This is a genomic window from Streptomyces sp. NPDC102437 (assembly GCF_044765565.1).
Lineage (GTDB): Bacteria > Actinomycetota > Actinomycetes > Streptomycetales > Streptomycetaceae > Streptomyces.
This window is the reverse complement of record NZ_JBIWKI010000015.1, coordinates 112,568-170,238: the sequence shown is the minus strand read 5'-3', so window position 1 is coordinate 170,238 and position 57,671 is coordinate 112,568. Positions and strand designations below refer to the sequence as shown.

At 70.9% G+C, this 57,671-nt stretch carries 48 protein-coding genes, 8 tRNA genes, 1 other RNA gene and 1 pseudogene (2 of these 58 running past the window's edge); 35 read left to right on the top strand and 23 right to left on the bottom strand.

All coding sequences use genetic code 11. The features are described 5' to 3' along the window. The 3 genes from ACIRJP_RS21235 to ACIRJP_RS21225 form a co-directional block, all read right to left on the bottom strand. Positions 1-1,406 carry part of the coding region annotated (locus ACIRJP_RS21235) for a DEAD/DEAH box helicase (protein WP_404176221.1) on the bottom strand (this coding region is incomplete at its 3' end). 509 nt of the annotated region lie to the left of the window's left edge, so 1,406 of the 1,915 annotated nt are shown. Between the two features lie 239 nt (positions 1,407-1,645). Next, positions 1,646-2,221, bottom strand: coding sequence for a hypothetical protein (locus tag ACIRJP_RS21230; protein ID WP_404176218.1), 576 nt, complete (start codon positions 2,219-2,221; stop codon positions 1,646-1,648). Positions 2,222-2,411: 190 nt separating this feature from the next. Next, positions 2,412-2,762: a metallopeptidase family protein gene (locus ACIRJP_RS21225; RefSeq protein WP_206433537.1), complete on the bottom strand. Its 351-nt coding sequence runs from the start codon at positions 2,760-2,762 to the stop codon at positions 2,412-2,414. Positions 2,763-2,944: 182 nt separating this feature from the next. On the opposite strand from ACIRJP_RS21225, the gene ACIRJP_RS21220 reads away from it, so the two are divergent. The 3 genes from ACIRJP_RS21220 (at position 2,945) to ACIRJP_RS21210 (ending at position 3,230) form a co-directional block, all read left to right on the top strand. Then, positions 2,945-3,017, top strand: a tRNA-Glu gene (locus tag ACIRJP_RS21220). Positions 3,018-3,056: 39 nt separating this feature from the next. After that, positions 3,057-3,131 (top strand) — tRNA-Asp (locus ACIRJP_RS21215). 22 nt (positions 3,132-3,153) lie between these two features. Continuing rightward, positions 3,154-3,230: transfer RNA gene (locus tag ACIRJP_RS21210), tRNA-Phe, on the top strand. Between the two features lie 38 nt (positions 3,231-3,268). Here ACIRJP_RS21210 and ACIRJP_RS21205 read toward each other — a convergent pair. The 3 genes from ACIRJP_RS21205 to ACIRJP_RS21195 are packed head-to-tail and all read right to left on the bottom strand — an operon-like array spanning position 3,269 to position 5,400. Continuing rightward, complete coding sequence (locus ACIRJP_RS21205) at positions 3,269-4,120, bottom strand: cytochrome c biogenesis CcdA family protein (protein WP_404176215.1); 852 nt, start codon at positions 4,118-4,120, stop codon at positions 3,269-3,271. After that, the gene (locus ACIRJP_RS21200; RefSeq protein WP_404176212.1) at positions 4,117-4,935 is read right to left on the bottom strand and encodes a DsbA family protein; all 819 of its coding nucleotides are present in this window, start codon (positions 4,933-4,935) and stop codon (positions 4,117-4,119) included. The genes ACIRJP_RS21205 and ACIRJP_RS21200 overlap by 4 nt, the downstream gene beginning before the upstream one ends. A gap of 57 nt (positions 4,936-4,992) precedes the next feature. Next, positions 4,993-5,400: a hypothetical protein gene (locus ACIRJP_RS21195; protein WP_404176209.1), complete on the bottom strand. Its 408-nt coding sequence runs from the start codon at positions 5,398-5,400 to the stop codon at positions 4,993-4,995. Between the two features lie 156 nt (positions 5,401-5,556). Between ACIRJP_RS21195 and hrpA the strand changes: the two genes are divergently transcribed. The 3 genes from hrpA (at position 5,557) to ACIRJP_RS21180 (ending at position 10,075) form a co-directional block, all read left to right on the top strand. Further along, the gene (gene hrpA, locus ACIRJP_RS21190) at positions 5,557-9,501 is read left to right on the top strand and encodes an ATP-dependent RNA helicase HrpA (RefSeq protein ID WP_404176205.1); all 3,945 of its coding nucleotides are present in this window, start codon (positions 5,557-5,559) and stop codon (positions 9,499-9,501) included. Between the two features lie 127 nt (positions 9,502-9,628). After that, a tRNA-Asp gene (locus tag ACIRJP_RS21185) sits at positions 9,629-9,703 on the top strand. Between the two features lie 138 nt (positions 9,704-9,841). Beyond that, entirely contained in the window at positions 9,842-10,075 is a 234-nt protein-coding gene (locus ACIRJP_RS21180) for a DUF6274 family protein (protein WP_404176202.1), read from the top strand. A 504-nt stretch (positions 10,076-10,579) separates the two neighbouring features. Here ACIRJP_RS21180 and bldC read toward each other — a convergent pair. Further along, a complete protein-coding gene (gene bldC, locus ACIRJP_RS21175) occupies positions 10,580-10,786 on the bottom strand; it encodes a developmental transcriptional regulator BldC (protein WP_003949541.1) in 207 nt (68 codons plus the stop codon). 523 nt (positions 10,787-11,309) lie between these two features. Continuing rightward, positions 11,310-12,155, bottom strand: coding sequence for a hypothetical protein (locus ACIRJP_RS21170; protein ID WP_404176199.1), 846 nt, complete (start codon positions 12,153-12,155; stop codon positions 11,310-11,312). A 175-nt stretch (positions 12,156-12,330) separates the two neighbouring features. Here ACIRJP_RS21170 and ACIRJP_RS21165 point away from each other — a divergent pair, with 175 nt between their 5' ends. After that, positions 12,331-13,413 (top strand): Leu/Phe/Val dehydrogenase, encoded by a 1,083-nt coding sequence (locus ACIRJP_RS21165; RefSeq protein ID WP_404176196.1) that lies wholly within the window; start codon positions 12,331-12,333, stop codon positions 13,411-13,413. A gap of 312 nt (positions 13,414-13,725) precedes the next feature. After that, complete coding sequence (locus ACIRJP_RS21160; protein ID WP_072488579.1) at positions 13,726-13,983, top strand: DUF3073 domain-containing protein; 258 nt, start codon at positions 13,726-13,728, stop codon at positions 13,981-13,983. A 187-nt stretch (positions 13,984-14,170) separates the two neighbouring features. Here ACIRJP_RS21160 and purM read toward each other — a convergent pair whose 3' ends face one another. Both purM and purF read right to left on the bottom strand, forming a co-directional pair. Then, entirely contained in the window at positions 14,171-15,244 is a 1,074-nt protein-coding gene (gene purM, locus ACIRJP_RS21155) for a phosphoribosylformylglycinamidine cyclo-ligase (protein ID WP_266731068.1), read from the bottom strand. Positions 15,245-15,304: 60 nt separating this feature from the next. Further along, complete coding sequence (gene purF, locus ACIRJP_RS21150; protein ID WP_404176192.1) at positions 15,305-16,831, bottom strand: amidophosphoribosyltransferase; 1,527 nt, start codon at positions 16,829-16,831, stop codon at positions 15,305-15,307. Positions 16,832-17,352: 521 nt separating this feature from the next. On the opposite strand from purF, the pseudogene ACIRJP_RS21145 reads away from it, so the two are divergent. Next, positions 17,353-17,838 (top strand): annotated as a pseudogene (locus tag ACIRJP_RS21145) (twin-arginine translocation pathway signal protein); the annotation flags it as partial. A 35-nt stretch (positions 17,839-17,873) separates the two neighbouring features. Here the strand turns inward: ACIRJP_RS21145 and ACIRJP_RS21140 are convergent. Then, entirely contained in the window at positions 17,874-18,674 is an 801-nt protein-coding gene (locus ACIRJP_RS21140; protein ID WP_404176189.1) for a sterol carrier family protein, read from the bottom strand. Between the two features lie 54 nt (positions 18,675-18,728). Then, entirely contained in the window at positions 18,729-19,367 is a 639-nt protein-coding gene (locus ACIRJP_RS21135) for a helix-turn-helix domain-containing protein (RefSeq protein WP_351262185.1), read from the bottom strand. A gap of 38 nt (positions 19,368-19,405) precedes the next feature. Here ACIRJP_RS21135 and ACIRJP_RS21130 point away from each other — a divergent pair, with 38 nt between their 5' ends. Next, entirely contained in the window at positions 19,406-20,248 is an 843-nt protein-coding gene (locus ACIRJP_RS21130; RefSeq protein ID WP_404176288.1) for an MFS transporter, read from the top strand. A 92-nt stretch (positions 20,249-20,340) separates the two neighbouring features. Here ACIRJP_RS21130 and purL read toward each other — a convergent pair whose 3' ends face one another. Genes purL through purS form a run of 3 tightly spaced genes read right to left on the bottom strand, consistent with a single transcriptional unit; the run spans position 20,341 to position 23,524 of the window. Continuing rightward, positions 20,341-22,590, bottom strand: a complete 2,250-nt coding sequence (gene purL, locus ACIRJP_RS21125) for a phosphoribosylformylglycinamidine synthase subunit PurL (protein ID WP_404176186.1) — start codon at positions 22,588-22,590, stop codon at positions 20,341-20,343. Next, positions 22,587-23,267 carry a phosphoribosylformylglycinamidine synthase subunit PurQ gene (purQ, locus tag ACIRJP_RS21120; protein WP_404176183.1) on the bottom strand — a complete coding sequence of 227 codons (681 nt, stop codon included), beginning with the start codon at positions 23,265-23,267 and terminating at the stop codon, positions 22,587-22,589. Before purQ ends, purL begins: the two co-directional genes overlap by 4 nt. After that, a complete protein-coding gene (purS, locus tag ACIRJP_RS21115) occupies positions 23,264-23,524 on the bottom strand; it encodes a phosphoribosylformylglycinamidine synthase subunit PurS (RefSeq protein ID WP_124720043.1) in 261 nt (86 codons plus the stop codon). The genes purQ and purS overlap by 4 nt, the downstream gene beginning before the upstream one ends. Positions 23,525-23,907: 383 nt before the next feature. Here purS and ACIRJP_RS21110 point away from each other — a divergent pair, with 383 nt between their 5' ends. The 8 genes from ACIRJP_RS21110 to ACIRJP_RS21075 all read left to right on the top strand — a co-directional run bounded on the left by ACIRJP_RS21110 (position 23,908) and on the right by ACIRJP_RS21075 (position 28,728). Beyond that, complete coding sequence (locus ACIRJP_RS21110; protein ID WP_266731079.1) at positions 23,908-24,243, top strand: Lsr2 family protein; 336 nt, start codon at positions 23,908-23,910, stop codon at positions 24,241-24,243. Between the two features lie 133 nt (positions 24,244-24,376). Next, positions 24,377-24,448 (top strand) — tRNA-Gly (locus ACIRJP_RS21105). A gap of 97 nt (positions 24,449-24,545) precedes the next feature. Further along, a tRNA-Gly gene (locus tag ACIRJP_RS21100) sits at positions 24,546-24,618 on the top strand. 132 nt (positions 24,619-24,750) lie between these two features. After that, positions 24,751-25,779, top strand: a complete 1,029-nt coding sequence (locus tag ACIRJP_RS21095; RefSeq protein WP_404176178.1) for an ABC transporter ATP-binding protein — start codon at positions 24,751-24,753, stop codon at positions 25,777-25,779. Beyond that, positions 25,779-26,654: an ABC transporter permease gene (locus tag ACIRJP_RS21090; protein WP_404176175.1), complete on the top strand. Its 876-nt coding sequence runs from the start codon at positions 25,779-25,781 to the stop codon at positions 26,652-26,654. The genes ACIRJP_RS21095 and ACIRJP_RS21090 overlap by 1 nt, the downstream gene beginning before the upstream one ends. 18 nt (positions 26,655-26,672) lie before the next feature. Next, on the top strand, positions 26,673-28,025 hold the full coding sequence (locus ACIRJP_RS21085) for a sensor histidine kinase (protein ID WP_404176285.1): 1,353 nt from the start codon (positions 26,673-26,675) through the stop codon (positions 28,023-28,025). Further along, positions 28,022-28,633: a response regulator transcription factor gene (locus ACIRJP_RS21080; protein WP_072488568.1), complete on the top strand. Its 612-nt coding sequence runs from the start codon at positions 28,022-28,024 to the stop codon at positions 28,631-28,633. Before ACIRJP_RS21085 ends, ACIRJP_RS21080 begins: the two co-directional genes overlap by 4 nt. A gap of 22 nt (positions 28,634-28,655) precedes the next feature. After that, a tRNA-Gly gene (locus ACIRJP_RS21075) sits at positions 28,656-28,728 on the top strand. A gap of 61 nt (positions 28,729-28,789) precedes the next feature. Here ACIRJP_RS21075 and ACIRJP_RS21070 read toward each other — a convergent pair. From ACIRJP_RS21070 to ffs, 6 genes are all read right to left on the bottom strand, one after another. Next, positions 28,790-29,704, bottom strand: coding sequence for a phosphoribosylaminoimidazolesuccinocarboxamide synthase (locus ACIRJP_RS21070; protein ID WP_404176171.1), 915 nt, complete (start codon positions 29,702-29,704; stop codon positions 28,790-28,792). Between the two features lie 126 nt (positions 29,705-29,830). Further along, positions 29,831-31,291, bottom strand: a complete 1,461-nt coding sequence (locus ACIRJP_RS21065; RefSeq protein WP_404176168.1) for a N,N-dimethylformamidase beta subunit family domain-containing protein — start codon at positions 31,289-31,291, stop codon at positions 29,831-29,833. 259 nt (positions 31,292-31,550) lie between these two features. Beyond that, complete coding sequence (locus ACIRJP_RS21060) at positions 31,551-33,467, bottom strand: hypothetical protein (RefSeq protein WP_404176165.1); 1,917 nt, start codon at positions 33,465-33,467, stop codon at positions 31,551-31,553. 323 nt (positions 33,468-33,790) lie between these two features. Beyond that, complete coding sequence (purD, locus tag ACIRJP_RS21055; protein ID WP_404176162.1) at positions 33,791-35,041, bottom strand: phosphoribosylamine--glycine ligase; 1,251 nt, start codon at positions 35,039-35,041, stop codon at positions 33,791-33,793. 150 nt (positions 35,042-35,191) lie between these two features. Next, positions 35,192-37,426 (bottom strand): DNA polymerase III subunit gamma and tau, encoded by a 2,235-nt coding sequence (locus ACIRJP_RS21050; protein WP_404176160.1) that lies wholly within the window; start codon positions 37,424-37,426, stop codon positions 35,192-35,194. A 127-nt stretch (positions 37,427-37,553) separates the two neighbouring features. Beyond that, an RNA gene (gene ffs / locus ACIRJP_RS21045) (signal recognition particle sRNA small type) lies at positions 37,554-37,650 on the bottom strand. 154 nt (positions 37,651-37,804) lie between these two features. Here ffs and ACIRJP_RS21040 point away from each other — a divergent pair. The 10 genes from ACIRJP_RS21040 (at position 37,805) to ACIRJP_RS20995 (ending at position 49,690) form a co-directional block, all read left to right on the top strand. Continuing rightward, positions 37,805-37,892 (top strand) — tRNA-Ser (locus ACIRJP_RS21040). Between the two features lie 133 nt (positions 37,893-38,025). Continuing rightward, on the top strand, positions 38,026-38,919 hold the full coding sequence (locus ACIRJP_RS21035) for a phosphorothioated DNA-binding restriction endonuclease (RefSeq protein ID WP_404176156.1): 894 nt from the start codon (positions 38,026-38,028) through the stop codon (positions 38,917-38,919). Between the two features lie 170 nt (positions 38,920-39,089). Continuing rightward, a complete protein-coding gene (locus tag ACIRJP_RS21030; protein ID WP_404176152.1) occupies positions 39,090-39,776 on the top strand; it encodes a Crp/Fnr family transcriptional regulator in 687 nt (228 codons plus the stop codon). Between the two features lie 142 nt (positions 39,777-39,918). Next, positions 39,919-40,827: a hypothetical protein gene (locus ACIRJP_RS21025; protein ID WP_404176149.1), complete on the top strand. Its 909-nt coding sequence runs from the start codon at positions 39,919-39,921 to the stop codon at positions 40,825-40,827. Next, on the top strand, positions 40,824-42,884 hold the full coding sequence (locus ACIRJP_RS21020; protein WP_404176146.1) for a hypothetical protein: 2,061 nt from the start codon (positions 40,824-40,826) through the stop codon (positions 42,882-42,884). Before ACIRJP_RS21025 ends, ACIRJP_RS21020 begins: the two co-directional genes overlap by 4 nt. Continuing rightward, positions 42,881-43,789 (top strand): hypothetical protein, encoded by a 909-nt coding sequence (locus tag ACIRJP_RS21015; protein ID WP_404176143.1) that lies wholly within the window; start codon positions 42,881-42,883, stop codon positions 43,787-43,789. The genes ACIRJP_RS21020 and ACIRJP_RS21015 overlap by 4 nt, the downstream gene beginning before the upstream one ends. 887 nt (positions 43,790-44,676) lie before the next feature. After that, on the top strand, positions 44,677-44,892 hold the full coding sequence (locus ACIRJP_RS21010; RefSeq protein WP_404176140.1) for a type II toxin-antitoxin system VapB family antitoxin: 216 nt from the start codon (positions 44,677-44,679) through the stop codon (positions 44,890-44,892). Continuing rightward, positions 44,889-45,311, top strand: coding sequence for a PIN domain nuclease (locus ACIRJP_RS21005; RefSeq protein ID WP_404176137.1), 423 nt, complete (start codon positions 44,889-44,891; stop codon positions 45,309-45,311). Before ACIRJP_RS21010 ends, ACIRJP_RS21005 begins: the two co-directional genes overlap by 4 nt. 462 nt (positions 45,312-45,773) lie before the next feature. Next, positions 45,774-48,209: a helicase C-terminal domain-containing protein gene (locus ACIRJP_RS21000; RefSeq protein WP_404176134.1), complete on the top strand. Its 2,436-nt coding sequence runs from the start codon at positions 45,774-45,776 to the stop codon at positions 48,207-48,209. A gap of 59 nt (positions 48,210-48,268) precedes the next feature. Further along, entirely contained in the window at positions 48,269-49,690 is a 1,422-nt protein-coding gene (locus ACIRJP_RS20995; protein ID WP_404176131.1) for an ATP-binding protein, read from the top strand. Between the two features lie 311 nt (positions 49,691-50,001). Here the strand turns inward: ACIRJP_RS20995 and ACIRJP_RS20990 are convergent, their stop codons facing one another. Further along, positions 50,002-51,198 (bottom strand): serine hydrolase domain-containing protein, encoded by a 1,197-nt coding sequence (locus ACIRJP_RS20990; protein WP_404176128.1) that lies wholly within the window; start codon positions 51,196-51,198, stop codon positions 50,002-50,004. A gap of 139 nt (positions 51,199-51,337) precedes the next feature. Between ACIRJP_RS20990 and ACIRJP_RS20985 the strand changes: the two genes are divergently transcribed. From ACIRJP_RS20985 to ACIRJP_RS20975, 3 genes are all read left to right on the top strand, one after another. Next, positions 51,338-52,585, top strand: a complete 1,248-nt coding sequence (locus tag ACIRJP_RS20985; RefSeq protein WP_404176125.1) for a sensor histidine kinase — start codon at positions 51,338-51,340, stop codon at positions 52,583-52,585. Further along, positions 52,582-53,274, top strand: a complete 693-nt coding sequence (locus ACIRJP_RS20980) for a response regulator (RefSeq protein ID WP_404176122.1) — start codon at positions 52,582-52,584, stop codon at positions 53,272-53,274. Before ACIRJP_RS20985 ends, ACIRJP_RS20980 begins: the two co-directional genes overlap by 4 nt. A gap of 407 nt (positions 53,275-53,681) precedes the next feature. After that, on the top strand, positions 53,682-54,179 hold the full coding sequence (locus tag ACIRJP_RS20975; protein WP_404176119.1) for a SigE family RNA polymerase sigma factor: 498 nt from the start codon (positions 53,682-53,684) through the stop codon (positions 54,177-54,179). Between the two features lie 48 nt (positions 54,180-54,227). On the opposite strand, the gene ACIRJP_RS20970 is transcribed toward ACIRJP_RS20975, so the two are convergent. After that, positions 54,228-54,557 carry a hypothetical protein gene (locus ACIRJP_RS20970; protein WP_404176116.1) on the bottom strand — a complete coding sequence of 110 codons (330 nt, stop codon included), beginning with the start codon at positions 54,555-54,557 and terminating at the stop codon, positions 54,228-54,230. Positions 54,558-54,654: 97 nt separating this feature from the next. Between ACIRJP_RS20970 and ACIRJP_RS20965 the strand changes: the two genes are divergently transcribed. The 4 genes from ACIRJP_RS20965 to ACIRJP_RS20950 form a co-directional block, all read left to right on the top strand. Beyond that, positions 54,655-55,911, top strand: a complete 1,257-nt coding sequence (locus ACIRJP_RS20965) for a mannosyltransferase family protein (protein ID WP_404176113.1) — start codon at positions 54,655-54,657, stop codon at positions 55,909-55,911. Between the two features lie 272 nt (positions 55,912-56,183). Continuing rightward, positions 56,184-56,867: a hypothetical protein gene (locus ACIRJP_RS20960; protein WP_404176110.1), complete on the top strand. Its 684-nt coding sequence runs from the start codon at positions 56,184-56,186 to the stop codon at positions 56,865-56,867. 170 nt (positions 56,868-57,037) lie between these two features. Continuing rightward, a complete protein-coding gene (locus ACIRJP_RS20955; RefSeq protein WP_351264774.1) occupies positions 57,038-57,274 on the top strand; it encodes a ferredoxin in 237 nt (78 codons plus the stop codon). Next, positions 57,264-57,671, top strand: partial view of an NAD(P)/FAD-dependent oxidoreductase gene (locus ACIRJP_RS20950; RefSeq protein ID WP_404176107.1) — the start only. 987 nt of this gene lie beyond the right edge of the window; the window shows 408 of its 1,395 coding nt (coding positions 1-408); its start codon is at positions 57,264-57,266; the stop codon falls past the right edge of the window. The genes ACIRJP_RS20955 and ACIRJP_RS20950 overlap by 11 nt, the downstream gene beginning before the upstream one ends.

Genomic DNA, 57,671 nt, shown 5'->3' with positions numbered 1-57,671 from the left:
GCGCGGCGCTGGACTCGCTCCAGCTGCTTGGTCAGGTCGGCGACCTCGCGCTCGGCCTGCTTGGCGGCGTTGTTCGCGGAGTCGGCCTGGACCTCGGTCAGCGAACGGGCACCGGTGATCTCGGCGACCTCCGGGTCGAAGGCGCCCGCGCCGCCGACGATGTGGCGCGAGGCGTCGACGCCCGCGTCCTCCATCAGGCGGAAGATCTGACGGCGCTGGTGCGGCAGCGCCAGCGAGACGACGACACCGGACTTGCCGGCGCGGGCGGTACGGCCCGAGCGGTGCAGGTAGTCCTTGTGGTCACCGGCCGGGTCCACGTTCAGCACCAGGTCGATGCCGTCCACGTGGATGCCGCGGGCGGCGACGTCGGTCGCGACGAGCGCGTTGACGTAGCCGTCCTTGAAGTCGGCGAGCACCCGGGTACGGGCGCCCTGCGTCATGCCGCCGTGCAGCGCGTCCGCCTTGACGCCCGCCTCGACGAGCTGCTCGGCGATGCGGTCGGCGCCCAGCTGGGTGCGGACGAAGATGATGGTGCGGCCCTTGCGGGCGGCGATGGCGGAGGTGACCGGCGCCTTGTCCTTCGGCTTCACGACGAGGACGTGGTGCGTCATGGTGGTGACGTTGCCCTGGGCGCTGTCGACCTCGTGGCTCACCGGGTTGTCCAGGTAGCGCTTGACCAGCGTGCCGATCTCGTTCTCCATCGTGGCGGAGAAGAGCATGCGCTGACCGCCGACCGGAACCTGGTCGAGCAGCTCGGTGACCTCGGGCAGGAAGCCCAGGTCGGACATCTGGTCGGCCTCGTCGAGGACGGCGACCTGGACGTTCTCCAGGGAGCAGGCGCCCCGGTTGATGATGTCGCGCAGCCGGCCCGGGGTGGCGACGAGGATGTCGACACCGCGCTCCAGCGCGTAGATCTGGTTGCCCATCGACGTACCGCCGCAGACGACCTTCATCTTCAGGCCGAGCACGTCGCCGTACGGCTGGAGCGCGTCCGCGACCTGCATCGCGAGCTCACGGGTCGGGGTGAGGATGACCGCGCGGGGCTTCTTCTTCTCGGTGTGGCCGCCGGCCAGCGTGGCCAGGGTCGGCAGACCGAAGGAGAGGGTCTTGCCGGAGCCGGTACGGCCACGGCCCAGGATGTCCTTGCCGGCCAGGGCGTCCGGGATGGTCGCGGCCTGGATCGGGAAGGGCGCCGTCACACCGTTCTGCGCGAGCTTGCGGACGATGCCCTCGGGCAGGCCCAGGTCGGCGAAGGTGATGGTCGGCTCGGCGTCCGCGTCGGCCTCGGCGGAGTCGATGTCGGCCTGCTCGGCCTGGGGGGCGTCCGCCTCGATGGAACCGGCGGACTCGGCGATCACGGCCTCTGCGGCCTCGACGAGCTCGTCGTTCTCGATGTTCTCGGGCATGACGGTGTGGTCAGAACTGGAAATTGACATGCGAAATGCGAAACCTTCCGGAGTCTCGGCACGCGCCCGTAACTCCGTGATTCGCAATTTCGACCGCCTCAATGCGGTCCAGCCACGGCAAGGGAGAGTACGCGCCACACGGCGCGCTTCTGTTTCGGCGCCGGGCAATGGGATCAAACGATCTACTACCATACGCACTCCACCCCACATCGCGCAAACCGGCCCTCTCCCACCCCCCGCTAGACCGGCCCCACCTGCGGCGATACGTCGGGAGTCCGCAGCGGACTCGACACCCCCGACGTCCCCATCGCCTCATTGCGGACCTGAGCGGCCGGCGAGGCGGACGGCTCCGGCGACGCCTCGGAGGGCTCCGGCTCTGGCGTTTCCGGCGGCTCGGGGGTCGCCGGCCCGGACGGCGCGGGCGGATCGGGCTGCTCCGGCACCTCGGGAACGGGCTGCGAGGCGGAGGGCGTCGGCACCGGACCACCGGGTCCCGGCTCGGCGCCCCCGCCCTGCTCCCCGCCCGGCCGTACGTCACCGGGGGCGGCCGGGGCCCCGGCCGAGCCGCTCGGCTCCGGCGACTCGGCGGCCTCCCGTTCGGAGTGCGCCTCGGCCCGGCCACCACCACGGACCCTGCCGGTACCCGCCACGGTGCCGCCGTCGGGCCGGGCGGCGCTCCCTGCGTGCTCGGGCGACAAAGAGGGCGACGGTGCCGGTTTCCCCCCGCCGTCGCCGATGCTCATGCAGCCGGTGGACGCGGCGACCGTCGCGGCGACGACGGCCACCCATCGGACAGGGACGGACAACTGGCGCACGAGAGGCACCTCCGGGGGTACGAAGAGCGGGCGGAGCGGTACGGGAGAAGAGGGGGCCTCCGTGCCCAACTCCCTTTGCCCCACCGGGGACACGCCCCACTCCCGTCCCCCACACCATCCGCACGCCTCCCACGGCGTTTCCGCACGCACACCACCGAGCGGGCTGCGGCTCCGGCGGGGAGCGGTCCGCTCACCCGTAGCCGAGCGCGTGCAGCCTCGCGTCGTCGATACCGAAGTGGTGGGCGATCTCGTGGACGACCGTGATCTCGGTCTCGGCGACGACGTCCTCGCGGGACTCGCACATCCGGAGGGTCGGCCCGCGGTAGATGGTGATCCGGTCCGGCAGCACCCCCGCGTACCACTCACCGCGATCGGTGAGCGGCGTCCCCTCGTACAGCCCGAGCAGCTCGGGATCCCCCGGGTCGGGCTCGTCCTCGACGAACACCGCGACGTTGTCCATCAGCCGCGTCAGCTCCGGCGGGATCCGGTCCAGCGCCTCGGCGACCAGTTCTTCGAACTCTTCGCGCGTCATCTCCAGCACCCCGTCATTGTCCCGTACCGACGGTCCCTGCGCTGCGGTCCGGACGGCCCGTACGAACGTCTCCGCGACGGGGCGCGCACCCCTGCCGGGTGCTCGCGGTAAACCGTTTTGGCGATAGCCGCCGCCATCCCATATGCTTCTCACGTCCCCGACGCGCTGGAAAGCGCGCAGGTGGGCCCTTAGCCCTCATCGTCTAGTGGCCCAGGACGCCGCCCTTTCAAGGCGGTAGCACGGGTTCGAATCCCGTTGGGGGCACGCTTAACCGTGTGCGAGACTTGTCTCGCACATTAGCTTGGTCCTGTGGAGCAGTTTGGAGTGCTCGCCACCCTGTCAAGGTGGAGGCCGCGGGTTCAAATCCCGTCAGGACCGCTGCAGCCCTTATGAGCTGCGTGGCTGGGTAGCTCAGTTGGTACGAGCGATCGCCTGAAAAGCGATAGGTCGCCGGTTCGATCCCGGCCCCAGCCACCACCCGAAGGCCCCGTCCACCGGACGGGGCCTTCGCCGTGTCAGACCTCTTCCCGGTCCGCCGGGTTCACGCCCGCACGGCCGCGCCACGCCCGTACCGCCAGAACCAGCAGCACCACCGCGACCACGGCCACCAGCGCCATGGCATCCGGCACGTGCTCGCCGATGCGCTGGGCCCACTGCTCCACGGCGAACGAATCGTCCACGTCCAGCAGTCCGGGCAGCGCCGTCGTCCCGTCGTACGCGAGGAACAGCGCGCCGAGCGCGATGAAGAAGAGCCCGGACAGCAGGGTCGTGGTGTGCAGCTCGAAACGGCCCAGCCGGAAGGCGCGGCCGCGCAGCCAGGCCCGTCGGCCCAGGTCGAAACGCTCCCAGAGCAGTGCGAGCAGGAAGAGCGGGACCGCCATGCCCAGGGCGTAGACCGCGAGCAGCAGTCCGCCGTAGACCGGGCTGCCGCTGACCGCCGCCACGGTGAGGACGCTGCCGAGGATCGGGCCCGCGCAGAAGCCGGCCAGTCCGTAGACGGCGCCCAGCGCGTAGACCGATACGGCGGTGGTCGGGCGGATCCGGCCGCTGAGGGCGGCGATCCGGCGGGAGGCGAAGCCCAGGCCGATGATCTGCGCGATGCCGAGCGCGATGATCAGCCAGCCCGCGCCGAGGACCAGCGCGTCGCGGTGCTGGTAGAAGAGCCGTCCGGCGTACGAGCCGGCGGCGCCGAGCGGCACCAGGGTGGTGGCCAGACCGGCGTAGAAGATGCCGGTACGGGCCAGCAGGCGCGAGGCGGAATCGATGGAGTAGGCGAAGAAGGCGGGCAGCAGCAGCGCGCTGCACGGGCTGACCAGGGCGAGCAGCCCGCCCAGGAAGGCCGCGAAGTAGCCGAGGTCAGCGGTCACTTCGCATCGCCCCCGGAGCCCTGGGAGCCCTTGCCGCTCCCGGCGTCCTTGCTGCTCTTGGCGTCATCGGTTTTGCGGGCCTGCTCGGCCGCCGCCTCGATGGCCGAGGTGAAGGTCTCCATGGGCTGGGCCCCGGCGATCGGGCGGCCGTTGATCAGGAACGACGGGGTGGACGTCGCGCCGATTCCGTACCCCTGTTCCTGGTCCTTGCCGACGGCGGCGGAGGCGGCGGCGCTGTCCGCGTCGCGGGCGAACCGGTCGAGGTCCGCGACTCCGGCCTGCCGGGCGAGTTCCTTCAGGCGGTCCTTGCCGAACCCCTTCTCCTTGGCTCCCTCGGCGTACGCGGCGGCGTGGAACTGCCAGAAGCGGTCCTGCTGCCCGGCGGCCCAGGCGGCGCGGGCGGCGGCCTCGGACTCGGCGCCGAAGATCGGGAAGTTGCGCCACTCGATGCGCAGGGTGCCGTTGTCCACGTACTTCTTGACCAGCGCGGGTTCGGTGTCGCGGGCGAACTTGCCGCAGTAGCCGCACTTGAAGTCGGCGTACTCGATGAGGACCACGGGTGCGTCGGCGCGGCCCTGCGCGAGTCCGTCGCCGGCGTCGCGGCGGGCGAGCTTCGCCAGCTCCGGGTAGACGCCGGCGTCCGGGTCGGCGGTGACATCGGCGACCGAGGAGGAACCGGGACCCGAGTGGTCCGGGGCGGTGGCCTTGTAGGAGACGAAGCCGAACAGGGCGGCGGCGAGGACGACTCCGGCGCCGTAGATCACCGGCTTCCTGGAAGCGGGCTTGCGCGAGGACGTGGACGGGGACTTGGGCATGCGGAACTCCGTGCTGGTGAGGCGGAAGGGAAGAGGGTGGCCGGGCGGGCGGGCCGGCTACACCCTCAGCACGGAGAGTTCGACGGGAGTGGGGGCGGCGGACGCGGGGGTGCGCAGCTTCAGCCGCACGGGTGGGTGGACCGGTCCGGGCCCGGTGGCGGCGGGCAGGCCCCACTCGGCGAGGCCGGGGGCCTGGTCGTACGCGGCACGGGCCCGGCCCGGGAGCGCGGGCGTGTCGTCGGGCTTCCTCGTCCTGCCGCATCCCGGCGTCGGGTGCCGGTCGGAGTCCGTCGCCACCACCGGGGCGTCCGTGTCCGCAGGGCCGTCCGAGCCGACCGTGGTGGCGGTCACGACCATGGCAGCGGGCAGGGCACCGCCGCCGGTCACCGCCGTCGCCGGTCCGCAGAACAGCCCGAGCACCACCGCGAGCACCGCCGTCAGGCAGCACCACTGCGTACGGGACACGGCGACCGGCCTTTCCGGACAGGGGCAACGGGTGGTCAGCTGCCCGAAATGGTACGTGCTGTGATCCTGCGGCTCCGCGTGGTGCCCGGGTGGTGACCCGGACCGCACGAAATATGTTCGCCGTTCGTCGGGCCCGGGTGAGATCCTGGGCTCCGTATGTCTACTTCCTTCGCTGATCTCCAGAACCGGCTCGGAGAGATCTCGCTCCGCGATGCGCACCGGCTCGGCCGCCGTCTCGAAGGGGCGCGCCGTATCCGCAAGCCCGAGGCCAGGCAGTCCGTGCTCGACGAGATCGCCGCCGAGGCCGCAAAGGCGACCGAGCGGCTCTCGCTGCGTGCCGCGCGGATGCCCGCCCTGTCGTACCCGGAACAGCTCCCGGTCAGTCAGAAGAAGGACGAGATCCTGGAGGCGATACGCGACCACCAGGTCGTGATCGTCGCCGGGGAGACCGGCTCCGGCAAGACCACGCAGATCCCGAAGATCTGCATGGAGCTGGGGCGCGGTGTCCGGGGCATGATCGGGCATACCCAGCCGCGCCGGATCGCGGCCCGTACGGTCGCCGAGCGCGTCGCGGACGAGCTGAAGACGCGGCTGGGCGAGGCGGTCGGCTGGAAGGTCCGCTTCACCGACCAGGTGAACCCCGACGCGACGTTCGTGAAGCTGATGACGGACGGCATCCTGCTCGCCGAGATCCAGACGGACCGCGAGCTGCGCGCCTACGACACGATCATCATCGACGAGGCCCACGAGCGGTCGCTGAACATCGACTTCCTGCTGGGCTATCTGGCCAGGCTGCTGCCCAAGCGCCCGGACCTGAAGGTCGTCATCACCTCGGCGACGATCGACCCCGAGCGGTTCGCGCGCCATTTCGGCGAGGCGCCGATCGTCGAGGTGAGCGGGCGTACGTATCCGGTCGAGGTGCGGTACCGGCCGCTCCTGGAGGAGGAGGGCGAGGACTCCGACCGCGACCAGATCACCGCGATCTGCGAGGCCGTGGACGAGCTCCAGACGGAGGTACCCGGCGACATCCTGGTCTTCCTCTCCGGCGAGCGGGAGATCCGTGACACCGCGGACGCGCTGAACAAGCGCAACCTCCGTCACACCGAGGTGCTCCCCCTCTACGCCCGGCTGTCGCACGCCGAGCAGCACCGCGTCTTCCAGCGGACCCCCAACGGCATCGTCCGCCGGATCGTCCTGGCGACCAACGTCGCCGAGACCTCGCTGACCGTCCCCGGCATCAAGTACGTGATCGACCCGGGCAACGCCCGGATCTCCCGCTACAGCCACCGCACCAAGGTCCAGCGGCTGCCGATCGAGCGGATCTCGCAGGCCAGCGCCAATCAGCGCAAGGGCCGTTGCGGCCGTACGTCGGACGGCATCTGCATCCGGCTGTACTCCGAGGACGACTTCCTGACCCGTCCGGAGTTCACCGACCCGGAGATCCTCCGTACGAACCTGGCCTCCGTCATCCTCCAGATGACCGCGGCCGGCCTCGGCGACATCGAGAAGTTCCCCTTCATCGACCCGCCGGACCACCGCAACATCCGCGACGGCGTCCAGCTCCTCCAGGAGCTCGGTGCGCTGGATCTGGAGGAGAAGTCCCCCCAGGCGGGGAAGAAGGGGCAGCGGCTCACCCAGCTCGGCCGCAAGCTCTCCCAGCTGCCCGTCGACCCGCGCCTGGCCCGCATGGTCATCGAAGCCGACCGCAACGGCTGTGTCCGCGAGGTCATGGTCATCGCCTCCGCGCTCTCCATCCAGGACCCGCGCGAGCGGCCCTCGGAGAAGCAGACCCAGGCCGATCAGCAGCACGCCCGCTTCAAGGACGAGACGTCCGACTTCCTGGCATTCCTGAACCTGTGGCGGTACATCCGCGAGCAGCAGAAGGAGCGCGGCTCGTCCAGCTTCCGCCGGATGTGCAAGCAGGAGTATCTGAACTTCCTGCGCATCCGCGAATGGCAGGACATCTACACGCAGCTGCGTACGGTCGCCAAACAGATGGGCATCCACCTCAACGAGGAGGACGCCCCCGAGCAGTCGGTGCACACCTCGCTGCTGGCCGGGCTGCTCTCGCACATCGGGCTGAAGGACACCGAGAAGAACGAGTACCTGGGCGCCCGCAGCGCCAAGTTCGCGATTTTCCCCGGTTCGGCGCTCTTCAAGAAGCAGCCGCGGTTCGTGATGTCGGCCGAGCTGGTCGAGACGTCCCGGCTGTGGGCGCGGGTCAACGCCAAGGTCGAGCCGGAGTGGATCGAACCGCTGGCCCAGCACCTGCTGAAGCGCACCTACAGCGAGCCGCACTGGGAGAAGGACCAGGCAGCGGTGATGGCGTACGAGCGGGTCACGCTCTACGGGGTGCCGATCGTCGCCCAGCGCAAGATCAATTTCGGCCGGATCGACGCCGAGACCTCCCGCGATCTGTTCATCCGCAACGCCCTGGTCGAGGGCGACTGGCGCACCCACCACCAGTTCTTCCACGACAACCGCAAGCTCCTCGGCGAGGTCGAGGAGCTGGAGCACCGCGCCCGGCGCCGCGACATCCTCGTGGACGACGAGACGCTCTTCGACTTCTACGACCAGCGGATCCCCGAGCACGTGGTCTCCGGGGCGCACTTCGACTCCTGGTGGAAGCACAAGCGCCGGGACGAGCCGGACGCGCTGGACTTCGAGCGCTCGATGCTCATCAACGAGAAGGCCGGGGCCGTCACCAAGGACGACTACCCGGACTCCTGGCGCCAGGGGAAGCTGAAGTTCAAGGTCACGTACCAGTTCGAGCCCGGCGCGGACGCCGACGGCGTGACCGTCCACATCCCGCTCCAGGTGCTCAACCAGGTCACCGCCGAGGGCTTCGACTGGCAGATCCCCGGCCTGCGGGAGGAGGTGGTCACCGAGCTGATCCGCTCGCTGCCCAAGCCGATCCGCCGGCACTACGTCCCCGCGCCGAACTACGCGGACAAGTTCCTGGACCGGGCCGTACCGCTGCAGGAGCCGCTGCCGGTCACGCTGGCCCGGGAGCTCCAGCGGATGGTCGGCGTCCCGGTCTCGGCCGACGACTTCGACCTGAGCCGCGTCCCGGACCACCTGAAGATCACATTCCGGATCGTCGACGAGCGGCGCCGCAAGGTGTCCGAGGACAAGGACCTGGAGGCGCTGAAGCTCCAGCTGCGCCCGAAGGCCCGTCAGGCGCTCTCCAAGGCCGCCGCGGCCACCGCTGGGCCCTCGGGAGAGTCCATCGAGCGTTCGGGCCTCACGGACTGGACGATCGGCACGCTGAACCGTGTCTTCGAGACCCGCCGGGCGGGTCAGCCGGTGAAGGCGTACCCGGCGCTGGTGGACCAGGGCACGACCGTGGCTGTACGGCTCTTCGACACCGAGGCCGAGCAGTTGCAGGCGATGTGGCTGGGCACCCGGAAGCTGATCATGCTGAACGTCCCGGTGAACCCGGCGAAGTTCGCCTCCGACAAGCTGACGAACCAGCAGAAGCTGGCCCTGTCCCGCAATCCGCACGGCTCCATCCAGGCCCTCTTCGAGGACTGCGCGACGGCGGCCGCCGACCGGCTGATCGGCGCGCACGGCGGCCCGGCCTGGGACGAGGAGTCGTTCCGGAAGCTGTACGACAAGGTGCGCACCGACCTCGTCGCGCTGACCGAGCACACGGTCAAGCAGGTCCAGCAGGTGCTGGCCGCCTGGCAGGCCTGCGAGCGGCGTCTGAAGGCCACCAACAGCCTGGTCCTGGTCAACAACGTCACCGACGCCCGGGACCAGCTCGCGGCCCTGATGCCGCCGGGGTTCGTCACGAAGACCGGGCTGCGCAGGCTGCCCGACCTGATGCGCTACCTGGTCGCCGTGGACCGCCGGCTCCAGCAGATGCCGACGGCCGTCCAGCGCGACACCACGCGCATGGAGAAGGTCCACGAGATGCAGGACGAGTACGCCTGGCTGCTCGAACAGATGCCGCAGGGCAGGCCCGTACCGCAGGAGGTCCTGGACATCCGCTGGATGATCGAGGAGCTCCGGGTCAGCTATTTCGCCCACGCGCTGGGGACGGCGTACCCCGTCTCCGACAAGCGGATCGTGAAGGCGATCGACGCGGCGGCGCCGTGAGACGGCCCCGGACGGGCAGCTTCCGCGACCGTGACGGAGCCGCCACCCACGGTGAGTTCGACCGCACCCTCTGACCTGCTGTACAGTCTGGTTTCGCAGCCAGCCGCAAGGAAGGCAGCGAAAACCTGGTCCTGTGGAGCAGTTTGGAGTGCTCGCCACCCTGTCAAGGTGGAGGCCGCGGGTTCAAATCCCGTCAGGACCGCAGTAACGAAAGCCCGGATCCTTCTGGATCCGGGCTTTCGCGCGTCTTGACTCGGGCAACCGCCGACGAGTACTCAAACAGCAGAGGCCGCCCCTGATTTCCCGGCGCGGGGCGGCGGTCCACCGGGAGGTGGCGCGCATGACGACGTCCGCCACGCACGAGACCCGCGCGCTCCTGCGCGCCCATCTGGCCGCCTCTTCCGGCCGTCCCCATCTCACCCGCCGCTGCGCGGTCTGCCATCGGCTCCTGCGGCTCGCCATGGAGCCCGCGACGGCCCGCCGGACCTATTCCGTCCCCGAGCCGCCGGCCCCGCGTACAGAGCGCCTGGAGGGCACCCCCGGGGTCGAGGACGAAAGCCCCTCGGGCGAGTGACCAATGGCGGGGCATTTCACTTCCCGGCGGTGGCAGGCTCGTACTTGGCAAGACTCCCGCAGTGTGACGGGAGTCACCGAAAGATTTTCGGGAAGGGACGACTTTACACCCTTCCTACAACTGGCGAATTTAATATGTGCAATTGCACCACCCGGACGGGAGTACCGCGGGACCATGTGAGCGGGGCTCGCCCGGCCCCCTCGGTCAGTCCGGAACAGTCCCGCACAGACCCGCACAAGCCCGCACGGCACCCCGGACGGACCCGACCGGACGCGCGGTTTCCGGCGCTCCGCCCCGGGGCCCCGCGCGGCCCCGGGGCGGAGCTGCGCAGGCACAAAAAAGATCGCGCTGGACCCGGCGGAGTCCAGCGCGATCGAACGACGCACCCGTATTGCACAGGTATGGCGCCCGTTGGGGCGGGCGCCCGTCATTTGGAGCTATGGGTGGGCCTGTACGGGTTGGGGAACCCGGAAGCCCGGTTGTTCTGCGGCGACAGGGGGTGTGTCAGGCCTCGCTGCGCTGCTGCGGAATACCCGCAAGCAGTGCGCGGACCTCTGCCTCGCGGTACCGGCGATGTCCACCGAGCGTGCGGATGGACGTGAGCTTGCCGGCCTTGGCCCAGCGGGTAACCGTCTTCGGGTCCACGCGGAACATCGTGGCAACCTCAGCCGGGGTCAGCAGCGGCTCGGCATCAGGGGTGCGAGCGGTCATGAGCGGCCTCCTCGGGAGAACCGAACCATCTCGGTTCTTTCCTCTAAATTCTGCACCTTGACCCGCGTTGCCCGAAATGGCGGACGCGGGCCGAGTCGGTTATAGGACGAACGGCTTGTCCTCGGCACTACAACTACACCATCCGTCCAGCCGCGTCGGCCAAACCGATGGAATTGCCCTCCCAGGTGTTCATCAGCGACGGAAGCCGATGGACCATGCCATAGCGGACAGTCACTCCGCCGTGACGATCAGTCACAGAGCGATCAGGAGCCATCAGACCCCCCATAGAGTGCAATGCAGAGCATTCCGCCCTTAGTTGGACGGATGGAGCCCTCCCCGGGCTCCTTGTCCTATTTTGGCATGAGGAGTAGGGAAGGGCGCAAGAGCCCAGTTAGTGCTATCCATCACGCTTGAGGCAAAGGCCCGGTTCGGGACGTAGGTCCTAGGACCACAGGAGTACCGTTCCGCCTCTTTGTTCTCACGCGTCACACAGCACACAGGGACAGACGCAGAAACCGCCCGTTCAGTTCGCGAACTGACGATCTCTCACGGCCCGCCAGCGCTCGGCCAGCCGGCCGTACGCCTGGCTCGCCCCCTCCGGGTCACCGGCCTGCAGCGCCGCGATGCCCTCGGCCACATCGGCGGCCGACCGGTCCCCGGCGAGCTCCTTCGCCGGCAGCGCGTGCACCAGGCCCGCGTAGTCCAGCTCGACCAGCGCCCGGGGGTGGAACTCCTCCAGCCAGCGCCCCACGTCCACGAGCCCCTCGGTCAGCGGCCCCTCGTCCACCGAGTCCCGCAGCGCCCTCAGGGCGCGGGCCAGCCGGCGACGGGCCTGCACCATCGGCGTCCGGTAGCGCAGCACGGGCCCCGCACCCCCGTCGTCCGCCGCCGCGTACTCCCGCTCCTCGTCGGAGAAGAGCACGAACCACCGCACCGGCACCTGCCACACCGAAGTACGGATCCACGGCCTGGCGTCCGGATTCCGCTCCGCCCACCGCTCGTGGTCCGCGACCGCCTGCCCCCGCACCACCGGCGGCAGCACCGCGTCGAGTACCGGCCCGGGGAACATCTCCGCCAGCTCCTCCAGCGCCAGCCAGCCGCGCAGCCTGGTCCGCCACGGACAGACGCACACCACCCCGTCGACCTCGGCGACGAAGGCGTCCGCGCTCTCGTGCACGGGCACGGCGACCGGCGGCGTGGCAGCCAAGTCGGCGAGCGAGCGGCGCAGTTCGTCCTGGGCCGTGGGTCTCCGGGTCCGCCCGGCGTACCGGGACCAGTGGGCGCGTTCGGGCTCCGGGAAGGCGGCCAGGGGCTCGTACACCCGGAGGTAGGACGCATAGGGGACGAGCACCGAAGACACCACCGACATGCAGCAGATCGTGTCACGCCTGTACTCCGCAGGGGGGTGATCCTGGGCACGGAAACAGATCTACGTCCAGGTAGGACTTACGCTCTTGCCCAGTCGGACCAGCCATGTCGGCCGGTCCGCGGCCCTCCCCACCTTCAGGAGGGTCCTCGCCGCTTCGTACTTGGGAGTCACCACAGTGACCGATCTGACCGACGGCGTCCTGCACACCCTGTTCCAGTCCGAACAAGGTGGCCACGAGCAAGTCGTGCTCTGCCAGGACCGTGCCAGCGGCCTCAAGGCCGTCATCGCCATCCACTCCACCGCCCTGGGCCCGGCCCTCGGCGGCACCCGCTTCTATCCGTACGCCTCCGAGGAGGAGGCCGTCGCTGACGCGCTGAACCTCGCGCGCGGCATGTCCTACAAGAACGCCATGGCCGGTCTCGACCTCGGCGGCGGCAAGGCCGTCATCATCGGCGACCCCGAGCAGATCAAGTCGGAGGAACTGCTGCTGGCCTACGGCCGGTTCGTGGCCTCGCTCGGCGGGCGCTACGTGACCGCCTGCGACGTCGGCACCTATGTCACCGACATGGACGTCATCGCCCGCGAGTGCCGCTGGACCACCGGCCGCTCCCCGGAGAACGGCGGCGCCGGCGACTCCTCCGTCCTCACCGCGTTCGGCGTCTTCCAGGGCATGCGGGCCTCGGCACAGCACCTCTGGGGCGACCCGACGCTGCGTGGCCGAAAAGTGGGGGTCGCCGGGGTCGGCAAGGTCGGGCACCACCTGGTCGAGCATCTGCTCTCGGACGGCGCGGAGGTCGTGATCACGGATGTGCGGGAGGAATCCGTACGCCGGATCACCGAGAAGCACCCCGGCGTCGCCGTCGCCGCGGACACCGAGGCGCTGATCCGCACCGAGGGTCTCGACATCTACGCCCCGTGCGCGCTCGGCGGTGCGCTGAAGGACGACAGCGTCGCGGTGCTCACGGCCAAGGTGGTGTGCGGCGCGGCCAACAACCAGCTCGCGCACCCCGGCGTCGAGAAGGACCTCCTGGACCGCTCGATCCTGTACGCACCCGACTACGTGGTGAACGCGGGCGGGGTCATCCAGGTCGCCGACGAGCTGCACGGCTTCGACTTCGACCGGTGCAAGGCCAAGGCGTCGAAGATCTTCGACACCACGCTGGCCATATTCGCACGTGCGAAGGCTGACGGCATTCCGCCGGCCGCCGCGGCCGACCGGATCGCCGAGCAGCGGATGGCGGAAGCGCGCCGCCGCTGACGGTGGCGGACGCGTCACCACGCGTCCGTGCCGCCCTGTGGTCCCCGACCCGTCGACCGGAGAGACAAGACTCACGCCGGTCGGCGGGTCGCGTGCCGAGAAGAGGTTAAAATCGCAGTTGACCAGCGAGGACGGGGCTTCTCGCCGGTCTCCTTCCGGGGCGCGTGATGCGGGCGGCGTACCGTATGGCCGCGGAAGCAGGTACCGTTAAAGCCCTACGGGCACGGTCTCTCATCCGAGGGTCCGTCCTGAAACATGAACGCGTGTCAAGACTCTGGGGCCGTCGAGCCCCGTCACCGAGGGGGTCGAGCCATGGGGCGCGGCCGGGCAAAGGCCAAGCAGACAAAGGTCGCCCGCCAGCTGAAGTACAGCAGCGGCGGGACTGACCTGTCGCGTCTGGCCAATGAGCTGGGCGCATCGCCTTCGAGTCAACCACCGAACGCAGAGCCGTTCGAGGACGACGACGAGGAAGATGACCCGTACGCACAGTACGCGGATCTGTACAACGACGACGAGGACGAGGACGAGGACGACAAGTCCGGTCCGTCGTCACAGCGCCGCGGCGCTTGACCTCGCGCTGACACATCAACCCGGTCCGGGCCTGTCCCGGACCGGGTTCTGTGCTGTCCCGGCCCGGTCCGGCCGCTCACGCGGAATCCGGTTTCCCGAGTCTTCTCCTCGGCTGCCGGAACTGCTGGAGTTCCGGCGGCCGAGGAGGTAGCGGCCATCGGGTTGCCCCGGTGTGCCCGCCTCGTGTCTATCGCGCGTATCCGCCGACGAGCTCCGCGCCCGAGGTGTGTGCCCCGCGCTCGGTGATCTCGCCCGCGACCCAGGACTCGATCCCGCGGTCGGCGAGGGTCGTCAGTGCCGCGTCCACGGACTCGGCCGGGACGATCGCGATCATGCCGACGCCCATGTTCAGCGTCTTCTCCAGCTCCAGCTGCTCGACCTGTCCGGCCTTGCCGACCAGGTCGAAGACCGCGCCGGGGGTCCAGGTGGAGCGGTCGACCGTGGCGTGCAGTCCGTCCGGGATGACCCGGGCCAGGTTGTTGGCCAGGCCACCGCCGGTGACGTGGCTGAAGCCGTGCACCTCGGTGGTACGGGTGAGCGCCAGGCAGTCCAGCGAGTAGATCTTGGTGGGCTCCAGGAGCTCCTCGCCGAGCGTGCGGCCGAACTCCTCGACCTGGCGGTCCAGCGACCAGCCGGCCCGGTCGAAGAACACGTGCCGGACGAGCGAGTACCCGTTGGAGTGAAGACCGGACGACGCCATGGCGATCACGGCGTCCCCCTTACGGATACGGTCCGGGCCCAGCAGCCGGTCGGCCTCGACCACGCCCGTTCCGGCACCGGCGACGTCGAAGTCGTCCGGGCCGAGGAGGCCGGGGTGCTCGGCCGTCTCGCCGCCGACCAGGGCGCAGCCCGCGAGGACGCAGCCCTCGGCGATGCCCTTCACAATGGCCGCGACACGCTCGGGGTGCACCTTGCCGACGCAGATGTAGTCGGTCATGAAGAGCGGCTCGGCACCACAGACGACCAGGTCGTCGACGACCATGCCGACGAGGTCGTGGCCGATGGTGTCGTACACGCCCATCTTGCGGGCGAGGTCGACCTTGGTGCCGACGCCGTCGGTGGCGGAGGCGAGCAGCGGACGCTCGTAGCGCTTGAGGGCCGAGGCGTCGAAGAGTCCGGCGAAGCCGCCGAGGCCGCCGAGGCCCGCGACCTCGGGGCGCTGCGTCTTCTTCACCCACTCCTTCATCAGCTCGACGGCACGGTCGCCGGCCTCGATGTCGACGCCCGCTGCCGCGTAGGAAGCACCTGTTGTCTCAGACATTGCCTGGGATCTTTCGTGTGGAAATACGGGGCTGGTGGCCGGAGGTGTGCGGCTGGGCCGTCACGGACGACGCAGCGCGTCGGCCGCGGCGGTCGCCGCAGGGCCTGCTGCCAGCTCGGTCTCCAGCAGCTGCTTGCCGAGCAGCTCCGGGTCCGGGAGCTCCATGGGGTACTCACCGTCGAAGCAGGCGCGGCACAGGTTGGGCTTGGCGATCGTCGTCGCCTCGACCATGGCGTCGAGCGAGATGTACGCGAGCGAGTCCGCGCCCATCGACGTGCAGATCTCGTCGACCGTCATGCCGTTGGCGATCAGCTCGGCGCGGGTCGCGAAGTCGATGCCGAAGAAGCAGGGCCATTTCACCGGCGGGGACGAGATCCGGATGTGGATCTCGGCGGCACCGGCCTCGCGGAGCATCCGGACCAGCGCGCGCTGGGTGTTGCCGCGGACGATCGAGTCGTCGACGACCACCAGGCGCTTGCCCTTGATGACTTCCTTGAGCGGGTTCAGCTTGAGGCGGATGCCCAGCTGCCGGATGGTCTGGGAGGGCTGGATGAAGGTCCGGCCGACGTAGGCGTTCTTCACCAGTCCGGCGCCGAACGGGATGCCGCTGGCCTCCGCGTAACCGATGGCGGCGGGGGTGCCGGACTCCGGTGTCGCTATGACCAGATCGGCCTCGACCGGGGCCTCGGCGGCCAGCTTGCGGCCCATCTCCACCCGGGAGAGGTAGACGTTGCGCCCGGCGATGTCGGTGTCGGGGCGGGCCAGGTAGACGTACTCGAAGACACAGCCCTTGGGCTTCGCTTCCGCGAACCGCGAGGTGCGCAGGCCGTTCTCGTCGATGGCGACGAGCTCGCCCGGCTCGATCTCGCGTACGAAGCTGGCACCGCAGATGTCGAGGGCGGCGGACTCGGAGGCCACCACCCAGCCGCGCTCCAGCCGGCCGAGGACCAGCGGGCGGATGCCCTGCGGGTCGCGGGCGGCGTAGAGGGTGTGCTCGTCCATGAAGACCAGCGAGAAGGCGCCCTTCACCTCGGGAAGCACCTTGGCGGCGGCCTCCTCGATGGTGAGCGGCTTGCCGTCCTCGTCGGTCTGGCCGGCGAGCAGCGCGGTCACCAGATCGGTGTCGTTCGTCGCGGCGACCTGGGTGGCGCGGCCGTCCTTGCGGGGAAGGGCGGCGACCATCTCGGCGAGCTTGGCCGTATTGACCAGGTTGCCGTTGTGACCCAGGGCGATCGAGCCGTGCGCGGTCGCACGGAACGTCGGCTGCGCGTTCTCCCACACCGAGGCACCGGTGGTGGAGTAGCGGGCATGGCCGACCGCGATATGGCCCTGGAGAGATCCCAGAGACGTTTCGTCGAAGACCTGCGAGACCAGTCCCATGTCCTTGAAGACCAGGATCTGGGACCCGTTGCTCACTGCGATGCCCGCGGACTCCTGTCCACGGTGCTGCAGGGCATACAGTCCGAAATAGGTGAGCTTGGCGACCTCTTCGCCCGGAGCCCAGACACCGAAGACGCCGCAAGCGTCCTGGGGGCCTTTCTCTCCGGGGAGCAGGTCGTGGTTGAGTCGTCCATCACCACGAGGCACGCCACCGAGTGTAGGCGAGATCGACCACTGGTCCGAATTCGAGATACCGGTCCGGACCACCCGGGAAGCGTTCCCGGGAACGGTCCGAGGGGGGTTTCGGTCGGTCACGCGGAGTGATCATCCATCGGGTTCGACGGAGTGCGGATCGGGCCACGCGGCGGCGGTCGCCCGGATCAGCGCCCGGTTACCGTCGGGTTCCGGCCACTCGGGCCATGAGGTCCGCCGGGCCGGATGGTGGCGCTCGGTGAGGCGACCGGTGGTCCGGCGGGAAGTCCGACCGAACGCGCGTTTCGTGGCGAGCCTCACACCGCGATGCCCGGGATGCGGTCACCGATGACCACGATGCGACCCTCCGGCCCACGGGATGCTCCGCCGATCCACGCAGTGCGGCGTGCCGGTCCCCGAGGTCCGCAGTGCGAGACCGCCGTCGACACGCGCCTGTCCGATTGGCAGGCTCCAGCACCATGCAGACCCGGCCCCTCGGTGACCGCTCGGTCACACTCGTGGAGCGCCGCCACGTCGCCGGCGACAACGGCGGCGAGCGGTTCTCGTACCAGTGGCCGCTCTCCGGCAACATGAGCTCGCTCCGGGAGGGCGGCATCCGGGTTACGGCGTTGCCGCGCCGGCCCGCCAGGATCGATCCTCACCAGGTGAGCGATCTGCCGCTGTTCTCGCCCGACCGGACGGCGACCCTGCTGGAGCTCGGCGGCGCCCGGCCGGACCCGGCGTATCCGCTGGACGGCGTCAGCCTCGCCGGATATCTGCTGCGGGGCGAGCAGCCCCGGGAGCGCGATCTGTTCCGGCGGGTGCGCGGGGAACGGCCGCTGCGCCGGGGCGACTGGAGGTACTACCGGGGCAGGGGCGGAAAGGACCAGTTGTTCCAGCCCGCCCACGACCAGCGCGAACAGGCCGACCGGGCGGCCGCCGAACCGGAGCTGCCGGCCGAGCTGCGGGCATCCTGCGAGCGGACCGACGCCGGACTGCTGCCGTATCCGAAGGGGACCTGAGAGAGACAGCGCGCGGTGGCCGATCCCGTACGCCCTCACCCCATCAGGGGCAGCAGGGCGGCGAGGTCGGCCCGCTCCCCGCTGGCGCCGACCTTCGCCTCGTCGAGCGCCCGCGCCCACTCCGTACGCCCGGTGGCGAGCCGGATCCAGGTGAGCGGATCGGTCTCGACGACGTTGGGCGGCGTACCCCGGGTGTGTTTGGGGCCCGGCACGCACTGGACGACGGCGAACGGCGGGACCCGCACCTCGACCGAGCCGCCCGGCGCCTTCTCCGCGAGGGCGTCGGCGAGCAGCCGGGTGCAGGCGGCGAGTGCCTGCCGGTCGTACGGGATGTCGAGGCCGGTCGCCTCGTTCAGGTCGTCGGTGTGCACGACGAGTTCGACGGTACGGGTGACGAGGAAGTCGGCCAGCCGCATCACCCCGACCCGCGTCGCCACCAGCCGCTCGTCGCCGGCCCCGGGCACCAGCTCCTCGAACCGCCCCACGGCCTCCTCGTACAGCGCCTCCAGGTCGGGGCGGTCCACGGCGAGCGTCCTGGTGTCGTCGGCGATGCCGGCCGCCCGGTCCGCGGTCGCGAGCGGCCACTGGACGAGCGTGAGGCCGGCTTTCGCCGCGGCGGGTTCCGGCAGCTCCAGATGCCGGGTGAGGCCGGAGAGCGCCATGGTCAGGTGTACGGCCAGTTCGCGCACGGTCCAGTCACCGAGCCGGGTCGGCTGCGCGAGCTGTTCGGGCGTCAGGGTGCGGACGGCTTCCCGTACGTGGGCGAACTGGGCCAGCACCGCGGCACGGGTCTTGACCGGGTCGTAGCGGCGGGCACGTTTCTGGGACGGCGGCATGTCCGTGAGCCTAAGGCCGGTCGGCCTGAGGGCTGCCGAGCCGGGCGGGCGGCCTCAGCGCCGGATCGCGAAGTCGCCCAGGCCACCGGCGAGCAGGGCGAAACCGCGCTCGGCGAGCGCGGCGGCGTCCGCGGCGATCGCGTCCGCCGAATCCCCCGCCAGCAGCCGCTGCTGGTTCGCGTGGATGAGGGCGTTGCGGGTGCCGATCAGCTGGGCGCCCGCGACCCGCGCGATGGCCGGCTCCTCCCCCTCCTCGACCAGCACTTCGGCGAGCAGGTCGAAGGAGCGCATGGAGAACGCGTGGGCCCGGGTGAGCAGCGCCGGGGTCTCCTGGATCAGCCGGCGCACTCCGAGTACCACCGGCAGGTCGCTCATTCCGACCGAGGGATCGCGCTGCTCGACGGCGGCCAGGAACTGTCCGCGCACTGCGGCCAGGGCGGATTCGCCGGGGGCCCGGTCCCGTACCGTGCGCGCGACATCGCCGACGTGCTCCTCCATGGGAGCGAGGACCAGGTCCTCCTTGCCGGCGAAGTAGTTGAAGACGGTCATCTTCGACACCTCGGCCGCCTCCGCGATCTCGGCGACCGAGACCTTGTCGAAGCCTCGCTCGGCGAAGAGTTCGGTGGCCGCGGCCAGCAAGCGGTGCCGCGTCTGGAGCTTCTTGCGCTCGCGCAGGCTCATCCCCTCGGTCATGACGTCACTGTACCAGGATGAATGTTGATCCCAGATGAATTCTTGACTCGCTACATTTTTATGGGCCAGGGTGGTGCCCGGCCACAGCGGCAGCACGTCGCTGGGGAGGGGGAGCCCGTCATGCCCACAGTCAGTTCAGCAGCCATGACCCACCGTCAGCGCGTCATAGGTTTCGTGCTCTGCATCGCCACGATCCTGCCGGCCGTGTTCGACACGAACACCATCTCCAGGCCGTACGGGGGATCGCCGCCTCGTCGGCCGGGCTCTGTCTGATCCCGATGGCGATCGGGATGACGGCTGTCGGACTGCTCTCCGAAAGGCCGGCCGCGGCCGGCTGGTCGCAGAAGGCCTTCGTCCTCAGCGGCACGGCCTGCGCGTCCGCCGCCCTGGCCCTCCTCGCCACGCTCTCCACCGACACCAGCCTCTGGACCGTGCGCGCCGCGCTGCTGCTGATGGGCATCGGCTTCGGGCAGCTCATGGGCCAGCTGGTCCAACTGGTCCAGGACACCGCGCCTGCCGAGCAGTTGGGCGTGGCCACGACGGGCGTCCGGTTCTTCCAGAACCTCGGCGGCGCGCTGGGCGCCGCGCTCTTCGGCACGGTACTCAGCAGGGTCTACGCGGCCCGCGGCCCCGGCGGCACGACCAGCACCATGGGCCGGCTGACCGGCCACGCCCACCAGCAGGCGCTGGAGGCCTTTGTCGCCTCGACGAATGTGGTCTTCTGGGCCGCGACCGGGGTGATGCTCCTGGCGACCGTTCTGGCGACCCGGCTGCCGTCCCGGCGCGAACCGGAACCGAAGCCGGAAGCGGCAGACACCAATACCGCCGAATTCACCACGCCGCAGCAACCGACGGAGCCACTCACCCCGCTCCACCGATGAAACGGAATTCCGCCGGAATTCCCGCACCTGACGATACGAGGACGGCCCCGCCCATGAACAGGGCGGGGCCGTCCTCGACAGGAACGGGTACGTCAGGCGAGCAGAGCCGGAATGGTCGCCTCGTGCGCCGTACGCAGCTCGTCCAGCGGAATGCTGAACTCACCCTGGACCTCGATCTCCGCGCCGTCCACGACACCGATCCGGGCGACGGGCAGACCCCGCGCACCGCACATGTCGTTGAAGCGGAGCTCCTCGCTCCGAGGCACCGAGACGATCGCGCGCCCCGCCGACTCGGAGAAGAGGAACGTGAACGCGTCCAGACCGTCCGGCACGACCAGCCGGGCACCCTTCCCGCCGCGCAGGCAGGACTCGGTGACCGCCTGGATCAGACCGCCGTCGGAGAGGTCGTGCGCCGCGTCGATCATGCCGTCGCGGGAGGCCGAGATCAGGATCTCGCCGAGCAGCTTCTCGCGGCCCAGGTCGACCTTGGGCGGCATGCCGCCGAGGTGATTGTGAATGACCTCGGACCAGGCCGAGCCGCCGAACTCCTCACGCGTGTCGCCCAGCAGGTAGAGGAGCTGGCCCTCTTCCGCGAAGGCGACCGGCGTACGCCGGTTGACGTCGTCGATCACGCCGAGCACGGCCACGACCGGCGTCGGGTGGATCGCCGTCTCACCGGTCTGGTTGTACAGCGAGACGTTGCCACCGGTGACCGGGGTGCCCAGCTCCAGGCAGCCGTCCGCGAGACCACGGGTGGCCTCGGCGAACTGCCACATGACGTCCGGGTCCTCGGGCGAGCCGAAGTTCAGGCAGTCCGAGATGGCCAGCGGCTTGGCGCCGGAGGCGGCGACATTGCGGTACGACTCCGCCAGCGCGAGCTGCGCGCCGGTGTACGGGTCGAGCTTGGCGTACCGGCCGTTGCCGTCGGTCGCCATGGCCACGCCCAGGTTCGACTTCTCGTCGATCCGGACCATGCCGGCGTCCTCGGGCATCGCGAGCACGGTGTTGCCCTGCACGAACCGGTCGTACTGGTCCGTGATCCAGGACTTCGACGCCTGGTTCGGCGAGGCGACCAGCTTGAGGACCTGCTCGCGCAGCTCCGCGCCGTTCGCCGGCCGGGCCAGCTTGCCCGCGTCGTCGGCCTGGAGCGCGTCCTGCCAGGACGGGCGGGCGAACGGACGGTGGTACGTCGGGCCCTCGTGGGCGACGGACCGCGGCGGCACGTCGACGATCTGCTCGCCGTGCCAGAAGATCTCCAGCTGGGAGCCCTCGGTCACCTCACCGATGACGGTGGCGATGACGTCCCACTTCTCGCAGATCTCCAGGAAGCGCTCGACGTGCTGCGGCTCGACGATCGCGCACATGCGCTCCTGCGACTCGCTCATGAGGATTTCCTCGGGCGAGAGGGAGGAGTCGCGCAGCGGCACGGTGTCCAGCTCGACGCGCATGCCGCCGGATCCGGCGGAGGCCAGCTCGGACGTGGCACAGGAGAGCCCGGCGCCGCCGAGGTCCTGGATGCCCGCGACGAGCTTCTCCTTGAAGATCTCCAGGGTGCACTCGATGAGGAGCTTCTCCTGGAACGGGTCGCCGACCTGGACGGCCGGGCGCTTGGCCGGACCGGTCGACTCGAAGGTCTCCGAGGCAAGCACGGAGACGCCGCCGATGCCATCGCCGCCGGTGCGGGCGCCGTAGAGGATCACCTTGTTGCCGGGGCCCGAGGCCTTCGCCAGGTGGATGTCCTCGTGCTTCATCACACCGATGCAGCCGGCGTTGACGAGCGGGTTGCCCTGGTAGCAGGCGTCGAAGACGACCTCGCCGCCGATGTTCGGCAGACCCAGGCAGTTGCCGTAGCCGCCGATGCCCGCGACGACGCCCGGAAGGACGCGCTTGGTGTCGGGGTGGTCGGCCGCGCCGAACCGCAGCGGGTCGACGACGGCGACCGGGCGGGCACCCATGGCGAGGATGTCGCGGACGATGCCGCCGACGCCGGTGGCCGCGCCCTGGTAGGGCTCGATGTACGAGGGGTGGTTGTGCGACTCGACCTTGAAGGTGACCGCGTACCCCTGACCGACGTCGACGACACCGGCGTTCTCGCCGATGCCGACGAGCATCGCGTCGTTGGCGGGGACCTTCTCGCCGAACTGCTTGAGGTGGACCTTGCTGCTCTTGTACGAGCAGTGCTCGGACCACATCACGGAGTACATGGCGAGCTCGGCGCCGGTGGGACGGCGGCCCAGGATCTCGCGGATCCGGGCGTACTCGTCCTCCTTGAGGCCGAGCTCCTTCCAGGGCTGCGCGACGTCCGGGGTCTCGGCCGCGTGCTTGACCGTATCCAGGCTCATGCGTTGACCAGCTTCTTGATGATCGAGGTGAAGAAACCGAGACCGTCGGTGCGGCCGGTTCCGATCAGCGGCTCGACGGCGTGCTCCGGGTGCGGCATCAGGCCGACGACATTGCCTGCGGCGTTGGTGATGCCGGCGATGTCCCGCAGCGAGCCGTTGGGGTTCCTGTCCAGGTAGCGGAAGGCGACCCGGCCCTCCGCCTCCAGCTCGTCGAGCACCCGCTCTTCGGCGACGTAGCGCCCGTCCATGTTCTTGAGCGGTACGGAGATCTCCTGGCCCGCGGAGTAGTCCGAGGTCCAGGCGGTCTCCGCGTTCTCGACGCGCAGCTTCTGGTCACGGCAGATGAAGTGCAGGTGGTTGTTGCGCAGCATCGCGCCGGGCAGCAGATGTGCCTCGGTCAGGATCTGGAATCCGTTGCAGATGCCGAGGACCGGCATCCCCGCCTTCGCCTGCTCGATGACGGTCTCCATGACCGGCGAGAAGCGGGAGATGGCTCCGGCCCGCAGGTAGTCGCCGTAGGAGAAGCCGCCCGCCAGGATGACCGCGTCGACCTGGTGCAGGTCCTTGTCGCGGTGCCACAGCGATACGGGTTCGGCGCCCGCGACCCGCACGGCCCTCAGGCTGTCCTTGTCGTCGAGCGTGCCGGGAAAGGTGACGACTCCGATACGAGCAGTCACTTCGGCTCCTCGGCCTTCTCCACCTTCACGGTGAAGTCCTCGATGACGGTGTTGGCGAGGAAAGTCTCGGCCATCTCGTGAATACGGCCGAGGGCGGCGTCGTCGACCGGCCCCTCTACCTCGAGCTCGAAACGCTTTCCCTGACGTACGTCCGCGATTCCCTCGAAGCCGAGACGGGGCAGTGCACGCTGCACCGCCTGTCCCTGCGGGTCGAGGATCTCGGGCTTGAGCATGACGTCGACTACGACGCGTGCCACTGGCACTCCCGGTGGTGGTGTGGTGCGGCTGTTTCTCCGGGGGGCTCCCCAGACCCCCGCAGGTCCCCTCAGCCTACCTGGCCAGAAATTCTACGCGGGTAGATATCAAGAACCTTGATCACGCCCAGATATCGGACGCGACAACACATGGGGAAAGTCCTGCAAAAAAATCCTCACCACCAGCACACATAGAAGGCTGACACGCGGAGGTAATTGCATGGACTTCACAATGCGGCACCCGCCGCTGTACAAATGATTACCGGGGAATGCAGCATCGACCCTAAACAGTCGGCAACCCGTCGACGCCGTATCCGCCTACCTGCCGGAAGGCCGGTATCAGCGCACACCGGACGCGCCGATACCGTAGGAAAGGACCGATATCCGTGGCTCAGCGCGTAGTGGTCACGCTCTCCGACGACATCGACGGGGGAGCAGCGGCGGAAACGGTCACCTTCGCCCTGGACGGGAAGTCGTACGAGATCGACCTCAATACGTCCAATGCAAAGAAACTGCGCAAGGCCCTCGCGCCGTACATGGCGGCGGGCCGAAAGCAGACAAACGCCGGCAAGCACGGCAGGACCCCGGTGTCGTACCGGCACACTTCCCTCGCTCCCGACCCGGCGGCCGTGCGCGCCTGGGCGCGCTCGCACCAGATGGAAGTACCGGCCCGCGGCCGGATCCCCAAGAAGGTCTACGAGGCGTTCCGCGAAGCGAGTTGACCGGCCGGCAGGGCCCCCGGCACCCCCGCCGGCGACACCCTGCGGGCACCGACTTGCGCTACACCCCCGCAGGTCGGCTAAAGTCTGGAGCACGCCGAGGGGCAAGGCCGCAAAGCCGAACCTCACGCAGCGTGCGGGTGTAGTTCAGTAGCAGAACATCCCCCTTCCAGGGGGAAGGCGCAGTGTGCAATTCCTGTCACCCGCTCTGCATCGTTCTTATCGACCACTCCGGTGGATCGGGTAGAGTGATGCTCGCACCGCCCGACGAACTCCTTTCGAGGAGTACAATGAGCGGCAGCAATGCGGACGTGGCTCAGTTGGTAGAGCATCACCTTGCCAAGGTGAGGGTCGCGAGTTCGAATCTCGTCGTCCGCTCTTGATCGAATTGAAGGCCCTGGTCGATATCGACCAGGGCCTTCGTCGTGCCTGCCCCCACATGACGTTTGTCATGAGCAGTGATGACAGCTCGCACTGATCGCGTCGCCGGTCCCGCGGAAATCTGTAGTCATGACCAGCGACGACATCCCGGGCAACCGCGCGGACCGGACTGAGGCACCCGCCGCATCCACTTCCGCATCCGCATCCACCTCCGTCTCCCCGTCCGTCACGACCGCCTCCGGTCCGGTGATCGAGGCAGCCGGTGTGCGGCGGCGTTATGCGGGCGGCTTCGAGGCCGTGGCCGGTGTCTCCTTCTCGGTCGCGCGCGGCGAGCTCTTTGCCCTGCTCGGTACGAACGGCGCCGGGAAGACCTCCACCGTCGAGCTGCTGGAGGGCCTGGCCGCGCCCGACGGCGGCACGGTCCGGGTGCTCGGGCACGACCCGTTCCGCGAGCGCGCCGCCGTCCGGCCGCGGATCGGGGTGATGCTCCAGGAAGGCGGCTTCCCGTCCGAGCTGACGGTCACCGAGACTGTACGGATGTGGGCGGGCTGCACCAGCGGCGCGCGCCCGGCCGGTGAGGCGCTGGAGCTGGTCGGGCTCGGCCATCGGGCGCGGGTGCGGGTCAAGCAGCTCTCCGGTGGCGAGCGGCGCCGTCTCGACCTGGCGCTGGCCCTGCTCGGGCGGCCCGAGGTGCTGTTCCTGGACGAGCCGACCACCGGGCTCGACGCCGAAGGACGGCGGGACACCTGGGAGTTGGTCCGCGAGCTGCGGGACGGCGGCACCACCGTCCTGCTCACCACGCATTACCTGGAAGAGGCCGAGACGCTCGCCGACCGGCTGGCGATCATGCACCGGGGACGGATAGTGACGGCGGGCACCACCGCCGAGGTGACGGCCGCCCGCCCCGCCCGCATCCGGTTCGAGCTGCCGGAGGGAGTGCCGGCGGCCCGGCTCCCACTGGGACTGCGGGCAGCCGCCGCGGGCCACCGGATCGAGATCCGTACCCACCGCTTGCAGGAGTCCCTGGACGAACTGCTGACCTGGGCAAGGGAGTCGGACGTCCGGCTGCTGGGCCTCGATGCCCGCTCGGCCTCTCTCGAAGAGGCGTTTCTCGACATCGCGCAGAGCGCCTCGGAATCCGAAAAGGTGGCTGCGTGATGACGACCGGCACGGCCGGCGCGACCGGTGCGACCGGTGCGAACAGCGCGACTGGTGCGACCGGTGCGACTGGTGCGACGACCGGCGCGGCCGGAACGGGCACGGCGCCCGGCACGACGCTCCGGGGTCGGCTGACCGCTCTCGGGCGCGCCGAGGTCGCCCTGCTCGCCCGCAACCGGACGGCGGTGTTCGTCTCGCTGCTGATGCCCGCCGCCATGGTCCTTGCGATGAAGTCGACGCTGAAGCAGTCCGTTCTCGACGGGACCGGCCTGTCCGTCGCCGCGGCCGCGCTCAGCGGCGGCATCGGCATCGTGCTGATCCAGGCCGTCTACATGAACCTGGTCTCGTCCTATGTGGCGCGGCGCGAGGACCTCGTCCTGAAGCGGCTGCGTACCGGCGAGGTCACCGACCGGGAGATCCTCCTCGGGACCGCCCTGCCGTCGGTCGCGCTGGCCCTGGCCCAGACCGTGGTGATCGTGGTGGCGGGGACGGCCTTCTTCGGCCTCGCCGCGCCGCAGCGGCCCGAACTGCTCCTGGCGGGCCTGCTGCTGGGCGTGGTGCTGCTGGCGGTACTGGCCGCGGCCACCTCCGCGGTGACCCGCACCGTGCAGACCTCGCAGCTCACCACCCTCCCGCTGTTCTTCGTCTCGATGATGGGCTCGGGGCTCTTCGTGCCGCTGGAGATCATGCCCGACCCGATGGCGTCCGTGTGCGAACTGCTGCCGGTGACCGGGGTGATGACGCTCGTGCGGACGGGCTGGCTGGGCGGGACCGGCGGCTCCGACCTGCTCGTGGCCGCCATGACCGGGCTGGCCTGGACCGGGTTCGCCGTGTTTGCTGTGCAGCGGTGGTTCCGCTGGGATCCGCGACGCTGAGGGGGACGTGCCGTGTCGGTGCTCGTGCGGGGCTGGCGCCGCAGGTGGCAGAAGCGCAGCAAGCTGGAGCGGATCGATCTGTACTCGCGGGTGACCCTCTCGGTGATGCCGTGGCTCTTCACCCTTGCGTGGCAGCTGCCCCCCTTCGAGTCGGACATCCGCCAAGCGCCGCTGCCGATCGCCCTGGGCGTGGCACTGCTGCTCGTGAGCCTGGTGCAGTGCCTGCTGAGCAACCGCAACGTCCAGCTGTCGTTCGCGCACTATCTCGGCACCGCCGTCTTTCCCCGGCGGCGGCAGCTGCCGCCCCTGGTTCTGCTGATGGTGAGCCTGGGGCTGCTGGCGACGATGGCAAGGGTGGACGGTATCGAGGATGCCGGGCTGCTCATCATGGCCTCGAACGCGCCGGTGGCGTTCGCGATAACGCAGACCCTGCTGGTGCCGGTCCGCACGTTCCTGATCCAGTCGCTCGCCGTCACCGCGCTGGGCGTCGGCGTCTTCGCCGCGGTCGGGGTGCGGGGCGGGACACTGGCGGGGGTGGTGCCGGCCTCGCTCTTCGGCTGCGTGCTCGTCCTGATCTCCGTACGGCCCAGCGCCTGGAGCCTGAGTGTGATGTGGCAGGCCGAGGAGGCCCGGGATCTCCAGGCCCGGCTCGCGGTCGCCGAGGAGCGGCTGCGGTTCGGGCGGGACCTGCACGACGTGCTGGGCCGCAATCTCGCCGTGATCGCGCTGAAGAGCGAGCTGGCCGTGGAGCTGGCCCAGCGCGGCAGGCCGGAGGCGGTGGACCAGATGGTCGAGGTGCAGCGGATAGCCCGCACCTCGCAGCAGGAGGTGCGCGATGTCGTACGGGGATACCGGGAGGCCGATCTGAGTACGGAACTGGCCGGTGCCCGGGGGGTGTTGAGTGCGGCCGGGATCGGGTGCGAGGTGACGGGCGACGCCGGCGACCGGCTGCCCGCGCCCGTGCAGTCGGCGCTCGGCTGGGTCGTGCGGGAGGCGGCGACCAATGTGCTGCGGCACGGCGATCCGCGCCACTGCACGATCCGGCTCGGAGCCTCGGCGGACGCGGTCGTGCTGCTGGTGGAGAACGACGGGGCGGCGGTGGCCGACGCGGGGCAGGGCGGGAGTTCCGGGGCGGGCGACGGCTCGGGACCGGGCGGTTCCGGGCTCGCGGGGCTGCGGGAGCGGTTGCGGGTGGTCGACGGTTCGCTGGACGCGGGCCCGGCGGGGAACGGCCTGTTCCGGCTCACGGCTACGATCCCGCTCGGGCCGGGGGCGGCGTCTCCGCTCGGGCCGGGGGCGGCGTCTCCGGGCCGCCTCGACAAGCCACCTGCCGCCCGGGAGGCACCCGCCCTTCAGGAGGAACGACGATGACGACCGTACGGGTGCTGCTCGCCGACGACGAGCACCTGATCCGGGGCGCACTGGCCGCGCTGCTGGCTCTGGAGGACGACCTCGTGGTGGTCGCGGAGGCCGCGACCGGCCCGGAGGCCCTGGCCATGGCTCGGGCCCACCGGCCCGATGTTGCGGTCCTCGATCTGGAGATGCCGGGCGCCGACGGTGTGAGTGTCGCCACATCTCTGCGGGCCGAACTGCCCGGCTGCCGGACGATGATCGTGACCAGTCACGGCCTGCCCGGACACCTCAAGCGGGCGCTCGCGGCGGGCGTGCGGGCCTTCGTGCCGAAGACCGTCAGCGCCCGGCAGCTGGCCGGGATCATCCGCACCGTGCATGCCGGAAACCGTTATGTGGACCCGGAGTTGGCGGCCGACGCGATCTCCGCCGGGGACTCTCCGCTGACCGCGCGGGAGACCGAGGTACTGGAGTTGGCGGCGGACGGGGCGCCCGTCGCGGAGATCGCGGAGCGGGCTTCGCTGTCGCAGGGAACCGTACGGAATTACCTCTCCGCGGCCGCCTCGAAGCTCGGAGCGGAGAATCGCCATGCCGCGGTGCGTCTCGCACGGCAGCGCGGATGGGTATAGTGGTTCTCGCGCTTCGGCGCTTGCGGACGTAGCTCAGTTGGTAGAGCGCAACCTTGCCAAGGTTGAGGTCGCCAGTTCGAACCTGGTCGTCCGCTCGGTTCAGCAAGAAGCCCCCGGCCTTCCGGCCGGGGGCTTCTTCGTGTTCGTCGGGCAGTCCTACTGCCAGGGCGTACCGGTGAGGAGTTCGTACGCCTCCAGGTACTTCGCCCGGGTCGCGTCCACGATCTCCGGGGGCAGCGCCGGCGGCGGCTGCTCGCTCTTGCGGTCCCAGCCGGAGGCCGGCGAGGTCAGCCAGTCACGTACGAACTGCTTGTCGTAGCTGGGCTGGGGCCGGCCCGGCTCCCAGGTGGCCGCGGGCCAGAAGCGCGAGGAGTCCGGGGTCAGCACCTCGTCCGCGATGATCAGCTCCTCGCCGCCGTCGGCGGTGGGCGCGAAGCCGAACTCGAACTTGGTGTCGGCGAGGATGATGCCGCGCTCGCGCGCGATGTCGCGTGCCCTGCCGTAGACGTCCAGCGTGGCCCTGCGCAGCCGGCCGGCGGTCTCCTCGCCGATCTGGCGGGCCACTTCCTCGAAGCTCACGTTCTCGTCGTGGTCGCCGACGGCCGCCTTGGTGGCGGGAGTGAAGATCGGTGCCGGGAGCTCGGAGCCGTCGACGAGTCCCTCGGGCAGCTCGAGACCGCAGACCGTGCGGGACTCGTTGTACTCGACGAGGCCGGAGCCGGTGAGGTAGCCGCGGGCGACGCACTCGACCGGGACCATCCGCAGCGACTTGCAGATCAGGGTGCGGCCGGCCCAGTCCGCGGGGGCCCCGGCGGGGAGCTCCGTGGACAGGACGTGGTTCGGTACGAGGTCGGCGAGCTGGTCGAACCACCAGAGCGAGAGCCGGGTGAGCACTCGGCCCTTGTCCGGGATCTCGGTCGGCAGGACCCAGTCGTACGCGGACATGCGGTCGCTGGCGACCATGACGAGGTCGCCCGCCTCGTTCCGGTACAGGTCGCGCACCTTGCCGGTGTGCAGGTGGGTGAGGCCCGGGACCTGCACCGGCTCGGGCTTTTCTACAAATCCGGACACGCTGCCTCCGCGTAGGTTGATCCAGGAGTCGTTCCGATTCTCCCGTATCGGGGTGCGATGGGATGGAGCGGGGGCGTCCGTGGCGCCGACTTCCCTGGCCCCGGCCGGCGTTGCGGCGAGCCGGGCTCAGTCGCGCTTGCAGATGCGGTCGAGGAGGTTGGCGGTGGCCCGCTGGATGCGGGCGTCCACATGGCCGGGGCGGTCCAGTGCCGGGGACCAGGCGAAGGTGCCCGAGGCGAAGACGATCGCCCCGGACGGGGCGCGGTACACGGATGTCTCCTGGTGGCGTTTGACGCCTTCGCTGTCCAGGTACGGGGAGTGGGCGAGCAGGATGCGGTTCTCGTGTTCGGGGAGTGCGGTGCGCGGGAAGTAGCGGTCGGCCTCGCCGGCGACCAGGCCGTCGAGCTCGTCGCCCTCGCCCGCGCCCGTCGCCTCCCAGAGCCAGTGCTCGGCGTTCCGTACGACCAGGGGGTGCGGATCGGGGACCCGGCCCGCGTACTGGATCCCGAGGAGTTGCTGCTCGGGGCGGTCGATCTCGCGCCACAGGGCGGGTTTCCCGGGGCCGCGGCGCTTGCGGCAGGTGAGCAGGCGGTCCGGGACGCCGGAAGGCGACGGGGACAGGCTGACCTGCCAGTACATGGTGTTGGCGGAGAGGAATACCAGCGAGGTGCCGCCGTCGCGGGCGCTTTCGGCCGTACGGCGCATGGGCACGGACCAGTACTCGTCGTGACCGGGGAAGACCAGGCCCCGGTAGCGGGCCGGATCGACGCGGCCCGCGTGCAGGTCCCGGGTGTCGGCGTACGCGAGGTCGTAGCCGTACCGCTCGGCCCACCGGATGAAGTCGTAGGCATGACCGACGTGGAGCGGCAGGCCGGCGCCCGCGTAGGGGCGGTCGAAGGAGACGGTGACCGCGGCGTCCTCCTCGCCCAGGAGACAGCCCTGCTCGTCCCAGGCGTGGTAGAGGCTGGCGCCGGTGCGGCCGTCCTCCGGATAGAGGTTGTACGCCTGCCAGGTGATGTCCGGAAGGACCAGCAGCAGATCGGCCGGCTGGTCGTCGCGGACGGTGAACGGGATGTGGGAGCGGTATCCGTCCACGGTGGTGAGCACGGCCACGTACGCGCCGATCGACCAGTACGTGGGGATCTGGAGCCGCCAGGACTGCCACCAGTGGTGGCAGGAGACCGTGCGGTCGGCGGTGAGCGGCGCGGGCTGGACGATGCCGGAGAGCCGGGGGCTCGTGGTGATCTGGGCGGCGCCGTCGCCGCCGTAGTGGCCGATGCGGTAGATGTCCACGGAGAACTGCTGGGGCGGGTCCACGGTGATGTGGAAGTCGATCGCCTCACCGGGGGCCGCGGCACCCGTGGAGATGAAACCCTTGATCTGACGGTGCACGTCGTCGGCCGTGCGCGTGCCGCCGTCGGGGGAGCGGGCCAGGGCGGGGTCGGCGTACCAGGGGACGACGTGCCCGGTGTCGTCGAAGTAGTTCTCGCTGCCGCGCAGCCAGGGCAGGGGGCCCTGACCGAAGGGGTCGGAGACGGCATGCGCGAGGGCACCCGACTCCCATCGTCGAATCTGCTCCGCCCCCATACCGTTTCCCTCCCTCAAGTCCCCCGAGACAACAGTGGATGGTCGGTGGCCGACGGGCGGTCTCCGGCGGTCGATCGCCCGTGGTCATGCGTCATCAATGCGCCAACAGCGATGCGCCGACCGTCAGCGTCGATCCCCAGCACATCACATAACGCACGCACTCCGTCACCGTTCGTCGCGAATTGACGTGAACGGAACGCACTATTCCCGACGTTGGGGTGTCTGTGGTGCTTGTGGCGTGACCGCCGGGGCCTGTGGTTCAGACGAGGCGGACGGGCTTGTCGGTGCGTACACCGATGGAAGCGAGCCAGGACCGCAGCGGTTCCGCGTCCCCGTCCTCGACCAGGCTCAGGACCGGACTGCCCAGGTCCGCCCGACGCTCGCCCTCGATCAGCAGTGCGGGGCCGTCGAGCCAGTCGAGTCCGGGCGCCGCGCCCGCCGTGTCCACCGCGGCGCAGCAGACCATGGCCGCGACGTGGTCGGCGAGCAGCTCCGTACCCGTGCGGGGCGGCTGGAGCTGGAAGAGCGGGAGGGGGTCGGGGCCCCAGACGTCCAGGACGTCCCCGTCGGCGCCGGCGGCGGACGGGGCGCCCGACCGGCCGGAGGCGGCAGCGGCCCGGTGCTGCTGCTCCGCGGCCTCCTCACGGGCCACCGCGGCGCTGATCCCCGCGGCAAGCTCCTCGCTGCCCCCGGCCCGGCCTGCCAGATGCTCGACGACGCGGGCCAGCGTGGGCATCCCGGCGTCGATGGAGCAGGCGACGGGGCGGGAGGGGGTGCTGGGGGCGGCGGGGGTGCTGGGGGGGTTGCTGGACGGGTGGCGGTCGTCACGCGGGGCGTGGGAGCCATCAAAGCGGTCGGGGCCGCAGGGGGTGGGACCTGTCGTGGGCGTGGCGGGTGCGCCCGACGGGGTGGGTGCGTCGGCCGGGGTGAGCGGCGCGCCGGCCGGGGTGGGCGCGGAGGCCATCGCGTCGAGGACACGGTGCAGGCGGGCGGCCTCGGTACGCCACTTACGGTCGACGACCTCTTCCGGGTACTGCTGCCAGTCGACCGGCGACCAGTCCGGCCCCGTACAGGCCGGGCCGCCGTGGAACAGGCGGGCCGCCAGCAGCGAAGCCGCCTCGTCGGCCGCGCCCGGCTCCTCGAGGAGGTCGCAGGCGGGGCGCTCGCCGAGCCGCGAGGCGAAACCGTCGGCGAGCCGGTCGCGCCGGGACAGCTCTGTGAGGGCGGACACCACGCCCGCGTCCAGCCGGGACGGCCAGCGGCCCATCCGCCAGGCGGGCAGGGCGACCCGGGTGAGCAGCCGGTCCCAGCCCGCGTAGGCGAGGCCGACCTGCTCCTGGGCGACGATCCGCAGACCGTAATCCACACCCTGTGCACGGACCGACGCCGCGGCGGCGACGCTCCGCTCCATCTCGGCGGCGTGGCCTCGGCAGCTGCGCAGCAGCAGCCTGGCGATCCGGCCGACGAAGGCGCGGTGCACTCTGCGCGGCCCGGCCAGCGGACCCGCCACGGGTGCGGCGGCGTCGGCGACCGCTCCGTCGAGCCCCCGTACGAAACGGCGGGCGGCGGCTATGTCGGGGTGCGCGGACGGGCCGGTGCCCGCGACGACCGGGGCGAGTACCGCCCGTAGCTCGGCGACCCGCATCCACCACAGGAACGGCGAACCGATGACCAGCACCGGAGTCGCCTGGACCCGGCGGCGGGACCGGGTCGCGGAATGCGCGGCCGGATCTGGGCCGGCACCCGCCAGGAGCTGCGCCGAGGGGTGGGTGCGGTCCTCCAGCCAGCTGTCGCAGTCGGGCGTCAGGGCTATCGCCGAGGGCGCCGGAACCCCGAGCCGGTCGGCCAGGTCCCTGACCAGGCGGTAGAGATCGGGGGCGGCCTTCTCCGGGAGCGGGACGGTCGGGCTGACCGCCGGCCTCGCCCGTACGACCGCGACCGCGACCGCTGCGGCGATGAGCAGCACGACGACCGCGAAGGCCGTCACCGCCCAGCGCGCCTTGTCCCAGCCGCTGCCCACGGCGAGGCCCTGGGCACCCGCCACCAGCAGCACGACGGCCACCGCCGCCGGCAGGATCGCCACGGCTGCTGCCCTGCCGCGGATGCGCAGCACGGCGTGAGCTCGGGCACGCGCACTCAGCGCACCCAGCTCCTCACTTGTACCGGTGCCGGACACGTCCGGACGTCACCCCCTCTGCCCCCGCGGCGGTGTTGCTCACTCCCCCACTGTGGCACCCGTCACTGACATCGCAATGCCAGTGGGCCAAGTGCCGGAATGCTTGCGCCGCACCCTAGTTGGGGCCTCGGCGGGCGTCATCCGGATGGCGCAGTCGTCACTCGATGGAATGGCTTTGGGCAAAGGTGCTGACGCGCCGCTGTCCATGGGGCAGCGGCGCGTCGGTGCTTGTCAGCGCGTCGCAGGCACGTCGTTGCGTGCGACGCGGGGAGGCGTACGGTCGGCTCCCGGGCCCCCTGGCCCCGGAGCCCCGGAGGGCGGGCTCAGCCCTCTGCGGCCTTCCGGGCGATGTCCGTACGGAGGTGCGAGCCGTCGAGACGGATGCGGGCCGCCGCCGTGTAGGCGCGCTCCCGGGCGCCCGCGAGGTCCTTGCCGGTCGCGGTCACGGACAGCACCCGGCCGCCCGCGCTGACGATCGCGTCGCCTTCCCGCCTGGTGCCCGCGTGCAGGACGTACGCGTGCGGGGCGTCCTGCGCCACCACGTCGTCGAGCCCCTCGATCGGGTCGCCCGTGCGCGGCGTGCCCGGGTAGTTGTGCGAGGCGATGACCACGGTGACGGCGGCGTCGTCGCGCCACTTGAGCGGGGGCAGTTCGTCGAGCGTGCCGTTGGCGGAGCCGAACAGGACACCGGCCAGCGGGGTCTTCAGGCGGGCCAGGACCACCTGGGTCTCGGGGTCGCCGAAGCGGGCGTTGAACTCGATCACCCGGACGCCGCGCGAGGTGATCGCGAGGCCCGCGTACAGCAGCCCGGAGAACGGGGTGCCGCGGCGGCGGAGTTCGTCGACGGTCGGCTGGAGCACCGACTCCATGACCTCGTCGACCAGCTTGGGGTCGGCCCACGGGAGCGGGGAGTACGCGCCCATTCCGCCGGTGTTCGGGCCCTCGTCGTCGTCCAGGGCGCGCTTGAAGTCCTGCGCGGGCTGGAGCGGCAGCACGGTGGTGCCGTCCGTGATCGCGAAGAGGCTCACCTCGGGGCCGTCGAGGAACTCCTCGATGACCACGCGGTCGCAGGCCAGGGCGTGGGCGCGGGCCGCCTCGACGTCGTCGGTGACGACGACGCCCTTGCCGGCGGCGAGACCGTCGTCCTTGACGACGTACGGGGCACCGAAGGCGTCGAGGGCGGCGTCGATCTCGGCGGGGGTGGTGCAGACGTAGCTACGGGCGGTCGGGACGCCTGCCCCGGCCATCACGTCCTTGGCGAACGCCTTGGAGCCCTCCAGCTGGGCCGCCTCGCCGGAGGGGCCGAAGCAGGGGATGCCCGCGGCGCGCACGGCGTCGGCGACCCCGGCGACGAGCGGCGCCTCCGGGCCGACGACCACCAGCTCGGCGCCCAGGTCGGCGGCGAGGCGCGCGACGGCGTCGCCGTCGAGGGCGTCGACCGGGTGCAGTTCGGCCACCTCCGCGATACCGGCGTTGCCGGGAGCGCAGTACAGAGCGGTGACGTCGGGGTCGAGGGACAGAGAGCGGCACAGGGCGTGTTCGCGGGCGCCGCCGCCGATGACGAGGACCTTCACGGGGTGCAGCCTAGCCGCCGGGGCGCGGCGCCCTTGACGGACACCGCTACGTGGACACCCCGGACCGCCGGCGCGGGAGCCACGGCCCGCCCGGAACTCGCCCCCGCCGTCGCCCGCCGTTCGCCGCTGCTCGCCGCCATTCGCTCGCCGCTATTCGTTTGTGAACTCCTCGACGACCGTGGCGCCCAGCTCGCGGACGATCAGGTCGTGCCCGGAGAGCGCCGAGTCGACGAGGTCCGGATCGTCGGCCTCGGGGGTGTCGTCCTCGGGGGCGACCGCACGCGGGGGCTCGGGCGCGGAGTACTGCTGCTGCGGTGGTGCGGAGTACGACTGCGCAGCGGGCGCCGCGGCGGGTGCGGAAGCCGGCGGCTGCGGGTGACCCTGCTGAGGCTGGTGCTGCTGGTGCGGAGAAGCGGCCGGCCGGGACTCGTAACTCTGCTGGGGCGCAGGGGCCTGGTACTGCTGCGCGGGCGGCGCGGCAGGGCGGCCTCCGCCGGCCTGCACGGGTGCGCCGGTGCCGCCCGACGGGTCGACGACGGCCTCGATCTTCCACTGCGCGTTGAACCGCTCGGCGAGTGCCTGTCTCAGCACTTCCTCGCTGCCGCTGCTGGCGAAGTTGTCACGGGCGCCCGCGTTGAGGAAGCCGATCTGGAGGGTGGTGCCGTCGAAGCCGGTGACCTGGGCGTTCTGACTGAGCAGGATCCAGGTGAAGCGGCGGCGGTTCTTCACCGCCTCCAGGATGTCCGGCCACATGTTCCGCACCTGGCCGGCACCCTGGGTCATTCCCGGGCTCGGCTCGGCTGCGGCGGGCACCGGCGCCGAGGGCGCGGCCTGGGCCGGCGCGGCGGCCGGGGCGGACTGCGGGACGGGCCGGCCGGGGGCGGAAGCGGTCGGCCAGCCGCCGGGGCGCCGTCCCGATTCCGGCGCGGCGGCGGTGGGCCAGGCACCGGGGCGCTGACCGCCCGCGGCAGCCGGGGCCGCCTCGGCGGGCGGCTGCGGTGCCACGGGGGCCGCCTGCGGTGCCGGGGCGGGGGCGGGCGGCGCTGCCTGGACCGGTGCGGGAGCCTGGGCCGGGGCTTCGCCCCGTACCGTCGCGCTCGCGACGGCCGGGCCCGTGCCGGGCTGCACGACGGGGGCCGCGGGCGCCGTGGGCACGGGTGCGTGGGCCAGCACCTCCGGACCGGGTACGTACCCCATGGCGGGCCCCGGGCCCGTGGTCGCGAAGGAGGCGCCCCGCTCCAGCCGGTCGAGCCGGGCCTGCAGCGAACGCTCGTCGTCGAAGGCCGCGGGCAGCAGTACCCGGGCGCAGATCAGCTCGACCTGGAGGCGCGGCGAGGTCGCCCCGCGCATCTCCGTGAGCCCCTCGTTGACCAGGTCGGCGGCGCGGCTCAGCTCGGCGGCGCCGAAGACGGACGCCTGGGCCTGCATCCGCTCGACGACATCGGCGGGGGCGTCGATCAGCCCCTTCTCCCCGGCGTCCGGCACGGCGGCCAGGATCACCAGGTCGCGCAGCCTCTCCAGGAGGTCCGCGACGAAACGGCGCGGGTCGTTGCCGCCCTCGATCACCCGGTCCACGACCTCGAACGCCGCGGCCCCGTCGCCCGCCGCGAAGGCGTCCACGACCGAGTCGAGCAGCGAGCCGTCCGTGTAGCCGAGCAGCGAGGTCGCCATGGCATATGTCACACCGTCGTCGCCCGCGCCGGCCAGCAGCTGGTCCATCACCGACATCGAGTCACGCACGGACCCGGCCCCGGCCCGCACGACGAGCGGCAGCACGCCGTCCTCGACGGGGCTGTTCTCCCGGCCGCAGACCTCGGCGAGGTAATCGCGCAGCGTCCCCGGCGGCACGAGGCGGAACGGGTAGTGGTGCGTACGCGACCGGATCGTGCCGATGACCTTCTCGGGCTCGGTGGTCGCGAAGATGAACTTGAGGTGCTCCGGCGGCTCCTCGACCACCTTCAGCAGGGCGTTGAACCCCGCCGAGGTGACCATGTGCGCCTCATCGATGATGTAGATCTTGTAACGACTGGAAGCGGGCCCGAAGAACGCCTTCTCCCGCAGATCACGGGCGTCGTCCACGCCACCGTGCGATGCGGCGTCGATCTCGATCACGTCGATCGAACCCGGTCCGTTGCGCGCGAGGTCCCGGCAGGACTGGCACTCCCCGCACGGCGTGGGCGTCGGCCCCTGCTCGCAGTTCAGACAGCGGGCCAGGATGCGCGCACTGGTCGTCTTGCCACAACCACGCGGACCGCTGAACAGGTACGCGTGATTGACCCGGTTGTTCCGCAGCGCCTGCTGCAGCGGGTCAGTGACATGCTCCTGCCCGATGACCTCGGCGAACGACTCGGGACGGTAGCGGCGGTACAGCGCAAGGGACGACACACATACGAGGTTATCCGGGCGGACCGACAACCGGCCCCGACCGGTCGAAGCCCCCGCCCCGCACGCCCGGCAACCGCAGGGCCCGGGAACAGGGAGGCCGGACCGCAGGCCCCGGAACCCCCGGAAACGCAAGGGCCCCCCACGCACCCGCCAGAGCCGACCTACCCTTGCTGCCTTCCGGCCCTGGGGGAGTTCAGTCAGATAGCGCCACGTGAGGGGCTGACGCCCACCTTAGCCGATCCCCACCCCTGCCGGTCCACTCCCCCCACCTCCGGAACCTCCCCGGACGACCGAGGGACGACCTCTGAGCGAGCTCGAACCGATCTCCGGGGGGAACGTGTTCGCGAGCACCCTTCAACGTCTTGTATTGTTTGCCGCGGAGGATTCGCCTAGTGGCCTAGGGCGCACGCTTGGAAAGCGTGTTGGGGGCAACCCCTCACGAGTTCGAATCTCGTATCCTCCGCCATTGCTCTCACCGGGCAATACGTCGAAGGGCCCCGCAGCTTGCTGTGGGGCCCTTCGACGTTGCGTGTGTCGCCCTTCCCAGTCGCGGTCGGCTGCCTGCTCCCCTCCCGGTGACGTCGCTACGATCGCCGGTCATGGACTGGCTCGAGCGCGCGGCAAAGCTGCGGCAATGGACCGGGAACGGGATACGGGCTCCGCACAAGCCTCTGTTGCTCCTGTACGCCCTCGGCCGGTTCCGGGAGGATGCCGACGGCGAGTTGCGGTACAGCGTGGTGGAGGAGGATCTGAAGCGGCTGCTCGCCGAGTACGGGCCGGCCAACAGGACAACCCCCGCCTACCCCTTCCACCATCTGGTCAGCGACGGGGTGTGGGAGGTACGTACCGATCGGGGGCCAGGCAGTCCCGGCACCGGGGTGCTGGAGTTGCGGGCGACGGGCGCGGCGGGGCGGTTGGTGCCGGAGCTGCGGGCAGCCCTGCGACGTGAGCCGTCGCTGCTCGGCCGGATCGCCCGGGTGCTGCTCGATCAGCACTTCCCGCCGTCGCTCCACGGCGAACTGCGCGAGGCGGTGGGCCTGGAGCTGGAGCCGGTGGAGTCCGGACCGCTCCCGGCCGGGCGGCGGCAACGGGACCGGCGGATGCGAGAGATGGTGCTGACCGCCTACGAGTACCAGTGCGCCTTCTGCGGCTACGACGGCAGAATCGGTGCGGTGCCGGTCGGATTGGAGGCCGCGCACGTGCGCTGGTGGGCGTTCGACGGCCCGGACGACGTCGACAACGGGCTGTGCCTGTGCGCACTGCATCACAAGCTGTTCGACAAGGGCGCCCTCGGCGTCGGCGAAGGCCACCGCATCCTGGTGTCGCAAAAGTTCGTCGGGCGAAGCCCGGCAGCCCGCGAGCACGTGACAGCGCTGGCGGGCCGCCCCTTGATCGGCCCCCAGCCGGGCACGAGCCCGATCGCGGCGCGTCACCGGTCCTGGCACACCGCGCAGGTCTTCCACGGCGTCCCGCGCTCTGCCCCCGGGACGTGATCGTCCGGCCCCGCGTGCCCGTGCTCGGGCGACAGCCGTTACCGGACAAGGTCGCCCGAATCGCGGCGGAAACGGTCGGGGCGACGTAGAACTCATGGAGGCGGGCGGCTCAAGAGGTCGCGACGAGGCAGGGCGGGGCCGCGTACAGGGCGCACGGGGGAAGGCGACGGGTGCTGTCGGACGAGACTTGGCGTGAGCTAAAGGGCCAGGGGGCGACCCGCACCTTTCGCGAGCGCAGCGTGATGCTGAGGCAGGGGTCCGCGGGGACACACCTGCTCGCCCTCACCGACGGGCTCGCCAAGGTCGTGTGCCGCGAGCCGGGCGGGGCCGTGACCTGGCTGGCCTTCCGGGGGCCGGGCGACCTGCTGGGCGAGGTGTCTGTCTTCCACGGCACCACGCGCACGGCGGAAGTAATCGCGCTCACCCCCTGCACGGCCGTCGTGCTGGAGGCCGAGCGGTTCCGCCGGTTCATCGAACAGCGCGGGCTCGTCATGGACTTGATGCGCCAGGCTCTCTCCCGGCTGCGGGAGTCCGACACACACCGCACCGAACTGCTGACCCTTCCGCTGGTAACCCGACTGGCGCGGGCACTCCTGAGACTGGTCGAACTCACCGCGCCAGGAAGCGAATCGGAGGTCGTACGGCTGACTGGCCTGAGCCAGGCGGAGATCGCCCAGGCGACCGGAGTCACGCGCAACGCGGTCATCACCGGTCTGCAACGGCTGCGCGAGTCCGGGGCGGTGGAGACGGCCCGCAGAACGATCGTCATCAAGGACATGAAGACGCTGCGCGACTGGGCGATGACCGGCCCGGGAGCCACGCCCGCGTCGTCCTTCTCGCCGCCCCCGGCTCGGTGAGCGCGCCCACGCTGTGGCGTAGGACACCCGCGAACTGCCCTGCACTGTGCAGTCGGGCGGACGGAACCGACGGAACCTCGAATCAGCCGGCCACCGGCTTCGTAACCGTCCCGCCGTCCCGCCTTCCACGAGGAGATCACGCATGTCCAGCCCCGTTTCCGCCCCGTACTCCGAGAGCCGTCCGCTGCCTCCCTACCGTGCCCTGTTCGCCGTCGATGCGAAGGACTTCACCGGCCTTCCCGCCGTGCAGCACGGTCCGGTGAGCCGGTTGATCCCCGAACTCGTGGACCAGGCGCTGGACCGTGCCGGGCTCCACGAGCTGCGCGAGGCCAAGCGGTTTTTGGCCAACACCGGGGACGGCGTGGTGTTCGGCTTCGATCCGGCGTTGCTGCCCTTTGTCCTCTGGCCGTTCCTGGGCGTGCTCGACGACACGCTCGGCACGTACAACAAGCAGTGCGTGGGCCCCCGCATCCGGCTCCGGGCCAGCGTCCACGTCGGACCGCTGCCGGACGCGGACCGTCCCGGCGACGGCAACGGCACCGCCCGCAACGACACGCACCGACTGCTGGACTCCCGTCCGGTCAAGGCCATCCTGACCGCGGCGAGCGAGCAGGTCACCCACCTGGCGGCGGTCGTCTCCCAGCGCGTCTACGAGGACGTCGTGCTCGGCGGGTACACCGGACTGCACCCCGACCGCTGTGTGGAGGTCCCGGCCACCGTGGAGGGGAAGAACTTCTCGCAGCGGGCCTGGCTGTACGTCCCGTCGCCGTCCGGAAACCTCGTGCAGGCCGGCGTGCGACCGCGCGAGGAATCCGCGATGCCGGCCGACACCTCCGCCGACCAGGAACAGGACCGGGCGACGTCGCCCGGTACGCACTACAGCCGCAACACCCAGCACGTGGGCGAGGGCGCTGCCGTGATGGGGAGCGTCGGGCGGGACGTCACGTACACCGGCGAATCCACCACGTACCGCGGCGCCAATCAGCACTGGGGCGGCGGCGACAACGTTTCGGGCGACAAGCGGGTCGGTGGCGCCGGGGACCCCCGGTGAGCGCTGGCGCAGACACCTCCCCCGGCCCGGACGGCGAGGATTCCGAAGGCGGTCCCGGCCCGGGAAGCTCCTACCGCGACAACCAGCAACGGGTGGACCAGGGCTTCGCGGTCATGGGCGGGATCGCAGGCGACGCCAACGTGTTCATCGGCGTCCAGCCCGACGAGGACGTCAGCGAGGACATCCGCAAACCCCGTCTGCGGGAGGGCCCGTACCCCGCGGACGACGTGCGCGCCCGTCTGCACGGATTCGTCGAACCACCGACCCACACCCGGTGCCGCAAGGTGCTGGACAGCCACCTCCTGGTACTGCGGGCCGGGAGCGGCACAGGGGCGGGCACGGCCGCGTTCGCACTGCTGGCGGAGCGGTACGGGGCCGACGGCATCACCGGTCTGGACTTGCCCGACGATCTGTCGCGGTGGCGTCCCAAGGAGCCGCGCGGCTATCTGCTCCAGGGTCTGTCCTCGGAGGCCGCCGACTTGCTGGGTGAAGTCGTGCTCACCGCGCTGGCCTCGCTGCTGCGCCGTTCGGGCGCCCATCTGGTCGTCACCGTACGGATGGAGACGACGCTGCCCGGCGACACGCTGCCCTGGCAGGTCGCACACCGCCCGCCGCCGCCCGCCGCGGTGGCCGTGAAGCGCCTGAGCACCATGGCCGAGGCGGGTGAACTCACCACCGGGCAGGAGGCCGACGCGCTGCGGCACCTCACCGCGGCGGACTTCGCCGGCCACCTGGACGCCCACCCGCTGCCGGGGGACGGTGTCGCGATCGCGGAGGGGCTGCGCGACCTCGTCGTGGCGGGGAAGTCGGCCGCGTCCGTACTCGCCGACCTGCGGACCGGCAGCCCCGCGGCGGCGCGCAAAGCGCTCGCGGAAGCCCGCGACCGGGCCGACCGGATCTCGCTGATGGCGGCGATCTCGCTGCTGCCCGACCAGGACCGTACGGTCGTCGAACGGTTCAGCGCGATCCTGCGCCCCCACATCGACGGCCGCGGCGGCCCGGCACCGGCAGTGGCCGGGGAACCTGGGCACGGCGAGGGGGCGGCGGCCCGGCACGACGTGCTCGGGCCGGCTTTCGAGGACCGGCTGGCGGCCGTCGGCGCCCGTCTGCTGCCGCCCCGGTACGCAGCGGCGCAGCGCTATCCGGTCCAGCCGGTCGACTTCTCCGGACGGCACCGGTCGGACGCCCTGCTCCGGTCGCTGTGGCTGGAGTACGAAGGCATGGCGGAGCTGCTGTGGAAGAGCCTGGACGAGGCTCCCCATCACCCCGGCGTCGAACTGGTGGCGGGCGAGGCGATCGGGAAGGTACTGGCCCACGCGACCGGCCCGGACACCCTGCGTCAACTGCACCCCTTCGCCGCGTCGGACAAGCGCTGGCGCCGCCGCCTGGTAGCCAACGCGCTCGGGGAGATGGTCCAGCACCCCGCCCTCACCGGAGCGGTACGAGAGCAGTTGCGGCAGTGGAGCCGGGCCGCCCCCGTCGCTCTCCGCTGCACCGTGGCCGAGACCTGCGGGGGCAGCTACGGCCTGGCCCGCCCCGCCGCCGCTCTGAAGCTCCTGGACACCGTGCTCGACAGACCGGGCGAGAAACTGGAGGTCCCGTTGCGCACCGCGGTGTCCTTCGCTCTCAGCGCGCTTCTCTCCGAGGACGCCAACCACGCCCTCGTACTCGACCTCCTGCGGGAGTGGCAGGGGGCCGATCCGGGCACACCACGTCATGGTCTGGCCGTTCACGCCGTCGAATCGATGAGCAAGGCCTCGTTCCCCCTGCGAAAGGCTCCGGGCGTACGGCGGGTGCGTCTCGCCGATCTGCTCGCGATCCACCCCGAACGAGCCCGCGGCCTCGTGGTCGCGGCCCTGGACGACCCCGCCACCCACGAAGCGGTGGCGGCGGGCCTGTTCCTGATCGAGGGCGATCCGGAGCTGCGGCGGCGGACCGCCTTCCCGCGCCTCCTCGCCGACCTCGCCGCGGCGGCCCGGAACCACCGCGGCGTCCTGCGCTTCGTCCTGCGTCACCACCGTTCCCGTACGGCCTCGACGGAAAGGCTCGCCTCATGACCGGCCCGCTCATCTCGCCGCTGGACTCCTCGGCGGCCTGGCAGTTGTTCCGTCTCCGGTTCGGGGCCCCAGAGGGCCGGGCCCTGGTGTTCCTCGCGGACGGCGGGGAGGACGCAATGGTGCCGCCCCGTGAAGGTGACTACTGGGGCTATCCCCGGCCCACGCGGCGCGAGGTGCGTGAGGGGGAGTTCTTCGACATAGTGTGGGTATCGCTCACGGAGCGGCGGATCTCGGTCGACATCCCGCGCCGGCCGCCGAAAGCCCCGGCCCGTTACGGAGTCGTCTGGAAGATCAGCAACCCGGTCGTCGCAGCGAGGGACCGGCTCACCGAGGAGCGGGCCCGGCAGCTGGTCGTCGGCCACATCAACGGGAACGCCACGTTGCCCGGTGTCCCCGACCCGTTGCGGACGCCGCCGCCCCACTTCGGTACGACCGAGGTGGAACCTCCCGGACGGCCGAGGGTGATCGACGGCTCCGGCCTCACCTACTGGTTCCTGGACCCGCCGGCCGCGCTCCTGCCCACCCCCGGCACCGGCGCGGCACCGACTCTTCCGTCGGGCTTCGGCGAAGCCCACCGTGAGGCGTACCGCTTCTACCGGGAGGTCGTCGCGGGCGGCCCGGTCGGCCTTGCGGCCCTCTGGCTGCTGCACCGGCCGGAAGAGGCGAAGGACGTGCTCGACTGGACGGTGACCCATCGGGGTCTGCTCTCCGACCGGAACGACTGGGAACACACCCTCGCGGTGGCGCTCCAGTCGCTGACACCGGAGGACCGGAGCTTCGTCGGCGCCAACATGGCGCGGGTCCTGAGCGACGTGGGGATCCCGCAGGGCGACGAGGTGCTGCGCAGGATCGGCCACACCGATGCGGCGGGGGATGGGAACGGCCTGTACGAGGAGACCCAGTGACCCCTGCCTTCACTTCGCCCACCGGCCGACCGTGGCCCTGCTACTTCCCGCTGCTGTCACTCCTGCCCCGCCACAGACCAAGAACCAGGAAGAGTTCCCTAATCCTCGCCTACTGCAACGACGTGGCCGAGTGGAGAAACGGACGGAACTGTCGTCCGGACTTCTCCTGAGCAGCTCTGCCTCTCACCCCGCCTGTTCCGCGGCCTGAGCGACAGCGCCGCCTCACGGCCGGAGAGGAAGCGGCGACCTCTCTCAGTCACGGACAGTCCTTGATCGCCGCGCTGGAGCACCAGCGCGGGCCCAGCCAGCCAACAGGGTTGCTGCAGGATGGCTGCGCGGCGACTCCTACGTACCGATGGCCGCGACAATCACGCCGAGAGCCAGGAGTGCACTGCCGGCAAACGCGGAGCCCGCGACGAGGGCAACATGAGCCGTGATCCGGTGTGCGTCTTGAGGATGCAGGCCGCGAGCGCGACGACGATGGAGAAGAACAACACCACCAGCCGCCAGGCGCACCTCATGGCAATGGGCACGACTCATCGGGCATCCTCTCGGAAAGGGCGGCAGGGTGAGTGGCACGCTCTGCGCCGGGGTGTGGGATGTCGCGCATCAGCTGGTTCCACCGAGGCACCGCGCATCCGAGACGCGGCTCCAGCAGCCTCCATGTGCGCGGTGATCTGCTCATCGAGCTCGCCGGGTGCCTCCGCGATACGCCGCTGCTCGGGCCAGGGCGGCATGCCCTTCCTCCAGGGCGAAGCGCCACATCCGCTGCCCTTCCTCCGCGGAAGGTTGCGGGCACCGATGCGCCCCCAAGGACCGCGACATCAAGACGCGACATCTGTCTCGATATACTTACTGTCACAGTTGATATCTCAGGAGGTGCCCGGATGAGCCGAACAGTGATCGACCTCGACGACGAACTACTGACCGCCGTGGCTCAGGCGCTGGGGACCGGCACCAAGAAAGAGACGGTCAACACCGCTCTGCGTGAGGTGCTCGAGAACCGCCGACGAGCTCTCGCTCTCACACGGCTGCGGGCTGCAGCAGGCGAAGGCGGCTTCGATCTGGATCTCTTCGAGGACAAGCGGGACTACCGGCGGTGAGCGCGGCGCAGTTCCTCATCGACACCAGTGCGCTCGCCCGGTTCTTCCGCGGCGACGCCGAACAGTACGGATGGGACCAGGCCGCCACAGCCGGCCTCATCGCGACCTGCCCTGTCACCGAGCTGGAGTTCTTCTACAGCGCCCGCTCCGCCGCAGACCGTGCGCGCGGCATCGAGGACCTGCGGCTGCTCTTCCGCTGGGTGCCCGTCGACGACCGAGCGTACGACCGCGCCTGGCAGGTCCAGGAGCTGCTGACGCAGCGCGGTCAGCACCGCAGTGCGGGTGCTGTGGATCTAGTCGTTGCCGCCACCGCGGAACTCCAGGGCCTGACCCTCCTGCACCGCGACCACGACTTCGAGTGCATCGCCGCCGTCACCGGCCAAGCCCTGCAGTGGTACGGCCCGATGGCCGGTAAGTGAAAGACCCTCCCGGGCGTCTCCGTTCCGGTTCTCATTCACGGGCGTACGCCACAGTCCGGCGGGTCCGCAGCCACTGGATTCGCCACAGGTCGGGATGGCTGCGACCGTCCCCGAACAGCCGGACGAAGACTTGGAAAGTGTGTTGGGGTCAAACCCTCACGAGTTCGAATCTCGTATCCTCCGCAGCCGCCTGAACGGGCACGACGAGAAGCTGAGCCGCAATTTGCGGCTCAGCTTCTCGTCGTGCCCTGGTTGCACTCCTATTTGCTATCACACGCACCCAATTCGGACGTTTCGGGCAGCTCCACTATCGCCGCACTACGACGCCCCGCGGATACCAGGCGCCCACTAACGGGCGGTCCTGTCCTGTACGGCATCTGCGGATCACAGGGATGCGACATCCTGGAACCCCGCGGCAAGTCCGGACGCCGCCATAGCCCTGATCTCGCGAGGTGCCCCGGCATGAAGTACCGATCGACGCTGGCGACTTGGCTGGGCGGCCTCGACGACTGTCGTCTGGCACGCGTGCTCGAGACGCGGAGGGACGCCGCGGCCGCTCCGGAGCCGCGCTCGGTCGGGGAACTGGCCGACCGTCTTCAGCGCCCGGGATCGGTGGCACTTGCCCTGCCACGGCTCACGCTGCCTCATCTCCAGGTCGCCGAAGCGCTGGCGGCGCTGCGTGCGCCCGCGTCGCGCGATGCCCTGGCAGAGCTGCTGGGAGCGGCCGACGACGACAGCACCCGCGAACTGGAGGCCGCACTGGAGGCTCTGACCGATCACGCTCTGGTCTGGCCGGACGGCGCGGAGAAGCTCCGCATGGCCGGACCCCTGCAGCAGGCGTGGGACGCGCCGCTGGGACTGGATGCCCCACTGGAGGAACTGCTCGCGGGTACGACCTCCGACGAACTGCGCGGCATGCTTGTGGCACTGGGCGTCAAGCCGCCGGGCGGCAAGTCGCATCGGCTGGCCGCGCTGGTGGAACATCACAGCGACCCGGAGCGGGTCCTCTCCTTGGTCACCAAGGCCCCTGCGGCGACCCGGAAGCTACTCGAAGGCCGAACGGGAGCGGGGGCCGCGAGGCCCGCGCGGTTCATCATGTCCGGAAGCCTGGGCCCCGATCTCGAAGCGGGCGCTCGATGGGCACTGGATCGGGGACTCCTGATCCAGGACCGCCGCCGCTACGGCCCGGCCCGTATGCCTGCCGAGGTGACGCTCGCGCTGCGCGGGTCCGGCTGGCACGCGCCGTTCCAACCCGTCCCGCCTTCCGCGCGATCGACGTCCGTCACCCCGGCGGAGGTGGACCGCGAGGCGTCGGCCGCAGCCGCGGCATTCGCCACCCACGCCACCTCGGTCCTGTCGGCCTGCTCGACGACCGCGCCGGCGCGACTGAAGTCCGGCGGGATCGGTGCGCGTGAACTGGCGCGGATCGGCAAGGCCGCCCAGGCCGACGACGCCGTCGTACGTCTCATTCTGGAGACTGCGTACGCCGCCGGCCTGCTGGCCCGGGACGGCGATCACGTGGCACCGACCGAGGCGTACGACGACTGGGCGGAACAGGAACCCCCGGAGCAGTTCGCCGTATTGCTCCAGGCATGGCGGAACCTGCCGCTCACCCCCACCCAGGCGCGCGACGAGGACAACAAGGCGCTCCCCGCCCTCGCCGGCGCACCACCCTGCAACGGCTGCGTACAAGCCCGCCACGGGCTGCTGGCCGCAGCCGCGACGCTCCCGGCAGGGCAGGGCATGCAGGTCGCATCGGATCTGGGGCCGCTGATCGCCTGGTACCGCCCCCTCGCCGACTCGTCGCCGGACGGACCGCCGTTCGCCACCGTGATCCGCGAGGCCGAACTCCTCGGCGTACTAGCGCGAGGCGCCCTGTCCGCCATCGGCATCCACCTGCGGACCGGCGACGCGGAGGGGCTGGGCGTCGAGTGCCGGCGGCTGCTGCCCTCGGCCACCTCGACGGCCCGGATCGGCGCCGACCTCACCAGCGTCGTCACCGGCACACCGTCCGCGCGGCTGGCCGCACTCCTGGACTCCGTCGCGGACCGGGAGACAAGCGGCACGGCATCGGTGTGGCGGTTCAGCACCGGCAGTGTCCGCCGGGCTCTGGACGCCGGCCTTGTCCCCGAGGACATCACAGCCGACCTGGCCGCTGTCGGGACCGGGCCGCTTCCACAGCCGCTGTCGTACCTGATCGCCGACACCGCACGAGGCCACGGGCGAGTACGCATCGCCCCCGCCTCCTGCGTCCTCCACGGCGACGAGCCCGCGCTCCTGGCCGAACTCGCCGCCCACCGCAGGCTGGCCAAGCTCGGACTACGGCAGTTGGCGCCGACAGTACTGATCAGCCGCAGCCCTCTCGACACGACCCTCGCCGCGCTCCGGGCCGAGGGGTACGCCCCCGTCGCCGAGACAGCCGAGGGCACGGTACGCATCGAAAAGGCCCGGCCTCATAGGGCCGGGGCTGCCGTTCCGGCTCCGCGCGGCTCCAGGGCGAGGGGTGGCGGCCGAACCGCTGCCACGAGCACGGCGAAGGAATCCGCCGCCCTCGACCCGAGCGCATTGGCGACCCGGCTGCTGTCCGCCCCGGCCACGGCTCCCGAACCAGCACCGCTCGATAGACGAGTGCCCTTCGCCACGGACATCGAGGAGATCGTCGCAGTGTGGGCGAAGCGCCTGCCGTACAGCGACATCCGCCAGCTCGCCCACGCCATCGACACCGGTCAGGCCATCACCGTCGAGTACGTCGCCACCTCGGGCAACCGGACCGTGCGCACCCTCAGCCGCCTGGACCTCGATCCGCCCTACCTCGAAGCTTGGTGCCACCTTCGGGATGCCGAGCGCGTTTTCACCCTCTCCCGCATCCACAGTGTCCTGAGCGTCGCACCTGAATGAGGAAATGGTATCGGCAGCGATAGTTTCTCTGCCGATACCATTACTCGCGGGAGGCTTGCGTGCGGCGTTTCATCGGACGGGACCGCGAGCTGAACGTGCTCGGCAGCGCCCTACGGTCGGTCCGGGATGCCGTCGGCTCGGCGAAGCCGGGGCAGTGCATCCTCATGCGTGGACGGCGGCGGGTCGGCAAGTCCAGCCTCGTCGAAGAATTTCTCCGACGCACCGAGGCGCCGCATCTGTTCTTCACCGCGGCGGGCGGGCCGGCGGAGGACGAGCTGAGGGAGTTGCTCGACACCGTCGCCAGGTCCACCCTGCCGGAGCGGGCACTGTTCTCGGAGGAGACTCCAGAGCAGTGGAATGCGGCGTTCAGGCTGCTCGCGGAAATCCTTCCCGACGACAGTCCGAGTGTGGTCGTCATCGATGAGGTTCCGTACCTGATGGACCGCATCGACGCTTTCGAGGGCATGCTCCAGCGGGCGTGGGACCGTCTGCTCAGCCGCAAACCTCTGCTTCTCCTCCTGGTCGGCTCCGACCTGTCGATGATGGAGGCGCTGAACAGCTACGATCGCCCCTTCCACCAGCGGGGTCGGGAAATGGTCGTGGGGCCGTTGAACCCGGCCGACATCGGCGAGATGCTCGGGCTCGAGCCGGCAGCCGCTTTCGACGCCACCCTGGTCACGGGCGGACTTCCGCTGGTCTGCGCGGAGTGGCGGCCCGGCGCCGATGTCTGGGAGTTCCTCCGTGACTCGCTGGACAACCCGATCTCGGCACTACTGGTCTCTGCCGAGCGGTCGCTGGCCGCGGAGTTTCCACCGCAGGCGATGAGCAGAGAAGTCCTACGGGCCATCGGAAGCGGGGAGAGAACCTTCACCAACATCGCGCGCGCGGCGGGCGGCATCGCGCACACGACTCTCACCCGAGCCACTGATGTCCTGACGGAGAAGCGGGTGGTGGCAGCCGAGCTGCCCCTCTCTCTGAGACCGTCGAAGGAACGCCGCTACCGCGTCGCCGATCCTCACCTCCGGTTCTGGCTCGCGTTTCTGGATCCGCACATGGCGGAGATCGAGCGGATGCGGGGAGACATCACGCTGAGCCGGATCAAGGAGCAGTGGACGAGCTGGCGGGGGCGCGCGATCGAGCCCCTCGTCCGGGAATCCCTCGCCCGCCTCCTGCCGGACGGACTCCTGCCCGCCGCCCCCGCGATCGGCGGGTACTGGACCCGCAGCAATGACGTCGAAATCGACCTGGTGGGCGCAGACCGGCAGCCGGTGGCCAAGGAACTGCTCTTCGTCGGTTCGGTCAAGTGGCTGGAGAACTCCGCGTTCGACAGCCACGACCTGGCGGCGCTGCAGAAGCACCGGGCCGCGATCACCAACGAGCCGGTGCCGCTCGTGGCGGTCTCGCGCAACGGGATCACCTGTTCCGGGCTCCAGGCGGCGTACGGACCCGAAGAACTGGCCAGCGCCTGGCGCAGGGCGTGATCAAGGGACGGGCTCCGCGGGAAAACTTGCGCACTATCCGACCGAGATGGGAATCGCCCGCCTGACAGAGACTGGAGCCGCTCTACGGACGGCCGACAGCGCGCACACCCCGAGCATCACTGCCCGGCACAGCACAACGCTCCCACTGCCCGGCCGGGTGTGATCACCTCAACCTGGGCGCTGCCCATACCGATCGCTGAGGTCACAAGTTCGAATCTCGTATCCTCCGCCAGTTCCTCACCGGGCACGTTGTCGAAGGGCCCCGCAGCTTGCTGCGGGGCCCTTCGACGTTCATGCTCCGCGCGGCGGGTTCAGCGGCACAGGGCGGTGTCCACGGCGCGTTCGAGGTTGCGCCGGCCCGGCTCGTCGGTGAGTTGCATGGTGACCGCGACACTGGCGGCGCGGCCGTCGTCGGTGACGCCGCCCCGGGTCTCGTAGCCCGGGAAGCTGCCGCCGTGGCCCCAGGAGAGGCCGCCGCACGGCAGCGGCCTGCTGACCAGGCCGAGTCCGTAGCGGGCGCCGGGGCCGAAGGTCGCTTCGGCGGGGACGGTGGAGCGCATCCGGGCGAGCTGGGCCGGGGGCAGGAGGCGGCCGGCCAGGAGTGCGCTGAAGAAACGGTTGAGGTCGGAGTCGGTGGAGATCATCTGGCCTGCGGCCCAGCCCCAGGAGGGGTCGATCTCCGTGATGTCGCGCAGCGGTCCGTCCGCCGATTCCCGGTAGTAGCCGTGGGGATGCGGCTCCCGGATGGTCACGTCGCCGGGCGCGGGGAAGTAGGTGTGGCGCAGCCCGATGCGCTTGATGACGCGCCGGTCGATCTCCTCGGCCAGGGGGCGGCCGGTGACCTTCTGGACGATCAGGCCGGCGAGCACGTAGTTGGTGTTGCTGTACTTCCAACTCGTCCCGGGGGCGAAGTCGGCCGGGTGCCGGAGGGCTGTGGCGAGCAGTTCGCGGGGGGCGTAGTACCGGACGTCGTCCCCGAGGTAGTTGCTGTAGTTCGGGAGTCCGCTGGTGTGCTGGAGGAGCTGGCGGACGGTGATGCGGCGCCCGTCGATCCGCTCCCCGCGGACGAGGCCGGGCAGGTAGGTGTCGACCTTGGCGTCCAGGGCCATCCTCCGCTCCGCGACGAGCTGGAGGACGACGACCGCGACGAAGGTCTTGGTGTTGCTGCCGATGCGTACCTGCCCGTCCCTGGGGACCTTCGAGCCGGTGGCCAGGTCGGCGACTCCTGCGGTGTACGTGCGGGTGTGGCCGTTGCGGTCCTTGACGCTCGCCAGCGCGGCCGGCATCCCGTCGCTGCGCACCAGCGTGTTCAGGGCCTGCTGGACGGCGTCCGGCCTGGCGGTGACGGTGGTGGTGGCGGCGACAGAGGTGGAGGAGGCGGGTGGGGCGAAGGCGGCCAGTGTCATGGCGCCGATGGCCATCGCGGCCGCGGCCGACACGGTTCGTCGCCGCCCGCCGCCGCGCTGCCTGGTCGGGGTACGAAGGCCCTGCTGGTTCCGAGCACGCATGAGTCAACTCCCGGGAATCGTTCGGTCAGGGCACGATCCTGGTTTCCGGGGACCCTCGACCGCATCGCGGCAAGGCGGGAGAAAACGCTCCCCCGATCGGGGGAGGCTGCCGGTGGGCTGCCCGGTGATACTGACGCCCATGACCTGGGGAATCCGGCCGCTGCTGCGCGGCTCCACGTACACGGGTGTGCTGTTCGCCTATTGCGGCGCGCTGGTGAGCCTTCCGCTGCTGCCCTTCGCCCTGCTGCCCGCGGCGTTGTGGCCGTCCGCACCCGAGAGCGTGCAGGTCGTCCTGGTCCTGCTCGTCTGGGCTGCGCTGGTCGGCTCGGCCGGACTGGTGCGCCCCGTACGGCGGGCGCTGCTCGTGGCCGCCCGCAGGCTGCTGCAGGTACCGCTGCCGGATCCGGTGGCCGGTCGCCGGTCCTCCGGTTCACCCGGCCTCGACCGCTGGCGGACCCCGCTCTGGCTGGTGCTGCACGTGGCCGTCGGGTGGATGGGGGCGCTGGCGAGCGGGGTGCTTTTCCTCATGGGCGTCACGCTGCCGGGGAACTGGATCGGAGGCGAGGCGCGGCTGAGCCTGTTCGGTACGTCGGTCCAGGCGTCGGGCGGGTGGAGCTGGGTGGCGGCGGTCGTGTTCATCGTGCTGGCGGTGGCCATCTGCGTACTGGTGACGAAGGCCCTGCGGTGGTCGGCGCCACGGCTGCTGGGGCCGTCGGCGGCCGAACGGCTAGCGCTGGCCGCCGAGCGGGAGATGCTGCTGGCCGAACGCAACCGGATCGCCCACGAGTTGCACGACTCGATCGGCCACACACTGACGGCGGCCACCATCCAGGCGGCGGTGGCGGGCGAGATGCTCTCCGCCGACCCGGCGGCGGCGCGGGCCGCGATGCGCAGCATCGAGGAGTCGACGCGGGCGGCACTGGAGGACCTGGACTACGTGCTCGGAGTGCTGCGCGAGGAGCAGTCGGGGACGGCGCCGACCCGGACGCTGGCAGACCTCCCCGGACTGCTGGACCGGCTGCGGCACGCGGGGGCGGTGGTGGAGCCGGAGCTGTCGGGCGAGCTGGCGCAGGTGCAGGGGACGCTCTCCCGGGCGGCGTACCGGATCCTCCAGGAGGGGCTGACGAACGCGCTGCGTCACGGGGCGGGCGGCCCGATCGGCATCAAGGTGGCGGCCGGGGCGGACGCGCTGGACCTCACGGTGGTCAACCGGACCGGGGCACGTACGGACCCGGGCGCGGGTCCGGGGGCCTTCCCGACCTCCGGCCACGGCCTGTCCGGACTGGCCGAGCGCGTTCGGCTGCTGCACGGTGAGTTCCGGGCCGGCCCGGACGGGACGGAGCACTGGCGGCTGGCCGTCCGGCTGCCGGTAAGGATGTCGGCGTGAGCGGATCCGACGCGGGCGATGCCGCGGCCCTTCCCGCCCTCGGCCTTCTGATCGCCGACGACGACGAGGTGACCCGCAGCGGCCTGGGCATGCTGCTCGCCGCACAGCCGGGGATCACGGTGGTCGGCGAGGCCGCCGACGGCGTCGAGGCGGTCGACCGGGCGCGGAGCCTGCGGCCGGACGTGGTCCTGATGGACGTCCGGATGCCGCGCCGCAACGGGATCGAGGCCACCCGCCAGCTGCTGGCCGAGATGGCCGACCCGCCGAAGGTCGTGGTGATCACCACCTTCGAGAACGACGGCTATGTCACCGCCGCCCTCAGCGCGGGCGCCAGCGGCTTCGTCCTCAAGCGTCTCCCGGTCCGCCGCATCGCCGAGGCGGTCCGGGTGGTGGCGGCGGGCGAGGCGGTCCTCTTCCCGGCCGCCCTGGGCCGCATGGTCGCCGCCCGCCCGCTGGGCTCCGCCGTGGCCCTGCCGCAGGCCGAGCTGACCGGCCGGGAGGAGGAGGTGCTGCGCCTGATGGCCACCGGCCTCTCCAATCCGGAGATCGCGCAGTCCCTCACGGTGAGCCTGGAGACGGTCAAGACCCACGTCGGGAACGTGCTGACCAAGCTCGGCGCGCAGAACCGGACCCATGCGGTGGTGATCGCGTACGAATCCGGCCTGATGGTCCCGGGCTTCACCGGCTGACCGGGCTTCCGTCCCTCTTCCACCGCGGGTGCACACAGCAGTCCCCGGCAGTCCTTCTCGGTGCCGGGACTTTCAACCGTCGCTGAAAGCTCCGGATCCGCAGGATCTGCCGGGGGCCTGGCCAGAGCCAACAAGTGGGTCACTCGTGTCGGCGGACGTCTCTGCCGACGGTGCGGCTCGCTCTGGTTTTCTGGTGTATTGATGATTTTCCTCCTAATTTCTGACTGGTCAAGTGTTTGGTGCCTTTTTCTCCTGCACTACTGGATGTCGGTGACCAGGGCGTCCCGGCGCGCCACGGTCCGGGGTCGTGTGATCACCGTCACCCGATTTCTTCGGGTTCCGTGTCATCCGGATGAGGGGTGCCGGGCGTATGCCGGGTGAGACCGAGGAGATCCAGGAGTTGTTCGTTGACCGTCGAGGAGTTCGAAGAGTTCTACGCGCAGACGGCCGCCCGGCTGACGGGGCAGTTGTTCGTGATGCTCGGCGACCAGCACGAAGCGCAGGACGTGGTGCAGGAAGCCTTCGTCAAGGGGTGGAGCCGGCGGCGTCAGCTCGATCGTGACGGGCAGCCCGAGGCATGGGTCCGCACGGTCGCCTGGCGGCTGGCGGTGAGCCGGTGGCGGGGGCGGCGGCGAGCGGCGGATGCCTGGCAGCGCAGTGGTGCGCCTCCCCATACGGAGCCGCCCGGCCCGGAGACGGTGGCCCTGGTGGAGGCGTTGCGGGAGCTGCCGTCCAAGCAGCGACGCACGCTGGCACTGCACTACGTCTGCGATCTGACCGTCGACCAGATCGCCTCGGAGACCGGCCTGGCGGCCGGCACCGTCAAGACGCACCTGGCCCGGGGCCGGGCCACGCTCTCTCATCGTCTGCAGGATCCGCGTACCGAGGAGGGGCCCAGTGTCTGAATCCCATGACCCGTTGAGATCCCTGTTCAAGGAAGCCGCCGCCGCCGGTCAGTCGCGGGCGCGTTCGGCGCCTCCGTCGTACATCGCCGAGCGGGGCGAACGCGTACGCAGGCGCCGGATCGTCGCGCTGGCCGTGGGGGCCTGCCTGGTCTTCTCGGGTACGGGCGCGGCCGTGGCCTCGCTGGTGCCGGACGGCACGGGCAAGACCGTCCCCGCCATCACTCCCTCGCCCGTTCCCTCCCCCCGGCTCTCGCCCTCGCCGAGCTCGCCGGCCTCGCCGAGTTCCACGCCCTCCTCGCCGCGGACCAGTTCGCCTCCGACGAGAAGCCCGTCCGACAGCCCGTCGACATGGCCGGCGACGCCCAGCAAGAGCGTCACGCTGCCGCCCTCCTGAACCCGCCCGACCGCCCCGACCTGCCGCCCGTTGCCGACCGGGCCGTTCGGTGTGCGCTGAACCGACGCTGGAGATCGTGCTGTGAGCCTTTCCACCGCCCGACGGCCACGGCCGCCGCGCGAGCATCCGCCCCGAGGGGCCGGGACCGCTTCCGACGCGCCCCGCGACGCCCCGGCACCGGGCAGGAAGCCCTCGGCCCGGCCGGTGATGCGGCTCGGGCCCGCCGACCGTGAGGTGCTGTGGCTCTACCTGCTGACCCGGGTGGGCATCTGGACCACCGCCTACTGCACCCAGTGGCTGTTTCCCGACCGGGGAGGGACGCGTCACGCCGGCTCCCTCCTCTCGTCGTGGCAGCGGTGGGACTGGTGGCACTACCTGCACATAGCCCAGTCCGGTTACTTCCCGGACGGGACCGGTCCCTGGACGGCCGACTGGGACAACAGGGAGGCCTTCTTCCCCGGCTTCCCGTTCCTGCTGCGGGCCGTGCACACCGTCGTGCCGAGCTGGGCGGCCGCCGGTGCGCTGATCTCGTTCGTCGCCGGAGGGATCGCCGTACTGGCCCTGGGCCGGATCGCCCGGCTGCACCTGCCGCGGGGCGGTGCGGGGCCGCGCGCCGCGATGTTCTTCCTGCTGTCCCCGTGCGCGGTCTTCCTCGCCGCGGGCTACACCGAGGCGCTCTTCCTCGCCTTCGCCCTCCCGGCCTGGCTGGCCGCCCAGCGGCTCAACTGGCCGCTGGCGGCCGTACTCACGTGTCTGGCCACCACCGTCCGGGTCAGCGGGCTCTTCCTCGCGGCGGCCCTCGCGGTCCACTTCCTGGTGACCGCCCGTGCCCCCGCCCACTGGCGCCGTCTCCCCTGGCTGGCGCTGCCCGCCCTGCCGCCGCTGCTCCACAGCTGGTACCTCCACGCGCACACCGGCGACTGGATGGCCTGGAAGCACGCCGAGGAACGCGGCTGGTACCGCGACTTCCACACCCCCTGGGAGGCGTGGCGGAACACCTGGCACGCCGCCTTCGGGCACTCCCAGGCCACCGGGTACGCCCTGATGTGCCAGGCCGAACTCCTCACCATGGTCGTCGGCCTGGTGCTGTGCGGCCTGCTGCTTTGGCGGCGGCGCTGGGCGGAGGCGGCGTACATCGCGCTCAGCCTGTGGGCGTTGGGCACGTCCTACTGGTACACCTCCATGCCCCGGGCGACCCTGCTGTGGTGGCCCCTGTGGACCGGGCTCGCCGCCTGGAGCCTGCGGAGCCCGCGCGTCAGGACCGTCTACCTCACCGTCGCGGCGCCGCTGACGACGATCGTCGCCGTCACCTTCCTCTCGGGGCGGTGGGCCGGCTGACCCGGCCCGCCCCCGAGGTCAGCCGAGGCTCTTCCAGGATGTCGGGCTTGGTGGCCCAGTGGCTCAGCGACCCGGCCGCCGCTCCCACCGCCGCCGAAGTGCTCCAGGGGCTGCGCGCTCTGGCCGATCTCGCACGCTGAGACGAGGGCCCCCGGCCCTCCCGCTCACCCTCCCGCCCGTTCCGGGTGGCACCGGAGCCCGCTCGGGGGCTTGCTGGTCCCAGGGGTCGGGCCGGTGACGGCCCCGGAGCCGGAGGAGGCGAGCGGACGCCCATGGAGCCGCGACCGGAGACACGATCGGACGGGCGGGGCCGGGCTCTGCGTACTCCGCGGGCCGCGGGAACGGCCGGGGTCGTCTTCGCCCTGCTGCTCGCCGCCGCCATGGTCATGATCCGGCTGGCGATCCCGTCCGAGCCGGGCACGGGCTCCGGCGAGTGGCTCTCCGATCCCTCGCGCCGGCGCACGGTGCGGACGGCGCTCGGACTCGTCCCGTTCGCGGGCATCTCCTTCCTGTGGTTCATGGGGGCCGTGCGCGCACGCATCGGGGACGCCGAGGACAAGTTCCTCGCCACCGTCTTCCTGGGCAGCGGCCTGGTCTTCGTGGCGACCCTCTTCGGGGCCGCGGCGGCGGCCGGCAGCCTGCTGGCGACGGCCGGCTCGTCCGGGGCCGAAACCGGGGGCCCACTGTGGGTGTTCGGCGGGCACTTCACGTACGGCCTGCTGACCTCCTACGCGATGCGCATGGCCGCGGTCTTCATCTTCTCGACCTCCGCCATCGGACACCGGCTCGGCGTCCTGCCACGCCCGCTCACGGTCCTCGGCGCCCTCACCGGTCTGACCCTGCTCTTCGTGACGAACAGCGTCGCCTGGTCCGAGCTGGTGTTCCCGCTGTGGGCACTGGGCGTCGGCCTCCACATCCTCGTGGCGGGTACCGCGAGTCCGCCGGTCAGGCGGTGACCCCGGCGCTCAGGCAGTGGCCCCGTCGGCCCGCCGATGACTCCGCGTCGAGCCGTGACTCCATCGGTCCGGCGATAACTCCATCGGTCCGCCTGTGCTCGCGGATCCGGAACGGCCCTCGCACGCTGAGGCGGGAGTGCTCGGAGTACTACTGGAAGGGCGGCCCCTTGATGAGGCTTGTCGTCGATCTCAACCGGTGCCAGGGGTACGCGCAGTGCGCATTCCTGGCACCCGATGTCTTCGCCATGCACGGCGAGGAATCCCTCCTGTACAACCCCCACGCCGACGAGGCGCAGCGCGAACATGTGCTGCGTGCCGCCACCGCGTGTCCGGTGCAGGCCATCCTGGTGGAGTACCCGCAGGAGGCACCGGCCGCGGTGGGAGAGGGGCCGTCCGGTGTCCGGTGACCACGCCCTGGAGTGGCTGAGGCGCGAGGGGCGGATCGTGATCGTCGGCGCCTCCCTGGCCGGTCTGCGGGCCGCGGAGACGCTGCGGAAGGAGGGCTTCGCCGGTTCGCTCACGCTGATCGGCGACGAACCCCACGAGCCGTACGACCGTCCGCCGCTCTCCAAACAGGTGCTGCTGGACCACGCGTCCGCCGATCACACCGAGCTGCCCCGGCGGCGCGGGCTCGACGCGCAGTGGCGGCTCGGGGTCGCCGCCACCGGGCTGGACATGGCGGCCAGGCGGGTGCGGCTGGCCGACGGCGACGAGGTGGAGTACGACCGGCTGCTGATCACCACCGGGGTACGGGCCCGGCCCTGGCCGCATCCGGCGGAGGCCGAACTGGACGGGGTCTTCGTG

Excerpts from the sequence above, each read along its gene's own strand:
- ACIRJP_RS21200 (WP_404176212.1), bottom strand. The coding sequence starts at position 4,935 with ATGCCCAAGTCCCCGTCCACGTCCTCGCGCAAGCCCGCTTCCAGGAAG.
- hrpA (WP_404176205.1), top strand. The coding sequence starts at position 5,557 with ATGTCTACTTCCTTCGCTGATCTCCAGAACCGGCTCGGAGAGATCTCG.
- ACIRJP_RS21180 (WP_404176202.1), top strand. The coding sequence starts at position 9,842 with ATGACGACGTCCGCCACGCACGAGACCCGCGCGCTCCTGCGCGCCCAT.
- bldC (WP_003949541.1), bottom strand. The coding sequence starts at position 10,786 with ATGACCGCTCGCACCCCTGATGCCGAGCCGCTGCTGACCCCGGCTGAG.
- ACIRJP_RS21170 (WP_404176199.1), bottom strand. The coding sequence starts at position 12,155 with ATGTCGGTGGTGTCTTCGGTGCTCGTCCCCTATGCGTCCTACCTCCGG.
- ACIRJP_RS21160 (WP_072488579.1), top strand. The coding sequence starts at position 13,726 with ATGGGGCGCGGCCGGGCAAAGGCCAAGCAGACAAAGGTCGCCCGCCAG.
- purM (WP_266731068.1), bottom strand. The coding sequence starts at position 15,244 with ATGTCTGAGACAACAGGTGCTTCCTACGCGGCAGCGGGCGTCGACATC.
- ACIRJP_RS21140 (WP_404176189.1), bottom strand. The coding sequence starts at position 18,674 with ATGCCGCCGTCCCAGAAACGTGCCCGCCGCTACGACCCGGTCAAGACC.
- ACIRJP_RS21135 (WP_351262185.1), bottom strand. The coding sequence starts at position 19,367 with ATGACCGAGGGGATGAGCCTGCGCGAGCGCAAGAAGCTCCAGACGCGG.
- purL (WP_404176186.1), bottom strand. The coding sequence starts at position 22,590 with ATGAGCCTGGATACGGTCAAGCACGCGGCCGAGACCCCGGACGTCGCG.
- ACIRJP_RS21095 (WP_404176178.1), top strand. The coding sequence starts at position 24,751 with ATGACCAGCGACGACATCCCGGGCAACCGCGCGGACCGGACTGAGGCA.
- ACIRJP_RS21090 (WP_404176175.1), top strand. The coding sequence starts at position 25,779 with ATGACGACCGGCACGGCCGGCGCGACCGGTGCGACCGGTGCGAACAGC.
- ACIRJP_RS21080 (WP_072488568.1), top strand. The coding sequence starts at position 28,022 with ATGACGACCGTACGGGTGCTGCTCGCCGACGACGAGCACCTGATCCGG.
- ACIRJP_RS21065 (WP_404176168.1), bottom strand. The coding sequence starts at position 31,291 with ATGGGGGCGGAGCAGATTCGACGATGGGAGTCGGGTGCCCTCGCGCAT.
- ACIRJP_RS21035 (WP_404176156.1), top strand. The coding sequence starts at position 38,026 with ATGGACTGGCTCGAGCGCGCGGCAAAGCTGCGGCAATGGACCGGGAAC.
- ACIRJP_RS21025 (WP_404176149.1), top strand. The coding sequence starts at position 39,919 with ATGTCCAGCCCCGTTTCCGCCCCGTACTCCGAGAGCCGTCCGCTGCCT.
- ACIRJP_RS21015 (WP_404176143.1), top strand. The coding sequence starts at position 42,881 with ATGACCGGCCCGCTCATCTCGCCGCTGGACTCCTCGGCGGCCTGGCAG.
- ACIRJP_RS21010 (WP_404176140.1), top strand. The coding sequence starts at position 44,677 with ATGAGCCGAACAGTGATCGACCTCGACGACGAACTACTGACCGCCGTG.
- ACIRJP_RS21000 (WP_404176134.1), top strand. The coding sequence starts at position 45,774 with ATGAAGTACCGATCGACGCTGGCGACTTGGCTGGGCGGCCTCGACGAC.
- ACIRJP_RS20990 (WP_404176128.1), bottom strand. The coding sequence starts at position 51,198 with ATGCGTGCTCGGAACCAGCAGGGCCTTCGTACCCCGACCAGGCAGCGC.
- ACIRJP_RS20985 (WP_404176125.1), top strand. The coding sequence starts at position 51,338 with ATGACCTGGGGAATCCGGCCGCTGCTGCGCGGCTCCACGTACACGGGT.
- ACIRJP_RS20960 (WP_404176110.1), top strand. The coding sequence starts at position 56,184 with ATGGAGCCGCGACCGGAGACACGATCGGACGGGCGGGGCCGGGCTCTG.
- ACIRJP_RS20955 (WP_351264774.1), top strand. The coding sequence starts at position 57,038 with ATGAGGCTTGTCGTCGATCTCAACCGGTGCCAGGGGTACGCGCAGTGC.